Source organism: Cryomorphaceae bacterium 1068, from assembly GCA_027214385.1.
In the GTDB taxonomy this organism is placed as follows: Bacteria; Bacteroidota; Bacteroidia; order Flavobacteriales_D; family Cryomorphaceae; genus JAKVAV01.
Genome location: JAPVXR010000016.1, coordinates 1 through 57,671, shown reverse-complemented (window position 1 = coordinate 57,671; position 57,671 = coordinate 1). Strand labels below are relative to the sequence as shown.

Annotated in this window: 48 protein-coding genes (1 of these 48 running past the window's edge); 14 read left to right on the top strand and 34 right to left on the bottom strand. The window is 43.7% G+C overall.

Translation table 11 applies throughout. The annotated features are described in order from the left end of the window. The 3 genes from O3Q51_16050 to O3Q51_16040 all read left to right on the top strand — a co-directional run. Positions 1-176 carry the end of a hypothetical protein gene (locus O3Q51_16050; GenBank protein ID MCZ4410329.1) on the top strand. 223 nt of this gene lie to the left of the window's left edge, so only the last 176 of its 399 coding nucleotides appear in the window; the start codon falls outside the window, past its left edge; the stop codon is at positions 174-176. 63 nt (positions 177-239) lie between these two features. Beyond that, positions 240-4,556 (top strand): CusA/CzcA family heavy metal efflux RND transporter, encoded by a 4,317-nt coding sequence (locus O3Q51_16045; protein MCZ4410328.1) that lies wholly within the window; start codon positions 240-242, stop codon positions 4,554-4,556. Between the two features lies 1 nt (position 4,557). Beyond that, on the top strand, positions 4,558-5,832 hold the full coding sequence (locus tag O3Q51_16040; protein MCZ4410327.1) for an efflux RND transporter periplasmic adaptor subunit: 1,275 nt from the start codon (positions 4,558-4,560) through the stop codon (positions 5,830-5,832). On the opposite strand, the gene O3Q51_16035 is transcribed toward O3Q51_16040, so the two are convergent. The 3 genes from O3Q51_16035 to O3Q51_16025 all read right to left on the bottom strand — a co-directional run bounded on the left by O3Q51_16035 (position 5,829) and on the right by O3Q51_16025 (position 7,763). Next, a complete protein-coding gene (locus O3Q51_16035) occupies positions 5,829-6,323 on the bottom strand; it encodes a hypothetical protein (protein ID MCZ4410326.1) in 495 nt (164 codons plus the stop codon). The two genes, O3Q51_16040 and O3Q51_16035, sit on opposite strands and share 4 nt — an antisense overlap. 67 nt (positions 6,324-6,390) lie before the next feature. Further along, positions 6,391-6,804, bottom strand: coding sequence for a VOC family protein (locus O3Q51_16030; protein MCZ4410325.1), 414 nt, complete (start codon positions 6,802-6,804; stop codon positions 6,391-6,393). Continuing rightward, positions 6,804-7,763, bottom strand: coding sequence for an NAD(P)-dependent alcohol dehydrogenase (locus O3Q51_16025; protein MCZ4410324.1), 960 nt, complete (start codon positions 7,761-7,763; stop codon positions 6,804-6,806). The genes O3Q51_16030 and O3Q51_16025 overlap by 1 nt, the downstream gene beginning before the upstream one ends. Positions 7,764-8,044: 281 nt before the next feature. Between O3Q51_16025 and O3Q51_16020 the strand changes: the two genes are divergently transcribed. Next, positions 8,045-9,400: a T9SS type A sorting domain-containing protein gene (locus O3Q51_16020; protein MCZ4410323.1), complete on the top strand. Its 1,356-nt coding sequence runs from the start codon at positions 8,045-8,047 to the stop codon at positions 9,398-9,400. 125 nt (positions 9,401-9,525) lie between these two features. Here O3Q51_16020 and O3Q51_16015 read toward each other — a convergent pair whose 3' ends face one another. The 8 genes from O3Q51_16015 to O3Q51_15980 form a co-directional block, all read right to left on the bottom strand. Then, a complete protein-coding gene (locus tag O3Q51_16015) occupies positions 9,526-10,482 on the bottom strand; it encodes an endonuclease/exonuclease/phosphatase family protein (protein MCZ4410322.1) in 957 nt (318 codons plus the stop codon). A 34-nt stretch (positions 10,483-10,516) separates the two neighbouring features. Continuing rightward, positions 10,517-12,001 (bottom strand): hypothetical protein, encoded by a 1,485-nt coding sequence (locus tag O3Q51_16010; GenBank protein ID MCZ4410321.1) that lies wholly within the window; start codon positions 11,999-12,001, stop codon positions 10,517-10,519. After that, the gene (locus O3Q51_16005; GenBank protein MCZ4410320.1) at positions 11,994-12,605 is read right to left on the bottom strand and encodes a DUF4230 domain-containing protein; all 612 of its coding nucleotides are present in this window, start codon (positions 12,603-12,605) and stop codon (positions 11,994-11,996) included. Before O3Q51_16005 ends, O3Q51_16010 begins: the two co-directional genes overlap by 8 nt. Before the next feature lie 5 nt (positions 12,606-12,610). Continuing rightward, positions 12,611-13,348, bottom strand: coding sequence for a hypothetical protein (locus O3Q51_16000; GenBank protein MCZ4410319.1), 738 nt, complete (start codon positions 13,346-13,348; stop codon positions 12,611-12,613). Further along, positions 13,345-14,148, bottom strand: coding sequence for a DUF5675 family protein (locus O3Q51_15995; protein ID MCZ4410318.1), 804 nt, complete (start codon positions 14,146-14,148; stop codon positions 13,345-13,347). The genes O3Q51_16000 and O3Q51_15995 overlap by 4 nt, the downstream gene beginning before the upstream one ends. Beyond that, a complete protein-coding gene (locus tag O3Q51_15990; GenBank protein MCZ4410317.1) occupies positions 14,141-14,992 on the bottom strand; it encodes an N-acetylmuramoyl-L-alanine amidase in 852 nt (283 codons plus the stop codon). The genes O3Q51_15995 and O3Q51_15990 overlap by 8 nt, the downstream gene beginning before the upstream one ends. 343 nt (positions 14,993-15,335) lie before the next feature. Further along, positions 15,336-16,820 (bottom strand): zinc-dependent metalloprotease, encoded by a 1,485-nt coding sequence (locus O3Q51_15985; protein ID MCZ4410316.1) that lies wholly within the window; start codon positions 16,818-16,820, stop codon positions 15,336-15,338. A 56-nt stretch (positions 16,821-16,876) separates the two neighbouring features. After that, the gene (locus O3Q51_15980) at positions 16,877-18,487 is read right to left on the bottom strand and encodes a hypothetical protein (GenBank protein MCZ4410315.1); all 1,611 of its coding nucleotides are present in this window, start codon (positions 18,485-18,487) and stop codon (positions 16,877-16,879) included. 198 nt (positions 18,488-18,685) lie between these two features. On the opposite strand from O3Q51_15980, the gene O3Q51_15975 reads away from it, so the two are divergent. The 3 genes from O3Q51_15975 to O3Q51_15965 all read left to right on the top strand — a co-directional run bounded on the left by O3Q51_15975 (position 18,686) and on the right by O3Q51_15965 (position 26,106). Next, positions 18,686-21,757, top strand: coding sequence for a triple tyrosine motif-containing protein (locus O3Q51_15975; protein ID MCZ4410314.1), 3,072 nt, complete (start codon positions 18,686-18,688; stop codon positions 21,755-21,757). Positions 21,758-21,801: 44 nt separating this feature from the next. Then, complete coding sequence (locus O3Q51_15970; GenBank protein MCZ4410313.1) at positions 21,802-22,443, top strand: response regulator transcription factor; 642 nt, start codon at positions 21,802-21,804, stop codon at positions 22,441-22,443. Positions 22,444-22,653: 210 nt separating this feature from the next. Then, the gene (locus O3Q51_15965; protein ID MCZ4410312.1) at positions 22,654-26,106 is read left to right on the top strand and encodes a TraB/GumN family protein; all 3,453 of its coding nucleotides are present in this window, start codon (positions 22,654-22,656) and stop codon (positions 26,104-26,106) included. Positions 26,107-26,159: 53 nt separating this feature from the next. Here O3Q51_15965 and O3Q51_15960 read toward each other — a convergent pair whose 3' ends face one another. After that, positions 26,160-26,975 carry a hypothetical protein gene (locus O3Q51_15960; GenBank protein ID MCZ4410311.1) on the bottom strand — a complete coding sequence of 272 codons (816 nt, stop codon included), beginning with the start codon at positions 26,973-26,975 and terminating at the stop codon, positions 26,160-26,162. An 83-nt stretch (positions 26,976-27,058) separates the two neighbouring features. Between O3Q51_15960 and O3Q51_15955 the strand changes: the two genes are divergently transcribed. Beyond that, entirely contained in the window at positions 27,059-28,012 is a 954-nt protein-coding gene (locus tag O3Q51_15955) for a TlpA disulfide reductase family protein (protein MCZ4410310.1), read from the top strand. A gap of 105 nt (positions 28,013-28,117) precedes the next feature. On the opposite strand, the gene O3Q51_15950 is transcribed toward O3Q51_15955, so the two are convergent. The 14 genes from O3Q51_15950 to O3Q51_15885 all read right to left on the bottom strand — a co-directional run bounded on the left by O3Q51_15950 (position 28,118) and on the right by O3Q51_15885 (position 39,138). Beyond that, positions 28,118-28,486, bottom strand: coding sequence for a cupredoxin domain-containing protein (locus tag O3Q51_15950; GenBank protein ID MCZ4410309.1), 369 nt, complete (start codon positions 28,484-28,486; stop codon positions 28,118-28,120). A gap of 183 nt (positions 28,487-28,669) precedes the next feature. Continuing rightward, complete coding sequence (locus tag O3Q51_15945; GenBank protein ID MCZ4410308.1) at positions 28,670-29,512, bottom strand: NmrA family NAD(P)-binding protein; 843 nt, start codon at positions 29,510-29,512, stop codon at positions 28,670-28,672. Beyond that, entirely contained in the window at positions 29,509-29,841 is a 333-nt protein-coding gene (locus tag O3Q51_15940) for a DUF5367 family protein (protein ID MCZ4410307.1), read from the bottom strand. Before O3Q51_15940 ends, O3Q51_15945 begins: the two co-directional genes overlap by 4 nt. A 115-nt stretch (positions 29,842-29,956) precedes the next feature. Next, the gene (locus O3Q51_15935) at positions 29,957-30,559 is read right to left on the bottom strand and encodes a carboxymuconolactone decarboxylase family protein (GenBank protein ID MCZ4410306.1); all 603 of its coding nucleotides are present in this window, start codon (positions 30,557-30,559) and stop codon (positions 29,957-29,959) included. A gap of 26 nt (positions 30,560-30,585) precedes the next feature. Continuing rightward, the gene (locus O3Q51_15930) at positions 30,586-31,086 is read right to left on the bottom strand and encodes a DUF1772 domain-containing protein (protein ID MCZ4410305.1); all 501 of its coding nucleotides are present in this window, start codon (positions 31,084-31,086) and stop codon (positions 30,586-30,588) included. Positions 31,087-31,088: 2 nt separating this feature from the next. Beyond that, the gene (locus O3Q51_15925; GenBank protein MCZ4410304.1) at positions 31,089-31,430 is read right to left on the bottom strand and encodes a hypothetical protein; all 342 of its coding nucleotides are present in this window, start codon (positions 31,428-31,430) and stop codon (positions 31,089-31,091) included. 102 nt (positions 31,431-31,532) lie between these two features. Then, positions 31,533-32,522: an AraC family transcriptional regulator ligand-binding domain-containing protein gene (locus O3Q51_15920; protein ID MCZ4410303.1), complete on the bottom strand. Its 990-nt coding sequence runs from the start codon at positions 32,520-32,522 to the stop codon at positions 31,533-31,535. Between the two features lie 37 nt (positions 32,523-32,559). Beyond that, positions 32,560-32,943, bottom strand: a complete 384-nt coding sequence (locus tag O3Q51_15915) for a hypothetical protein (GenBank protein MCZ4410302.1) — start codon at positions 32,941-32,943, stop codon at positions 32,560-32,562. Between the two features lie 30 nt (positions 32,944-32,973). Continuing rightward, positions 32,974-33,627, bottom strand: coding sequence for a hypothetical protein (locus O3Q51_15910; GenBank protein MCZ4410301.1), 654 nt, complete (start codon positions 33,625-33,627; stop codon positions 32,974-32,976). Between the two features lie 111 nt (positions 33,628-33,738). Continuing rightward, positions 33,739-34,623 (bottom strand): SDR family oxidoreductase, encoded by an 885-nt coding sequence (locus O3Q51_15905; protein ID MCZ4410300.1) that lies wholly within the window; start codon positions 34,621-34,623, stop codon positions 33,739-33,741. Positions 34,624-34,687: 64 nt separating this feature from the next. Then, positions 34,688-34,951, bottom strand: coding sequence for a hypothetical protein (locus tag O3Q51_15900; GenBank protein MCZ4410299.1), 264 nt, complete (start codon positions 34,949-34,951; stop codon positions 34,688-34,690). A gap of 26 nt (positions 34,952-34,977) precedes the next feature. Next, on the bottom strand, positions 34,978-36,759 hold the full coding sequence (locus O3Q51_15895; protein MCZ4410298.1) for a helix-turn-helix domain-containing protein: 1,782 nt from the start codon (positions 36,757-36,759) through the stop codon (positions 34,978-34,980). A 188-nt stretch (positions 36,760-36,947) separates the two neighbouring features. Beyond that, positions 36,948-38,345: a hypothetical protein gene (locus O3Q51_15890; protein MCZ4410297.1), complete on the bottom strand. Its 1,398-nt coding sequence runs from the start codon at positions 38,343-38,345 to the stop codon at positions 36,948-36,950. A 244-nt stretch (positions 38,346-38,589) separates the two neighbouring features. Continuing rightward, complete coding sequence (locus O3Q51_15885) at positions 38,590-39,138, bottom strand: carboxymuconolactone decarboxylase family protein (GenBank protein ID MCZ4410296.1); 549 nt, start codon at positions 39,136-39,138, stop codon at positions 38,590-38,592. Positions 39,139-39,425: 287 nt separating this feature from the next. Here O3Q51_15885 and O3Q51_15880 point away from each other — a divergent pair, with 287 nt between their 5' ends. Next, positions 39,426-41,165 carry an OmpA family protein gene (locus O3Q51_15880; protein MCZ4410295.1) on the top strand — a complete coding sequence of 580 codons (1,740 nt, stop codon included), beginning with the start codon at positions 39,426-39,428 and terminating at the stop codon, positions 41,163-41,165. A gap of 25 nt (positions 41,166-41,190) precedes the next feature. Here the strand turns inward: O3Q51_15880 and O3Q51_15875 are convergent, their stop codons facing one another. The 4 genes from O3Q51_15875 to O3Q51_15860 all read right to left on the bottom strand — a co-directional run bounded on the left by O3Q51_15875 (position 41,191) and on the right by O3Q51_15860 (position 46,609). Beyond that, positions 41,191-42,012, bottom strand: a complete 822-nt coding sequence (locus O3Q51_15875; protein ID MCZ4410294.1) for a helix-turn-helix domain-containing protein — start codon at positions 42,010-42,012, stop codon at positions 41,191-41,193. 146 nt (positions 42,013-42,158) lie between these two features. Beyond that, complete coding sequence (locus O3Q51_15870) at positions 42,159-43,979, bottom strand: zinc-dependent metalloprotease (protein ID MCZ4410293.1); 1,821 nt, start codon at positions 43,977-43,979, stop codon at positions 42,159-42,161. After that, positions 43,979-45,547 carry a collagen-like protein gene (locus tag O3Q51_15865; GenBank protein MCZ4410292.1) on the bottom strand — a complete coding sequence of 523 codons (1,569 nt, stop codon included), beginning with the start codon at positions 45,545-45,547 and terminating at the stop codon, positions 43,979-43,981. Before O3Q51_15865 ends, O3Q51_15870 begins: the two co-directional genes overlap by 1 nt. Before the next feature lie 381 nt (positions 45,548-45,928). Continuing rightward, positions 45,929-46,609, bottom strand: a complete 681-nt coding sequence (locus tag O3Q51_15860; protein ID MCZ4410291.1) for an SDR family oxidoreductase — start codon at positions 46,607-46,609, stop codon at positions 45,929-45,931. Positions 46,610-46,732: 123 nt separating this feature from the next. Here O3Q51_15860 and O3Q51_15855 point away from each other — a divergent pair, with 123 nt between their 5' ends. Further along, positions 46,733-48,055: a PrsW family intramembrane metalloprotease gene (locus tag O3Q51_15855; GenBank protein MCZ4410290.1), complete on the top strand. Its 1,323-nt coding sequence runs from the start codon at positions 46,733-46,735 to the stop codon at positions 48,053-48,055. Here O3Q51_15855 and O3Q51_15850 read toward each other — a convergent pair. From O3Q51_15850 to O3Q51_15840, 3 genes are all read right to left on the bottom strand, one after another. Next, positions 48,052-49,755 (bottom strand): kelch repeat-containing protein, encoded by a 1,704-nt coding sequence (locus tag O3Q51_15850; protein ID MCZ4410289.1) that lies wholly within the window; start codon positions 49,753-49,755, stop codon positions 48,052-48,054. The genes O3Q51_15855 and O3Q51_15850 overlap by 4 nt on opposite strands. A gap of 310 nt (positions 49,756-50,065) precedes the next feature. After that, a complete protein-coding gene (locus O3Q51_15845; protein ID MCZ4410288.1) occupies positions 50,066-50,971 on the bottom strand; it encodes a DMT family transporter in 906 nt (301 codons plus the stop codon). A 91-nt stretch (positions 50,972-51,062) separates the two neighbouring features. Further along, positions 51,063-51,578, bottom strand: a complete 516-nt coding sequence (locus tag O3Q51_15840; GenBank protein ID MCZ4410287.1) for a hypothetical protein — start codon at positions 51,576-51,578, stop codon at positions 51,063-51,065. Between the two features lie 177 nt (positions 51,579-51,755). Here O3Q51_15840 and O3Q51_15835 point away from each other — a divergent pair, with 177 nt between their 5' ends. The 3 genes from O3Q51_15835 to O3Q51_15825 all read left to right on the top strand — a co-directional run bounded on the left by O3Q51_15835 (position 51,756) and on the right by O3Q51_15825 (position 53,659). Then, positions 51,756-52,190, top strand: a complete 435-nt coding sequence (locus O3Q51_15835) for a YccF domain-containing protein (protein ID MCZ4410286.1) — start codon at positions 51,756-51,758, stop codon at positions 52,188-52,190. An 80-nt stretch (positions 52,191-52,270) separates the two neighbouring features. Further along, the gene (locus O3Q51_15830; protein MCZ4410285.1) at positions 52,271-52,696 is read left to right on the top strand and encodes a MarR family transcriptional regulator; all 426 of its coding nucleotides are present in this window, start codon (positions 52,271-52,273) and stop codon (positions 52,694-52,696) included. Positions 52,697-52,774: 78 nt separating this feature from the next. Further along, complete coding sequence (locus O3Q51_15825; protein MCZ4410284.1) at positions 52,775-53,659, top strand: SDR family oxidoreductase; 885 nt, start codon at positions 52,775-52,777, stop codon at positions 53,657-53,659. A gap of 175 nt (positions 53,660-53,834) precedes the next feature. Here O3Q51_15825 and O3Q51_15820 read toward each other — a convergent pair whose 3' ends face one another. Next, positions 53,835-54,875: a hypothetical protein gene (locus tag O3Q51_15820; protein ID MCZ4410283.1), complete on the bottom strand. Its 1,041-nt coding sequence runs from the start codon at positions 54,873-54,875 to the stop codon at positions 53,835-53,837. Between the two features lie 477 nt (positions 54,876-55,352). Between O3Q51_15820 and O3Q51_15815 the strand changes: the two genes are divergently transcribed. Further along, positions 55,353-57,671: HYR domain-containing protein (locus O3Q51_15815; GenBank protein MCZ4410282.1), on the top strand; the 2,319-nt coding region annotated here is incomplete at its 3' end.

The following is a 57,671-nucleotide window of genomic DNA, read 5'->3' as shown; positions in this document are numbered from 1 at the left end:
AAAGCGAAGACTTGGACAATTTCTTTTCTCCAGATCTGAACCCGTCCATAGCGACAAACGGCTATGCTGTTATCCCACAGACTTACTTCGTTCAAAAGCCTCTCGCTTTTGAATCGGTGGTACCCTCCGCTCCCACACTCGGGACACATTTCCTGCGTGGACCGCCATTGGCATAAAATGAATTGTCAGCCACCGAGCTGATTCTCCTTTCGTTTTATCCACCCATTATCTATTCTTACATGATTCAAAGAATCATCACTTTTTCCGTCAGGAATAAGTTTATCGTAGGCCTATTTACGCTGGTCATAGTGATCGCGGGAATTTGGAGCATCACCCAAGTGCCCATCGATGCCGTACCCGACATCACCAACAATCAGGTGCAAGTGCTCACTCAAGCGCCCAATCTCGGTACACGAGAGATGGAGCAATACGTGACCTACCCCATCGAAATTGAGATGGCCAACCTACCCGGTGTGGTGGAGATCCGATCCATTTCGCGGTTTGGACTATCGGCCGTTACCATCGTTTTTGAAGAGGACATGGGCACTTACCTGCCGCGCCAATTGGTAGCTGAGAAGCTAGGCAGGGTGAAAGATGAGATTCCCGAAAACTTCGGCCAGCCCTTTATGGGGCCCATTTCTACGGGCTTGGGAGAAATCTACCAGTACACGCTGGATGTCGATCCCGCTTACGCCGACACCTACGACGCCACCGAACTGCGCACCATCCAAGACTGGATCATCCGTCGGCAAATGGCAATGGTGCCGGGCGTAGTCGAGGTCAACGCCTTTGGCGGGTACAAAAAGCAATACGAGGTAGCCGTGAGCACCGATCGACTCAAGTCGATGAATGTGACCATTGATGAGATTTTCGCGGCATTGGAAAACAACAATTCCAGTACGGGCGGTGCCTACATCGAGAAAGACCACATGGCCAACTTCATCCGTGGCGAGGGACTGGCCACGAGCCTCGACGATTTGCGCGAAACGGTTGTTACCAATCACAATGGCATTCCGATCACCATCGACGATGTAGCCGAAGTACGCTACGGGCATATGATGCGCTACGGTGGCTTGACCAAAAACGGTCAGGGAGAAGCGGTAGGCGGAATGATCATGATGCTCAAAGGCGCCAACAGCAATGACGTCATCGCCGATGTAAAGGAGCGCGTAGAGAAAATACAAAAGTCGCTCCCCGAGGGAATCACCATCAAACCCTTCCTAGACCGCAGCGACTTGATAGGCCGCACCACCGATACCGTTACCACCAACCTAATCGAGGGTGCCTTGATTGTCATCTTCGTCTTAGTTTTCCTTCTGGGAAATTGGCGCGGTGGACTTATCGTGGCCTCGACCATCCCTCTGTCGCTGCTCTTCGCATTCATCCTCATGTACATCTTCGATGTATGGGCCAATCTGATGAGCCTCGGTGCCATCGACTTTGGTATCATCGTAGACGGTGCCGTCATCATCGTCGAAGGAACCGTATTTGTCCTCCACGATAAATTGCTGAAAGGCAAAAGCCTCGACAAAGAAGAGCGCAACAAAACGGCCATCGAATCATCGGGAAAGATGATGAACTCTGCCTTTTTCGGGCAGTTGATCATCTTGATCGTATTCATTCCCATCTTGGCATTGGAAGGCATCGAAGGAAAGATGTTCCGGCCCATGGCCTTGACCTTTATGTTTGCCATGATCGGGGTCATGATCCTCTGCCTCACCTACGTCCCCATGATGTCGGCGTGGTTTCTGCGTGTCCGCAAAACGGATAAAATAACCTGGGGAGATCGCATCGTTCTCAAAATTGAACAAGTCTATGTACGCTTGTTGGAGCCTGCGCTCAAGCGGTCTTCGATTGTGATCATTTCAGCCATTGTCATGCTGGCTCTGGCAGTATTTGCCTTTAGCAGAATGGGTGGGGAATTCATCCCGCAACTCGATGAAGGCGATATAGCTTTTCACACCATTTTGAAGCCCGGCAGCAGTTTGACGGAAGTCATGAAAGCCACCACCACGGTAGAGAAAACCATCTTGGAGAATTTTCCCGAAGCGTTGGAAGTCATCTGTCGAATCGGAGTTTCGGACGTACCTACCGACCTGATGCCCATGGATGCAGCCGACTGTTTTATTATTCTCAAACCAAAGGAAGAATGGGAATCGGGCTTGTCCAAAGCGGAGCTGGTGGACAAAATCAAGCATAAACTGGAGCAACTCCCTTCCTTGAGCTTTGAGTTTACCCAACCCATCGAGATGCGCTTCAACGAATTGATGACGGGCGTTCGGGAAGATGTAGCCGTGAAGGTTTTTGGCGAGGACTTGGACGTCTTGGCTCAGAAAGCCGATGAGATTTCGGCCATCATAGCCAATGTGGAGGGCATTGGCGATATGCGGGTAGAAGCCACTACGGGTCTTCCGCAAATAACCATTTCATACAACCGCGAGAAGCTGGCCCAATTCGGACTTCAAATCAGCACCGCCAACCGAATGATCCAAAGTGCCTTTTCGGGAAGCACGGCAGGCGTCATCTTCGAAGGAGAGAAACGCTTTGATCTGGTGGTTCGGCTAGCCGAAAACCAGCGCAGCAGCATCGAAGATGTGAAGGACTTGTTCGTCAATTTGCCCGACGGAAACCAAATTCCGCTAAGTGAAGTGGCCACTATCGAATACGAAACCGGGCCAATGCAAATCAGCCGAGACAATACCAACCGCAGAACCTACGTAGGTGTCAACGTGAGGGGCCGCGACATCCAGACCTTCGTGGAGGAAATTCGCGAAAGGCTCGATGCCGAATTGGAATTGCCTCCCGGCTATTACCTCCGCTATGGCGGTACTTTCGAAAATTTTGAACGCGCCACCAAGCGACTGCGACTCCTAGTACCCGTGGCCTTGGCTCTGATCTTCGTACTCATCTATTTCGCATTGGGATCCATAAAAGAAACGGCCATGATTTACATCGCTATTCCCCTCGCCGCAATCGGTGGCGTATTTTCGCTCTGGCTCCGTGATATGCCCTTTAGCATCTCGGCGGGAGTTGGTTTTATCGTCCTCTTCGGAGTAGCTGTCTTGAACGGGCTCGTTCTGATCAGCGCCTGGAAAGAGCTGAAAGAAGAGGGAATCACCGATCTCAACGAACTGATTACCAAAGGAGCCCGCCGACGAATCAGACCGATTCTTCTCACCGCCCTCACCGATATTTTGGGCTTTCTGCCAATGGCTTTATCGACATCGGCAGGTGCCGAAGTGCAGCAACCGCTCGCCACGGTAGTGATCGGTGGAATGGTCTCGGCTACCCTACTCACGCTATTCGTTCTGCCCATCCTCTACCGCTGGCTAGAAAGAACGAAGCCCATCGGGATGACGGGCATGGCCACGGCTGTCTTATGTTTGGGAATCACCTTCTCGGCTTCCGCCCAAACGGTGGAGAACCCCATTCCATTGGGATTTGAAAACGCCGTAGAGAAATCCCTTTCGGGATATCCGGAACTCAAAGCAGCGCAGCTCCAAGTCGAGAATAGAGAGGCTCTGAAAAAGACCTCGCTCAATCTAGGACAGACGGGTGTTTTCACCGCGGGTGAAGAGATGCAAGACGGTGAGGGTGTCGTTACCATCATTGGATTTCAACAGCAAAACATCGACCTGTTTGGGATTCCATCCAAATCGAAACTGCGGCAACGCGAGATTGAGCTGGCAGAGGCCGAACTCAACCTCACCGAACAGCAATTGACCTATCAGGTGAAACTAGCCTACGCACAGCTCTATGCTGCGCAAAAGCGATCCGACCTTTACGAAAGCTTGGACAGCTTGTTCGTCAAATTTGAAAGAGCAGCTAAAGTACGTTACGAAACAGAAGCCACCTCGAAGCTGGCCTATTTGGCTGCAGCCAATCAAGCCAAGCAGATGACCATAAGCAAGCAGCAATCAAATCGCGATCTGCAAGTGGCGCTGGCACGATTCAACCGCTGGTTCATTGGTGATACCATCTACGCTGCTGCCGCGGAATGGGAAATCGGCGTGAATGACCCTGCACTCCAAGATTCACTTGGCACCCACCCGCTGATGCAATCGGCAGAGTCGCGTCTTTTGGTAGCCGATCAAACCATCGATATGGCCAATGCACAGCTCTTGCCAAAGATCAATTTGCTCTACGGTGTGCAAGAGATTCAAGGGCAATCGGGTTTTTCGCAATACCAGGCGGGCATTACCCTGCCGTTGTTCTTTTTCAATCAGCAAGGGAAAATTCAATCGGCCAAGATTGGCAGAGCCATTGCCAAGCAAAACCTTTTGCAAACTGAGATGGAGCTTGAAAGCCAATACCTATCGGCTTTAGAAAACTACTTTAAATGGAAAGAAAGCTGGGAGTTCTACCGTACCGAAGCTATGCCACTGGCCCAGGAGCAACTCCAAGGAGCGGCATTGGCCTACGCCGAAGGTGCCATTGATTACGTGGCCTTTTTGCAAAACGCGAAGGACGCCATCCGCTTAGAGATTGGCGCATGGGATGCCTTTGGCAACTATGCCGACGCATTGTTTCAACTAGAATACTACACATCGAAATAAGATGAATAAGAAAAACACACTAGCTATTATCCACCTTTTAGAAAGGTCGAAAAGCCACTATACCATACTACTTTTCACAGTAGCCATGGCATTCGCATCTTGCCAAGAGCAAGATCACGACCACGCCGCTCACGAGGAAGCTGCCCATAGTCAGGTCGATTCCCATGACCACACAGGACACGACCATTCGGAAGAAGGGCACGAAGAAATGGCCGAACTCAACGCTAGCCAAGTGGAATCGCTTGGTTTGAAATTTGGCAAACTGGAACCGCGGAATATGAGCGCCTTTGTGCGCACGAACGGTCGCCTGCAGGTGCCACCACAAAACAAAGCATCGGTTACGGCGATTATCGGAGCGAACATCCAATCGGTCGCCGTAATACCGGGAGAAGTGGTAAAGAAGGGGCAGACATTGGCCACGATAAGCCATCCCGATTTGATCCGTGTTCAAACGGAGTACACCCAACACAGCAACGAATTGGACTACTTGGCAGCGGAGTATGCCCGACAAGAGAAACTTTACCAAGAAGAAGTGGGCTCCGGAAAGGAATTCCAAAAGGTAAAATCGGAATACCTCACCATGAAAGGGCGCGTAAAGGGGCTGGAGTCGCAATTGAAGCAGCTCAACTTAGACCCAAAATCGATCAAGAATGGCGACATCTCCGAAACGGTTTCCATCACCTCTCCCATTGACGGATCGGTGAATGCCATTGGGGTGAATATCGGCCAGTACGTAGCTCCTGAGACGACCTTGTTTGAAGTCATCGACAATCACCATATCCACGTGGATCTTTTGGTTTACGAAAAGGACATTGCCAAAATCGAAAAGGGTCAGGAAGTCCTCTTTCACACGGAGTCAGCACCCGAAACGGAATTTCCTGCAGTGATCTTCGCCGTGGGTACCACCTTCGAGCAAGACTCAAAAGCAGTGAGCGTCCACGCCGAGATTTTAGGTGACAAGCCAAAAGTGCTCTTGCCGGGAATGTACGTTAAAGGACGAATCTTGCTAGCCGCTGAGAATTCGCTCGCAGTACCTGAATCGGCTGTGGTGCGAGACGGTGAGGCGTATATCATATTCGCCGTAGAAGAGGAAATGGAAGGTCGAGAGAAGATGTATCACTTTACTCCAATTGAAGTGATGGTAGGCGTATCGGATAGTGGTTGGACTGAAGTCAAACCGCTAAAGGCAATAGACGAATCTACTCAAATCGTTTTGAACCAGGCGTATTTCCTACTTGCGGAAATGGATAAAGGAGAAGGAGGGCATGAACACTAATTTGAAGTTGTCACGAGCGATCTGATCACTTTCTCAAAAATCGGGCGGTAGTAATCGAAATTGGCTGGCAAAGCCGTGCCTTGGAAAATGTAGTATTGTCCGTCTTTGATGAGCAAATAGGTCAATCTATGATAAGGAACGCCTTCGGTGGTTAAGGTTAAGATTGCCCAACGTGCCCGGACTCCATTTACCGTATCGCTTCCTTGGTCGATGATCTCCGTATCAAAAGTCTTAGGACCATTGAAAGCCAAAACGGTGAACTCAAAAGCTTTCTCCAGATCGGTTTCGGTGGTTTCGTAATAAGTGAAGTCAAGGTACTCTCTTCCACCTTGTGGAGGAACTAGGGCAACGGTGTATCCATCGTCTTCTACCCGCCAATTCTCAGGTACTTCAATGGAAAAAGTGATATCAGGATCTTCGACTGTATGAACAGATTGGCCAAAGAGATCTGCAGTGATGAAAAGAAGGATAAGTAAAAAGAGTTTCTTCACGGAATTGAATTCTGGTTTAGGCGTAGAAATCAAATTTGATACCAAACAAGGGTATTGCAAATTGAACTTAAGCAGATCGATATTCACTAATCTCAAAAAGATGACCATCGGGATCGCGGAAGAAGCAACGCGTTTCCGGTCCTCTTTTATACGGCGGAGTTATGAACGAAATGCCGCGGGATTTAAGAATCTTATAAGACTCCTCACAATCATTTACTCGAATAGTAAAGGAGTGACTAAATGTATTTGGATCAGCAGGTACGCGAAACTGAGTGCCGGGCTTGTCATCTGTTTCACCCGATCCTGTTACGATCAAAATCCATGAGTTCAGAAAGCTCATAACCATTGAATCACCCCCATATTCCCGATATATGGATGCTCCCAGCTTATCGAGGTAAAAGGCCTTCGACTTTTCCATATCACTGACAACGAGAATAGTGGTGAGTTCTGAACCCTCAAATGGATTATCCTTTATGTTCATTATTCCGAAATTTTAATCACCACCTTTCCTTGTGCATCTCCTGCTGCCACATATTTGAGGGCATCGGCTGTCTCTTCTAGTGGGTAAATCCGATCAATTCTAGGCGTGACATTTCCTTTTTCAATCATTTTACGAATGGTCGCGAGATCGTCCATGTCCGGTATGGCGTCGAAGGTGACTACTTTACGGTTATTTAATATACCTCCGAAAGGACTCTGAAGAATGGCGGATGGGCTGAACGCACAGGCCACGTACTTGCCATCTCGGGTCAACATGCGGCGGTAGGTATGTGCAGAATCGTTGGCAACCGTATCAAATATCAGCTCATAGTGATCGTCAGAATCGGAATGGTCCAAATCATCATATGTCATGACAAAGTCAGCACCTAGATTTCTCACAAAATCCATATTATTTTCTCGTGTTACCGCAGTAACCTGAAGGTTGTAATTCTTAGCGAATTGAACCGCAAAATGTCCCACACCACCGGCAGCACCGATGATCATTGCTGATCTATACGAAAGCATCTGTCCCCAGTCTAAAAGTCCTTGAAAAGCAGTTGTAGCAGCCATCGGAACAGCTGCAGCTTCTATGTAATCCAAGTTGCTTGGTTTCAAAGCTATGGCCGACTTGGGTACACACACATACTCAGCAAAAGCACCAAACCCGTATGCTGATAGATCAGCGTAAACTTCCTGACCCCATGTACAACCAATTGCTTCAGGGCCCATAGCATCCACCATTCCCGCAACGTCTATACCAGGCACAGTTTTTCCGGGAGAAAAAATTCCCGTACGGAATCGATTTTTCAAATTGCCGCTGATTAATTGCAGATCACCTGAATTGACAGATGCCGCGTAAACTTTTAATCGGACTTCGTCGGCTTTGGGTTCGGGCTTCTCTCTTTCTTCGATTCGGAGATTGTCAAAAGAACCATATTTATCAAAGACGATTGCTTTCATAGTTGTGTTTGTGCTAAAGTAGTTTATTTGGCTCCATGATGGAATCGATCAAGATAAATTGGGTTATCATCAGAATCTATAAAATGAATCATCTAGTTATTCTGCTTGTCCCAGCTGGATTTTATTCAGGAAATGCCATACACAATTGAATCTTTAATTTGATGTAGTATAACTTTCCGCTATTTATGGGGATTCAGCCAAATAATGATGTAATTAAGATGTAGCCCTTACTAGCGGAAGAGTCCCTATATTGTTCTCTAAACACAAATAAATTTTTGACAATGAAAAAAGTAATTCTACTCTCTTCACTACTTATTGGAGGTGCAGCTTTTGCACAGACCAACCCTATCGATTTTGAACCTGGAGGAAACGGTGCCGACTTTGGTTGGGCCACTTTTGAAGCTCCTGAAGGTTTTGATAACCCAACTTTGACGATTGAAGCAAATCCTGTCACAGATGGTGTAAATACTTCCGCTACTGCTGCAAAATTAGACATCGGATATGGCACAGATGCTCCTTGGGGACAAGCAGGAACTGAAACGGACATTGCAGGAATGGAAATGGGCATTTTCACTTTTGACGAAAACAATAGTGTAGCCAGAATGATGGTTTTTCAAGAAGATTTCGCGGCCCCCGTTGCGTTGAAGTTTGTGAACTCTACATTTGGTTCAGACGGAGACATCATTGTACAAAACGATGTATTCAATGAATGGGTAGAACTAGAATTTGACTTGAGTGGACTTATCTCTTCAGGTGTAGCTCCTTTTTCTCAACTCGTAATTTTACCAAGTTACGGACCAAGAGCTACAGGACACGCAGTCTGGTTTGACAACATCACTTTTGGTGCCGGTGATCCACCGCTTCCGGACCCAATGGTTTCAGCTCCGGATCCAACAATCGATGAAGACCTCGTTCTTTCTGTTTACAGTGATACTTACCTGGTTAATACGGTTGCTGAGTTCAATCTAAATGTTTTTGGAATTGTAGCGACTGAGGTTGACATTGAAAGTGATGGAAATCAAACGGCCAAGCTTGAAAACCTAAACTTTTACGGTGCTCAATGGATTGCTGAAGATATTAATGAGTACGACTTTGTTCACCTTGACTATTACGCAACATCTTCGACAGGTTTTAATTTCTACCTGATTGATCTAACTTCTATGATTCCCGGTGGCTCACCTGACGAACCACGTTACTCTTTCGGAGCAGGCGGAGACGAAGAGATTGTACAAGGCGAATGGGTAAGTGTTGATATTCCACTACAGCACTTCTTAGACCAACCAACAGGTTCTTTCACTTACGACTTGGATGATATTTTCCAGTACAAATTTGATGGTATCGGAACCCTCTTCTTTGACAATGTATACTTTGCAAAAGAGCCAACAGGCGTTAATGATCTAGTATCAAATGGCTTGAGAGCTTTCCCTAACCCTTCTGTAGAAGCTTGGATGATTTCTTCTGATGCGTCTTCTATCAATGAAGTGCGCGTTTACAACGCTCTTGGACAAGTTGTTCTATCTCAAAGCCCTAACGCGAGTATGACTCAAATTGATGCGTCAAACTTGGACAAAGGATTCTACATTGCTGAGATCAGAACTGATCTTGGTATGGGAACGATAAAATTGATTAAAGAGTAAGTTCTTTTTACGATAACCACTCAATCAATACAAAGCACCCGCCGATGGCGGGTGCTTTTTTTATGAATTTGATCGTTATGTGACCCAACCTACATTCTTCCGAGATCAAGCCTTGGTGTTTTCTCTCAAATCAAAAACTCGCCCCATAGCGGCAGATGATCCGACATTCTCCAAGAGAGACTGTTATTGGTGTAGTCCCTGCTCTTCAAGGCTACACGAGTGAAGTCATAAGCTCCACCACGGGCGTAAGTCAATGAGATCTTGTCCTCTCCTGACTCATCCTTAAACCATGAGAGCTGATCGTAATACTTCGCACTCTTCTCATAGATCATTCTCCTCACCGCAGCCAAGTCATCAGGTAGATGGAGGCCCGTAGACACGAATGCTTCGTAACGAGGATCCCCTGCCCTGTCTATATTGAAATCTCCCAGAAGGATGAGGCTTTGATCAAAGGCATTGATGTCTTCAGACCAGTCTTTGAGCCATTGGGCAATGGCAGTAAGTTCGGGCTCGCGGTCCTCAGCGGCTTTACCATAAAGAATATGAGCCGTAACGAGAATGAAGGTCTTTGATCCCGATTTAAAACTCACGGCATAAGGTGTACGAGAAAATTGGCGATTAAAAGCTCCCTCGCTGATTGCCTCTACATCCTCGTTTGGTGTAACCAATTCACAAGCCAGTCCTGACAACTGTACTTTTCTGGTATCGAAGAGGTAAGCCAGGCGCTCATCATTTCCCGATGATCCTTTGCTGACGTCAGTAAGGATAAAGCTCCAATGCGACCCGATAACTTTAAGCATATGCCTCAAGGCCTTTAGCTTTCCGGTGACTTCTTGAATGGCGACAATATCAAAACGCTTTATGATTTCAGCTATGAGCAGAAGCGAATGAAGATCTCTCTTAGGAGTGTGTTCATCCCCATTCCACTCTTCGGTGAGTCCGCCAAACTCGCGAATATTCCATGTTGCGATCAAGATATTTCGATCCAGTTCTTTGCGCGGTAAGTTCAGGTCGAGGTCATTTCTGAGCTCGTTTAATTCGAGTTGCACTTCGGCGGGTGGGGTGTCGTGGATGGTTGGCATGTATTCTAGCGGTATGTATGCGAGTTATTTGAATTCAGTCAGTCAAGCGCAGACTTTGGTCGATTATCAGACTAATCTGAACGGAATCAACTACCGTTTGAATGGTATCATTCTCCATGTACTGAGCCCCTTGAATCTTCATAGCCAAGTCTGTTTTCATCTCTTCTTCCAATTCAGATAGAGAAAGCATATTGTCATTCTGAGCCCTTAAAATATGGATATGACTGCCTTTCACCAGCACGGGCTCTAGCTTTAAAGCACCATACCACACACTATCGAAAGCCGTGACGGTTAAGTTGTGCAGCTCCTCAAGTTCCCAAAGGTCAAGTCGTCCATCGCTCGCTATCTCATCAACAAAACCTTGCTTGGAATAGCGAACCTCAGTGCTGTCATGTATCCAGTCCAAATATTTTTCAAAAGATCGATATTCTCTCAGGCTATTGCCCTTGAGGGTATCTCTAAATCCATTCTTCAAAAATTCCATTTCGATGATTCTGAATTCATCGAGGCTTAAAGAATCATTTTCCGCAAAAAAATTGCGATACGAATCGATCAAGCTTTCGTGAATTTGGACCGAGACAATTTCCACATCCATCATCAAAGAGATAAAAGCTCGGAGATTCTCCTGTGCATTCTCTCTTGCTTTTTGAAGAATCTCGCGGTCCTCTGCTTGCTTGATCAAGTTGGTCTTGCACTTCTTCTTGGTCTCTAAAACGGTTTTCCGATTATGCGCCGCCTCTTTTCCCATCATGATAAATTCAAAGCCCTCTACTCCTTTCTCGGGAATGAACCAAGGGTTCATCGTTACCTCCATAAAAGGAGACATACCGCTGATGTAGATTCTTTTTTGGCTCTCGGAATAGATGAAGTTATTCGGATCGAACTCACCGAAGTCGTAACCGGCTTTCACCCAACCACGCCCAACGATAACTAGAAGTTCCTTTTTCTTCACCTTTCCCGGAGTGGCTGACTCAGCGTAGTAGTTTTCGAGGTGTTTTTCAATTGACTTGGGTTCACCAACAGATTTATCGCGTCCTTTTTTTGTCTTAACGAGGTATTGGAGCAGCTTTTGACGATCAGGTTTATCGTGTCTGTTTAAATAATAGTGCAACAATACAAGGTCATTCGCCCCATCACCGAGAGTAGAGTAATTTGCCAAGTAGTGCTCTTCGAGCTTCCGTTTGTTCCGAGGCAGATCATCTTGGATCTTTCGCATTTCATCAATCTCCGCTGCAAAATTATCATTGGATTCCAGCACTTTGAGTAGCTCCTCCTCTTTCTCCAGATCGTCCATCTCAATAACGGTGAAATTGTCTGCCACTGTTTCGCCGTAATACTCTGCGGTAATCAGCTGACCGATTTGCTTCATGGATCGAACCAAGATCGGCGTATCTTTCAGCGTGTGCTTGGTTTTAGAAAAAATATCTCCCGGATTGAAGAAGACGAGCAGTCCCACCAGAACTACAGCCAAAATAATTTGCCCGATTAGCGATATGATGAATGTCCAGATCTTAGTCATCTTCTTCGGGTAAGAGTTCTTGAGGGATTACAATCTGCTGAATCAGTTCATCGCTTTTGAATGAGATATAAATTTCTTCAAAGCCCAGTTGGGTCAGAATACCCATAAGCATACTCCGTACATTCTCTTGGGTTTGTTTTACAATACCCGTGTACTCGAGGTGTTTGCGGATATCTGATTCAGCCATGCGTAAAAATGTTTCTTCATCTTCTACAGTTACGCTGTTGAAGAGCGCATTTCGCGATGCCACCTCGTTTACCCTCACCGATTCAAACGGATAATCGAAGTTCAATACTTCTATGGCCGGTAGCCTGAGTTCGATACGATCTCCTTCTATGGTAACATCTTCAGGCATAATGTCCTCGAGCCTCACCCCTGTTTTGATAGTGGCTTCCGTCTCGGCAAGGTATGTGGCCTCGCCCAAAGCAAAAAGCCTGAAGAAGGTACGTTTGTCTTTGTAGCCAATCACCACCTTATCAATTATGGTCTCAGTAGTGGCCAAGGCGCAAGTGCTCTTTATTTTGCTTACTGCCAAATAGCGCTTGTCTTCTTTGCAACCAAGCAGAAGAACTATGGAAATCGATATGAGGATCAGTCGTTTCATTGAATCTACCCAACTGAATCCTCCTGATCAAATTCCGATTTAGATTGGTGAATCTCCCCGTCAAACTCTGAGTCAAACTCCACTGTATCTGTATCGATGTTCTCCACGTTCACATCTATATTCTCAGGAGATGCAGCTGCCTCGGCTTGAAATTTGGTTTGTTTGGTGATTTCAATCTCCTTCTCTCTACTCGTTTTTGAAATGTATTCCAATGACTTGCTACCAAAGTAGAAGGCGATCATCATAAGAAAGGCTTGCTTAAAGAAATCAAAGTTATCCAGGAAAAACCGGTTGTTTTCAAGACTGTCCTCCTCACCCATATAGGCAATGGTAAGAGCGAGAGCTGCGACCATAAGCGTAAGTGTAAGTGTTCCCCTTACGGTTCCGGGTGGTAAACCCAAGGTATGCTCCTTATTGGGATTCTCTTCTCGTTCTTGATAGTTCGGGTTTATACTTTTCTGTATACGGGCTTCGGCCCAATCTTCATTGGTCAAGCCCAAATTGATATTGTAGAAGTAGATGGCCCATGCGTAATAGCCGATTATGATTGCGATCCAAAGGGTCATGATACAAATCGCCGAGAAGTGAAAGATTGTTCCACCATCTTTCGCCATAATATGAATTCCCGTAAAGACGAGGCTGGCAATCAGAATAACCACTGCAACCCCGATACAGAAAATAAAAAGTCGATTCATGGACTTTTTTTCGCTTCTTACTTCTTGTTGTAATTTAATGTCGTTCATGATAGCGTTGGTTTTGGCATTTGACGGGTCGGTTCGTTTTCAATAACGATGCGGACGCGGACACCTGCATCTAAGTGCTGCTTGAGCTTGATGTATAAATTCTTAAAAGTATTTCGTGAATTGGTAAGGGTCACCGGGGCATTCTCAGTCTTTTCGATATAATCGGTTGAAACTAGAATGCAACCATCCGTGTGAGCGTGATGCCCTCCATTGTGGATATACACACCCTCGAAGCCAGGCACATTTTTCAAGTGTAAGTGATAGGTAAACCACTCGCTGAAAAACTCACTCTCGCGGTAGCGCTTGGTCATATTGGTCAGTTGCTCGTTAAAATCTAACATGTATTCCCCTGCAGGGATGCGCGTTTCGCCTTTGAGCTTGACTTCTCGGTAAGTGTCTTCCAAGGTGTAGCAATAGAACTCACCATCAAAAGAGAGCACTCCAAGCGTGGAGGCACCATCATCTTGGAGGCGTTTGAGCTCCATTGTAATGCCTTGAAACTTGGGTTTTGGGAAATCCTCGATGGTTCTGTTGTCACTCGATCTACGAGCGGATTCAGCCGGCCTCTTCGGAGTCTGCGGGCGAACCGTCCCTGCACCAACAGTTGCGGGGATAAGTTCGTTTTTGGGTTTTATCTTTTCTTCAATAAAATTCCAAGCGCGTTCAAATAGTTTTACAATAAGTCCGATCAAGCCAACGATCCAAAGCCATACATCTTCTAGCAGGTCGGGACGCATGGCGAAGAGCACCACTGCGAATACCACAATCAGAATAACAAAGAAGCGAATCAGACTAGTCATTGTCTTCTCTTTGAATGAAAGCCTTGCTCACCCAACCTTCTATTTCCGTTGTTACCTTATACCAGCCATCCTTCTCTTCCTGAATTTTTACTTTCTGGCCATTCTTAAGTGGCTGGGCGATTTTTATTGCATCACCACTCCCTTGAGCGCGAATATTGAGCGATGAAGCCACTACCTTGCCGGGTATTCCCAAATGAGGTACTTCCGTATCTTGCCTGGTTTCCATGACTTGCGCGTTGGCCAGTTCGAGGAGATTGTTGCGAAAGCGGTTCATAGGGAAAGCAGGCCCGGGATCTTGTTTCCTACCCGGAGCAATTTCATCGTGACCGACTATTTCCTTGATTCCGTATTGAGCGATGAGTAATTCGCAAATATCCCGACACTTATCCAATTGTGCTTCGGTATAAGTGTGCCAATAGCGTTCCTTGTTTTCATCTTGGTGTTTGGCTTTCAGCACCTCATCGGCAGTGTAGGCTCGACCGAAAGAAGCGCGGTAAACGTTTCCCGTTTTGGTGAGGAAACCCGCATTGTCCAGTTCGATTCCAATAGAGAACTTGTTGTAACCTGACCTTCCGCCATAGGCGCTGACTCCTGCGTGCCAAGACTGAATATTGAAGGGTACTATTTGAAAGACAGAGCCATCCCTACCGATCACCAGATGCGCAGAGGCTTTGACTTCAGGACGTTTTAGCCAGGAGGCCGAACCTGACGCTGAACTGCCCGCCGTGTAGTGAATCACGATGGAGTCGGGAAGCCCGGCATCAAATGCTCTGGTGTTCTTGTTTGTGAGGTCGACTTTGACCTCATCTCCGACTAGCTCATGCTTGGATGAATCAATTTTCATTTGAAAGATTTTGGTTATGCGGTTGTTGGCTTAGCTATTTCTCATCTTGCCTTGCAAATAGGCAGGACCCTAATTCAGGCGGAATTCTGAGTAAGAACGATAAGAAAAGTTAGGGTACGGCGCGACGGGCCAAGGTCTGTAGTTAGATTTAAGGGGGTCATAACGAGTATTTGGTTGTGTTAAATATAGCGCTTTTGGGCTGACAACCAAGGAATGGCATATTTTGTATCAGGGCATCAAGCATTTCTCGCTATTGGTGTTTTTTAAAAATGAACGTAAAAAAAGCCGGCATTTCTGCCGGCTTTAAGGGGTTGGTTAGCCCGTCTTCTGTTGAGAAGAATGTTTAGTCGATTTTCTGGAGTTTGAGGGTTTGGTTCAAGCCGTGCACATCTGAAATGTTGATTAGGTACAGGCCTTGATTCAAGGTTTCAGTGTTGAGCTGAACTGTATTCTCACCTTTTGACAAACCTCTCACTTCAGCCATCACTTGTCGTCCAAGGGCATCTATAACACGAATGGTAATCACAGTTTCTTTGAAAACACTGACTTCCATAAATGCCAAACCTGATGTTGGATTAGGATAGACCTTATTGAATTCTGTATTAAACGCATGATGATTTGCTAGAAATGAATTATCATCGGTATCAGTTCCTTGATCTGTCAAAGCTGCTCCTCCACCACCGCATTCATCAACTACGGCATAAAAATTCATTGATGGGTTATTCACGGAACTAAAAGAGAAACCAGGCGTAAGGACTACCCTCTCTGTGGATACCAAAACCAAATTATCTCCTGTCGAATTAGATTCAGTTATATTCACATTGCTGAATATTTCCCCATCCAATAAATAAGATGAAACGATGAATCCGACAATTGGAAAGTTAAGTGGCAAAAGAGCATCTAAATCAATTGTAGAGCAACTTGCACAGGTTAAGCTGTTGCGATCAGGGTCACCATTAGGAGAAACAGAATAGTTCATTTTCGCGATTTGTGAAGGAGTAAAATCGGTTCGGCACTCTTTCCTGCTGTAGGACATTATGTTTGAAGTAGAAGGAACATAGCTATCTCCATTGGCATCTGCACCACCTCCTGTGTAAACACAGCTTGATGATACATCGCCACTTATATTAGGATCTGCAGGTGTGTCACAAAATCGATCACCTGTTGAAGTGCAGTTGGCCGTAGGCCCGGTTCTAGTGACCAACTCTTGGCCCCATGCTGTTTCATGGGTATGTGCCAGGTCAAAAATATGTCCAAACTCATGTTCTAGAGTTGTGTCTCCGTCTTCGTCCATGCAATCAATATCCATCACCACAAAATTATTTCCGTTATTGCTATTAGGAGGATCGGTACCTGGAAAGTTTGCATATCCACAACCCCCGTCTTCGATTTCATTAACGACATAAACATTAAGAACTCCCGCGATGTTATGCGTATTAATCATTGCACCCTCTTCGGATTCGGATTCAAATGAGTACCAATTAGCACCGATAACGCTGGTACCACATTCATAAAATCGAATATTCGTTTCCGAAAATGCATTATTGGCCCTTGCTAATGCAGCTCTTGCCTCGCTATATGGAGGTGACCAAGCTATCCCATCAGCAAAATGCCAATGAACCGGGATGAATTTCGTTTCTGAAATGGAACTTTTAGCTTCGTCCCTATTCTGCAGGAAGTTTTTATGCCGTTCTGCATAGGCAGCTGTTTCTGCTTGATTTCGAAATTGAGTTCTACACCCCTCTTGGGCTTCCGCCAAGTGAGGGAATAAGGAAACCAATAGTGCCATCACCAGTATTGGCCAACTATGTACTATTCTATTTTTCATGATTGAAATGTTTTAGTGAATAAAATGATAGGAAAGGTTTTCCTTATCAATCATGATTAGTCTTGGTTTAGAATAGCTTTTTCGAGCATCTCCAATCGCGACTGCAATGCTTCGTACTGCTTCTCCTTCTCAATCAAGTGAAGGGTTAGCTCTTCTACTTTCTCTACTAGCTTCACATTCATCTCTCCCAGGTTCAGGCCGTTTTCCACTACTTCTGCTTCGGTAGGCATATTGGGTAGGTGACCGTTTTCTTGGATAAAGGCATCCACTTCAGAAAGACTCATCAAGTCGTAATCTGCCTTGAAAACGTAATCAGGAAAGGAAGCCAGGGTTACCTCTACTTCTCGTCCCCAGACCTTACCATCTATGTACGCATCACCAATTACGTGAAACTTGGCATTTGGTGTCTCAGTGCCTATTCCCACATTACCATTATTCCTTATAGTCATACGCGCTTGATTGTTGGTGCCAAAATTCAAGCGCGCATTTTTCCGATTCCAAAAAATGGCTTGTCCAACTTGTTCGCCGTTTCCACCTCCGACTAGACCAACAGTCAGCTGGCCATTTGTCCCGGAGTAAAAATCCTGATAACTGGTGCCCCCTGTAGGGTTTCTGACTTCCAGCATATTCCCATTTTCACTTTCAATATCTAAGGGTGCAGAAGGAGAAGTGGTACCTATCCCGAGATTACCGGCATTGATATAGTTTGCTCCTCCATTAGCCAAAAAACGGTGTGTAGTTATGCCTTCATTGTTTCCTAGATAGATTGTCCCAGTTTCTCCTCCTCCAGAGCCATCCCCTATAAAAGCAACTCGTTTCGTACCTCTATACACACCAAAAGCCGCATTTTCACCTTCTCCGCTCTCTAGTGTTAACTTCTCCAAAGGTGTAGATGTCCCAATTCCAACATTACCCGCTGTATAGAAAGCATCAGCTCCATTTTGACTCCAAAGACTTGAGCCGCTACCGATTTGGGATAAATTTTTCCAAATCGAGCCGTCATAGCCCTCAAATTCACCGCTTACATAGCGAATGGCACCTTCTTCTTCCAAGCCACCGTCTCCCAGTTTTAGGCTTCCCGCAATAACCGTGTTCCCTGAAGACGTATTAATCCTCATCATCGGGGCGCCCGTCAAACCGCGTATCTCAAAATCAGGACCACCAAAGTAAAAACCCGCATCAGGAACTACTGCAGATCGTAAAGCGTAGGTATTAGGATCCACTAACACGCCCTTGCCTGAATTAAATCGTATATCGGAAGCATACCGACCTGTATTGGCATTAATTGCAAAAATAGGCTCCGCGGAGTTATTTAAGAATTGATATTCGGTACTGGTAGAACTAAACAAAAGACCAAAATTCGGATTGCTCGCCGCGCGGAAAGCATATCGATTATTGCCAATCAGCAAATCCGAACTTGGACTAAACTGAAGGTTAGTCGTCATTTGGCCAGAGCCAGCGCTAAAGCCGAAAATCGGTGTTGCTGAGCCATTCAAAAATTCATATCGGCTATCGTCGGCATTAAAGTATAGCCCGAAATCAGGATCGCCTGTGAATTGGAACGCGTATTGGTTTGGGCCAATATTACTTGTTTGAGCCTTAGCGCTAAACGCAAAAACCACTACTGCAACTATGGTAAAAATTCGATTGGTTACTATTGCCTTCATTTTGTTGGATTTAATTTTTTGGTAAAAGTGAGGCTGAGTAACTATTTAATCAATCATTGATTCCAATGATTTTATGATTCATTGCATTGTCATTACTTTACGGAGTTGATGTTATTTCCACACATGTCCAGAGCATTTAGTCTCCTTTTCTTCCTAATCTGTTTATCTAAGGTCACTACCGCCCAAACCGAGTCTGGCTTGTTTGATACTCTCAATCTCTCCTTTGAGATTTATGGTATTGAAGACGGGCTATCACAAAGTTTGGTTACTTCTGTGATTCAGGATGAGAAGGGTTATATATGGGTCGGCACCAAAGGAGGTTTAAACAGGTTTGACGGGAATTCTTTTAAACAATTCAAGAATGATGACCAAACCCCGTTTACATTACCAGGTGACTATATAGTTGATCTATTCATAGACAAGGAAAAACGACTTTGGGTATCCACACAAAACGATGGGCTATGTTATTTCAATCCATCAATTGAAGGCTTCATTGAAATCTTTGATCAAGACGGAAAGAGAATTCAAGAGCCTGGCAGACTATGGTCTACGGATAGTTTATTGGTAGGAACTTCTCGATTTCATCTCGACAAATCGTATGTGGTAGTTGTTAATAACCTGAGCACTGAGCAAGAACTACCATTCGTTGGAATTCCATTTGAAAATAGCTTCGAGAATGGATCTGAAATAATTAATCACTTTCTCAAGTGCTTAAAAAGATCCAATGGAAAGAATAGCTATTCGTGGTACTTTTCTTCAAATGGTATGTTTTTCTCCGTTGATTCGGCCCAAAGATTGACAGTCTTCGAACCACATAATGGATTAGAACCTACAGTTCATCAGACAGTTGATTTATCTGATATCTTCCCTGCCGATCAATCCATTAAATTTTTTGAAAACGCTGAACCGGGAGAGGTTTATATTGACGTCTCGGGTACTGGTATTTTTAAATGGAATAACAGAAGCCCTAATCTTCAACTGATATTTCCACAAGCTGCTACCAATTGGAATAAAGCTTCCAAATTCATTGATAATAAAAACAATCTATGGCTGAATTTTGGTGAAGGCCATTTGGAAAAATGGGATTCGCTTCAGTCATCTCAGATCTATCGATTGAGTTCTGATAGCAGAAACATGAGTTTTAGATTTGAAGATAAAACGGGTAATATATGGCTAACCTCAGGTGGTCATGGCTTGGGCAAATTATCTGTCAACCATATACGCTTTGCCAGACATACCATAAAAACTACACACCCTTGCTGGGGTTTGAGAATAGAAATGCCTGAAAAGAGAGCCCATTATTCCAGTAATGTCTATAGGGCTTGGCAAAATCCCGAGAATAAAAGACTGGCGAAGGCAAAAGAACGAAGTAAGTTGTCGAGGTCTTTCTTCCCGTTTACGGATGATGAAAATTACATCTGGTTCTATTCCGACACCGTTGACGTCGGCCAATCTCTTTACAGATATAAACTATACCCCGATGAGGACGACAATTACGACTCCCTCAAAACAAACCTCACGAATTACAATTACGTATTGAATGCCATTCATTGGCAGAATGACAGCATTTATTTAGTTGCTAAAGATGGGGATAAGTATTCACTGGTGAAGACGGGATCAGAAACGAGCGTCTTAAGCGTAACTCCCTTTCCAGAGGTCAAACAAATTGATCAAGAACGCTTTATCCAGGACTACTTGGCAGAATATCCGAATAGGATCTGGTTCGCTACCCGACAAGGATTAATGGTATACAACGTTGCGAGCGAAGAGTGGAAGATTTACAACACAGAAAGTGGTTTACGTAGCGCCAATGTCTTGTCGATTTGTAAAGACCCTGAACTGCCTGAAAAGCGTCTATGGATTGCCACAAGCTCAGGTTTGCATTCTCTTGACTACTCAACTGATTCTATCAAATCTTACGGGATAAAGAACGGGCTTGTAAACAACTTTGTTAATGGCATCCTCCCTGACAACTATGGCAATTTATGGCTCAGTACAAACTACGGCTTGGCTCAATTCAATCCTCGCGAAAATCAGTTTAAAACATTCACCAAATTTGATGGACTTAACGGAAATGAGTTCAACCGTTTTCAATATTCTAAAGATGACCAAGGGAGACTATTCTTCGGAGGCATTGAAGGCACCACTTCTCTCGGTCCAAAAGACTTCATATCAGATACGACACACTCGGGTGTCGTTTTAGGTGAGCTGCGGATTTTCAACGAACCTATTGGGTATTTAGCAGAAAACGTAGGTGAAAAATTCACTTTGCAAAAACCATTCGAATTAACGGAAGAAATTGTTCTGAACTATGATCAGAGTATGATAACCGTCGGTTTTGGTTTAATTGATTTTGGGGATTGGTCCAAACAATCCTATAAGTATCGATTAAATGGTTTGAATGATGAGTGGATTGAGACCAAGAATATTAGGGAAGCTACTTACACCAATCTCGACCCCGGAAATTACACATTCGAAGTACTGGGTAGAAATAGTCTGGGCAACTGGAGCCAAATAGCTCGCACCTTGAAAATTAAGGTCCTCCCACCTTGGTGGGCCACTTGGTGGTTCCGAGCCCTAATCTTAGTATTTGTAGTCGGTATATTCTACAGCCTTTACCGCTACCGTCTTAACCAACTCCTTCGAGTAGAACGAATGCGCAACCAAATAGCCCAAGACCTTCACGACGAGATCGGCTCAACACTGAGCAGTATCTCTCTCTACAGCGCGGTGATGAAATCGAATGAGAAGGATCTTTCTCCTAAGAGCCAACCTGTCTTGGATAGAATTATTACCAATGTGTCAAGTATCATGGAGAAGATGAATGATATGGTATGGACCATCAAATCGGACAATGACAGCATGGAACAAGTCGTAAATAGAATGCGCGCGTTCGCTGCTGAAATGACTGAAGCCAAAGGTATAAAGCTTGACTTTAACTCTCAGTCTGCTGTAGAAAGGGTAAAGCTTGGAATGGACAAGAGAAAAGAGATCTACCTAATTTTTAAAGAGGCGGTAAACAATGCTGCCAAGTATTCCGAAGCTACTGAAATGCAGATTCGACTTGTAGTGAAAACGGGTAAACTGATCCTTACCATAAGTGATGACGGAAAAGGATTTGACCTTGCAAATCCTCCCAGACGTTCATCAGGCGGAAACGGACTTGCAGGAATGAAAAGAAGAGCAGAGCGAATCAAAGGTCAATTGGAAGTTTCCTCCGACCTTCAGACTGGAACAGTGGTAAACTTAAAAGTTCCCACAAATCATTAGTTTCAACGATAGGAATGATCGCAAAACAATGCGAATTTTAAACTGTGAAAACACGTGTAGCCATATTTGATGACAATCTTGAGCGGCGTGAAGGACTTTTTCTTCTGCTCGAGACCATCGATGATTTAAATTGCGTAGGCCTTTACAACGATTGCAGAAATGTACTTGCCGATATTGAATCATCTAATCCGGATGTGGTGCTGATGGATATTGATATGCCACATGTAAACGGAATAGAAGGAGTACTTGAAATTCGAAAGGTTCATCCAGATCTGAAAATACTCATGCAAACCGTTTTTGAAGATGATGATAAAATCTTTGCAGCCATTTGTGCAGGTGCAGATGGGTATATCTTAAAACAGGCAAATCCCATGAAGCTAGTCGACGGAATTCGCGAGGTACTCGTTGGTGGCGCTCCGATGACCCCTGTTATTGCCGCTAAGGTTCTCAAGCTGTTCCAAAAACAAGGCTCTTCAAAAAAGGGAAACAACTTTGATCTCACCAAGCGAGAGTCTGAGATTCTCAATCTTCTCGTAAAAGGGTTTAGCTACAAGATGATCGCCGAGGAATGCCACATCTCCTACCCTACGGTAAATAGCCACATCACGAAGATTTATGGAAAGCTGAAGGTGCAATCTAGCGCTGGCGCGGTGGCCGTAGCCTTAAGAGAGGGATTGGTGAAGTAAAGTGTGCCTTTCTTGAAATCCTCAATTAAAACGGGCGATTGGTGCTGAAATAAAAACCGGCTTAAATGGAGATAACTGAAAAATTATTGGTCTTTGGTAAGGATGTGTGTATTTAAATTTGATGTCCGTCCGTTTCATAATTCTGCATTACATTCTCTTTATGATCCAATAATAAATTGGTCCTATATTTCGGTTTTCTAAAAAAGTACTATGAAATATATTGTAGCCGCCGTATTCACCCTTACAAGTCTATTATCCTGCGCTCAGAGTGATTACGAATTGCTTTGGAGAATAGATGGAAAAGAACTTGATAAGACTTCTTTTCTTTTCGGGACCATGCACGTCTCGGATGAGCGCGTCTACAACTTCAGTGACTCTGTGCTCCTTGCATTTGATTCTGCAGAAATACTTGCTAAAGAATTGTCCAGAAGCGATGTCTTCGAAGCTGCCATGCAAAAACGATTCTCAAAAACACAAAACTCAGCGTTTAAGGATCAATTTGACGAAGAAGAATATACTCAGATCAGAGAAGCCTTCAGAAAGCGTACAAAACTCGATTTGGACAAAGTCGATAATGCGAACCCTCTCCTAATAAACCAGCTTTTAAGGGAGTCCCAAAAAAAAGATGACAAGTCATCTCTATTGATACTGGATGAATACCTCGAAGAATGTGCTCTCAGAATGAATAAGCAAGTGGTTGGATTAGAGAAGCCATTTGACGGGATAAGATCCGGACAAGAATTTTCGAATTCCTTTGAGAAGGAATTCTTTAAAATGAGGCTTTTAACCAATATGGACTCCATTTTTGAAACGTATGACAAGATGCAAGACAATAGCTTCATTTCCAAAGCTAATCTGCGAATAGAGAATTACCGTGACGGAAAACTACCCGAGTTCAATATGGAAGAGAATTCAAGAGCCATGAGCACTTTTGCCATGAAAGACAGAAACACTAAAATGGCGCAAGGACTTGACTCTCTTATGAAAAAAGGCAGCGTATTCTGCGCTGTTGGCGCAAGTCACCTCCCCGGAGAGTATGGATTGATCGAAATGTTGCGTGAAAAGGGCTACACGGTAGAAGTAGTCAGAGCAGATTTTACGGGAGAAGGCAAAAGGCTCATGAAGAAGTACGAGAAACTCCCTGCCGGAAAAATTGAGCGATTACTTCAAGGATTTACAGCAAAAATGAAAGGATCTACTGAGGAAATTGAAATCCCCAACAGCAATATGAAGATGGATTTATGGCAGGATAGACAAACAGGGATGGGACAGTTTGCCATGGTCATGGAACAAGGAGATATTTTCTCTTCTCCCGAAAAACAGCTTGACTTAATCGTTGATAACTACAGAGCACAGAATAAGTTTGAAATAAAGGAAATTCAGGATATCGAACACCAAAACGTGAAAGGAAGACAAATAGACTTGTCTTCACCGGCAGGTTTTGACGCTATTATGTGGCTGTTCACCACGAATGGTTTTGCTTACATTTTTATGGAAATGGTCAATTCCAGTGAAGACTTCAAAGCAAAGAAGTCAGATTTCTTACAGAGCATAAGATTTTTTCCCATCGATCAACTTTCCACACTTTCTTGGAACAAAGAAATGAGTGAGATTGAACAACTGAAACTGAAGATTCAACTTCCCAATCCAAGAGTTGAGATGTTGAACTATCCGATTCCTTTAGAGCAAGGTTCATTTGAATATATGCGCAACTCTGTAATTACAGCAGTTGACCGTGTGGATAATTACTCAATATCCGTAAATCAATATTATTATCCGGTTGGATATCAACCGCAAACTATGGACTTCACTCACAGCAACATGCTAGACATTCTTCTAGAAGCAACAGGTGGAGTATCAATTTCGAAAGATACACTGCAAAACAACGATCAAATGTACCTTTATGAAGTACTCAATATTGCAGATACAGGTAGCATACATGTGGTAAGTTTTGTTAGAGGGAGCTTGATGAACAATATCGTACTTCAAACAACAGGCGAACTCGACGAGAACCAGAAGAGTTTTTTAAAGAACTGGGAAGTAACTCCTTGGAAAAAACCTGAAATGGTATTACTGACTAATGAATACTACGAAATCTTAGGTTCCGGCGACATAAGTGAGTTCAATGAGTTCTACGCATACTACAGTTGTGTCGATTCATCTATATATCAAAGCATACTGGACGTAGAGTCGGGAGTATCTGCAGATATTATTGTTTATACGTTCAATGACCTTGCATACTTTGAAAACGAAGACTCCTTAATTCAAGAGTTTTTCATAGACACGGCATATTCAAATCTGATATCTCCGCTGGAAAAATACAGAGATGGATACACCTACGCTTACGAAGAAAAAAACGGTAATCTCACCTCACACGTGTACCTGACTTGGAAGAATAATATGCTCTTCGAGATCAGCTACAATACAGCAAAGGACATAGACATTCACTACACTGATTCTGTTTTTACTTCATTCAAAATTATAAAAGAAAATCCAGAGAGCTCGTTTGATATTTTCAGCACTAAAGAAGACCTGATCAAATCGAGGCTCTACTCTGCAGATACTGCTACTTATGAATCTGCGCTTTCATCGTCTACTGATTATCACTTTTCAGAAGAAAGAGCAAAGGATATTCTTAAAAGTTTGCGTGACTCAACTCCGACACTCTTTGATAATGAGTGGAGTTATCTAGGCCTCTTGACCAATTTATACGATCATACATCAGACACTAGTCTAGCTCCTCTGAAAGAAATTTTCGAGAAGAACGTTAAACTCGAGTCTTACGTACTTGGAGCATTTTCAGAAATTGAATCGGAAGAATCTTTGAACCTGTTTAGCGAGCTATTCAAAAAGAAAAAAGGTAAATACACGTACAATGACTTCGCAGGTTTTTACACTAAAAAGGAACTGGTAAAAACTGATTATGCGGCTCTCATTGAACTGATCGAAACGAGCAAAGACGACTCATATTCTGTCAGTATTTTGGAATCCTATTTTGAAAAGAATCACGAAGATCAAAGCTTACTGGCACCATACGGAGGTGTTTTCACAAGTGCTTTAAGGCAGATGCTTGATACGATCAACCCAAAAGCGGACTATTATATCCCCGTCTATACTTACGTTAGTTTGGTAGAGTTGGCCTCATATGCCGGTGTTTCATTTAAGGACATGAGCGGCATTGTTAAATCTTTGAACAAAACGAAGAATGAACAAGCGGAGGTATTGGCTTACCTAATCGAAATAGGAATGGGAGCTGACCCTAAAGCAAGCGAATTATCCAATTTGAAGTCAGATGAAGATAAATTATCCATACTTCTCGAAGTACTGGATTTGTTAGGACCCAAAAGGTTTTACTCTCTTATTCCGAAGGAAGAATTCTGTAGACTACATATTAAAAATGATTTCTACTACGAAGAATACGGCAGCTGTGAAGTCGAATCAATTCAAAACTTCAACTACACATACAAAGATCAGGAATTAGAAATCTATCATCTGGCTTATACTTCTCAATACAGTGAATCAAAGGAACTTGCTTCTTGTGTATTGGGAAAGAATGACAGGCTGATTTATAGCACACTCTACATTGGTGAGGCAGATGATAGTGACCCTGAAAAATCCAAGAATCTCATTATTGAAGATTTTGAGGAGTACTATAATGAGTGAGCCTGGATGAGTTTAATAATCGAAGAGCTTCAAGACCTATCGACTGGTTAATTTCACCTTAACTCAATGTGAAAATGATCATCGTGCCTTACGGAATGGCATCCTTGAAAACGGATTTTATCGCTGACTACCCCTAGTCGTTCTTTCAAATGAGGCTCCACAAAAACCTTCCCGATTCTGTCCTCAGCTATGATCGCCTCCAAGAGTTTTCGATTGGCAACTTCTGAAAAAATCAAATTCGAATGGATTTCCCCAAAGCTGAAGTACTCGGTTATCCCATATTGCCACGAGCCCTTTCTAGTGCAGAGATCAGCTTGATTCAGCTCGCCTTCTTCAGGGGATACGAAAACTCCATATCCCGATCGGGATACTTTCTGATTGGTCAATTGGCCATTAGGCTCTTCATAAACGAATGCCAAATCGACTTTCTTTCCATCGTCATGACTCAAGTGAGGCAATAGCGGAAAGCCATCCAGGAAGGGGAAGTTAGCGTCGAGCACTACGAGTTTCAATTCAGGGTATTGCGATTTGAGGTTTTGCTCAATTGACTCGAGGGTCTTGTTCATTTCGGCAGTGACGTAATTTCGATTGGCCAAAATATATCCTGCATTTACCACCTCGACCTTGACCTTTTCGCGCCCGAAATGTGGCGCAAGAATGGGTACAATGACAAAAGTGGCGAGGGCATAAAGTCCAATAAAAACCAAAAGACGTTTCCCCCATTTTGTCTTTCGAAATACCAAGACAATCATCAGATACAGCAATCCTCCGATTTGAGTGATCACCGTCAACAGAAGAGCCATTAGAATGTGAACAAATATCATCAAAGAGAAGGTAATGATCTTAAAACGGAAGAGAATCAGATTCATTTCAAGTTGTATGACATTCAGGATGACCATGCGTAAATATTCTGAGCTATCTTAGCTTTTGTGAACTTGTAAAAACAGAAATAATGTCTCTGAAGTCCTTGACTCTTTTATCCCTCCTCTGTGTTACCACTAATCTCCTGAGTGTAGAAGTATCCATCGACGCAACTAGCCTCAGCGGAGCATTGCCGATTTTCTTGAGCGAAGGAGGTCTTTCGCACCAAGTGCCTGAAAATGGTACATTGCTTTTGGAAGTTGAAAACCTTCCGACAATCATTGAAATAAACTCCATCAACAAGGGCAAGATCACGACACTGAAGACCATTTGGCTTACAGGGGAATCTCTCACCATTGAAGGTTCGGTTGAAGAAAATAGATTCACCGTTTCGCCTGCCACATCAGGCCGTATACTCTCGACAAGCCCTGAAGAAGAATGGAAAGGCTTTTTCAAGGGGGAAAATCTAGCTAATCCTTCGCCTCAATTGCTGGTGTATTTAAGGAATTCCATCAAATTCCAAAAAACGGAAGATCTTCAAGAAGTGCTCAATCGCTTGGCTTCAGAGGACCAAAGCTTTTGGGCAGCAGAAGAAATTCAACTCTATCTCACGGAATTGGAGAAAGTCGGTTTCGACCCGGAAAACGGCACCTTTCAATCCCTCACGGCTTCTGATAAAAAGGGTGAAAAGATGGAATACAAAAGACCCGAAAACAAGTATCTGCTAATCGATTTTTCGTCGAGCGGCTGCCGTCCTTGCTTGGTAGACATCGATCAACTGGTTCGACTTCAAAGCGATTTTGAAAGTGAATTGGAGATTCTTTCGATTTGGGATGACCCGAAATTGGAGGCATGGCTGACTATCGGGAAAACACAAAAAGACAAGATCACCTGGACAAGCCTTCGCGATGATAGCCGAGCAGTATTCAAGAAATTTGAGGTAGACGTCTACCCCACCTATCTGCTCATCGACCCGCAGGGAAATGTGGTAAAAAGATGGAAAGGGTCGGGTATTGAAAAAGTGCGTAAGTACCTGAAAAAATAATTGAACGAATGCATCCTGCCTCAGAATAGACGGATAAAAAAAAGCCCTCCTGAGTTTACAGAAGAGCCTTCAGTATTAAATTTACTTGACCAATCATTTCTATTCTCACTTTACTACTAAGGTGTAGTGCGGCGTTGGGTTCATTGGGCAAAAGTATTCGTACTCTCCTGCTGCGAGGGTTACTTCTTTTGAAGTAGAAGTCTGTCCATCGGCAATCATCTTTTGAACATACGCCTCCTTAATGTGATCGCTCATTTCTGTTTTTCCTTTCGGTACGATAACGAAACCTACTTCGTGATCTACCCCATCATTGGCGACTTCAAAAACGTAAGTGCCTGCTTCCAGCATAAGTTCCGTTTCTTCAAAGGCACCTTCTACTTGGGTTAGCTTTACCGTTTCTGCCTTTTGGGCAAATGCTTGAGAGGTGAAAATCAGTGCGACAAATGCGAGTGTAAATGTGATGTACTTTTTCATGTTGTCTTTTTTTTAAATGTGTTTTTTGTTTGTTGACAGGTCAAAGGTGCGGCAAGAATAGTGGCGAAGACTCGGCATGAATTCCCGAAGGGTTGGCAATTATTCCCTCCTTCTATTCTCCCTGAGAAAATAAAAAGGCCAATCTCACTGATTGGCCTTTTGATCAACTACATGGTGAAGAAGTCACATCGATTGAGCTACTTCTTGATTCCAAATTCCTGACTGAGCCATCTCTTCGGCAAAATCTCTGAAGTCACGGGCTTCTCTGCCAAGCACACTCTCGATGTCAGCAGAAATCGTTTGGTTCTCTGCATTTCCAAGTACTTCTTGAAATAGGTACCCGAAAAGCCAAACAAAGCCATCAGGCAAACCTGCGTTCTTCATTCCTTCCTTGTATGCTTCTTTTGAGATCGGTTCGTAATTAATTACTCTCCCCGTTGCCTTGGCTATTTCTTCCACTACCTCTCTGAAGCGTAGCTTTCGAGGGCCTGTAACCTCAAACCTCTTTCCGTTGTAAGAATCATCCAGAAGTACTTTAGTCACTACATCCGCAATGTCTTGAGCATCTACAAAGGGAATTTCCGCTTCTGGCATGGGCAAGGCAACATGTCCTGCCAACAAGGGATCGAGCAAAAAGCTCTCCGTGAAATTTTGGTTAAACCAAGAAGCGCGAACCAACGTGTAATTCAATCCTGATTGAGCGACAATTTCTTCGCAACGCTCTGCTTCGATCTCCCCTTTTCCCGATAGGAGAACTACCTTTTCCAAACCAGCTTCAAGAGCGGCGTCTGTAAATGCTTTGATGTCTTCTTTCGCTCCGGGAACGGCCAAATCGGGATAATACACGATGTAAGCTCGGTCCATTCCTGCCAGAGCAGTTGCATAAGTAGAACGATCTTCCCAATCAAACTTGATACTTCCCTTTCTGGATGGAACGAATACATTTTGATTCAGGTTTTCGAGATTTTGCACCACACGGCGTCCTGTTTTTCCGTTTCCTCCGATTACTGCGATGTTATTTTTCATGATGTTTGTGTTTTATAATTTGTGTTAGTATTATTCTTTGATATTACTTGAACTCTCTTGCAAAGCATAGTGACAATCAGAAACTCAAGTCCGATAAGCCAGAATCCGATATCAGCAAAAAACTGATAATAAGACCCTCCGCTTGGAATGATGAGGACAGGGACTGTGATCAAGGCATCTAAAGTCATCGATGTCAAGAAAAAACCGAGACCTACAAGATATCCTTGAGTGTTTAATCCAGTTTTGAAGTAATGCTTGCCCCCGAACCATACCAATAAAGGCACAGAGATAAATAGCACAGCGTTTGCTTGCTGTTCAGGATCTTCCAAGACAGGAATGTAGAAGGAAAGGGTGAATAGACTAACTCCGATTATCCAGATGACAGTACCGATTCCTATGACCTTTTTTATATTGATTTTTCTTCGTTTTAATGACTCGATGTGATTATGATTCCATTTCTAGCTCTTCGAGCTTTTTCATCTTGCTTCTTTTCACAAAACCTTTGATGGAGCCAATAAACCAAGGCACGGAATAGCCATTCTTATGTAGGTGCTTACCCGCAAATTGGTAGATGTTCTTGTTACCCTTTACTCCATGCCCATCTAGAAGGCGGTTGTAAAAATTGAATAGACAACCAATTAAGATGGCTTGATGCAAGGCCTCTTCGCTCCAGCCTGCATCCTTTACCAGATCTACATCGCCTTCCCAAATTTTAGCAGGTTCGAGGGTTAGTTTTCTCAGATAATGAAAGATGGGTTTGAGCTTTCGTGGAATAGGTGCTGTCTCAATGTCTTCAATCAGCGCTTCAATTACTCCGTCTTCCACACCAAACTGCGCCGCGACAGCTGTGTGAGAGCCGAGGCAAAACGAGCAAGCGTTAAGTCCTGAAACATATGCGGCCATTACTTCCCTCTCAGGTTCTGTAAATTCTGAAGACCCTCGCATGATTTCTTCGGAAGCTTTGTCTAGAGGACCTAGTCTTTTTCGGTCGTTAAATGTGATGTCTGTGATGTCTGAATTTTCATCCAGGTAGCTGAAAAATGCCATAATTATTTGTTTATAGATTATTGATTTTACTTTTTGAATTCTATAAAAAGAGCAAGGACTGCGAGAACGAAAGACAGAACCGAGAATACCGTTCGCTGCAGGTGAAGGCGGTTCCATTTCGTTTCGTAGTAGGATCTGAATTCCGCCATCTTGTTTGATGTGATTTCAGAAAGATTGAGTGCATCCAACTCGTCGTTCAAAGGCACATTGCCAGCCGCGGTTATTCCGAAAGTACCGATCAAGTAGAGTATTGAAGCAGACAAGATCAATCCAAACACCCACTTATTGGTGTTGAACTGATAAATGCTTCCGATGCTCAAGAAGATGAGGCTACCGAAAAAGACCGCGAAGAACCAAGGATTGAGGATGGCTCTGTTGATTGATTGCATGGTTTCGAGATAAACCGAGTCTTTTACCAAAAGGGTTCCTTGGATGACGGATACCTGCCAGGCATAAAAGAAGCCTGCCGATAGTCCCGTGAGCACAACAGCTCCGAATAGGACGAATGATTTGATTGAGATTTCCATGATTATTTAAGATTTAAGGATTGAATCCAATTTTTGAGGGTTTCCCTTTCTTCGGCAGTGAGTTTGATCTCATCACCTTTAGGCATGCGCTGAAGCTCAAAGACATTTTTGTTAATCTTCTTGGCGCGTTTGTCCATGTTTTTCAGGTTGAAGACCATAAAAGGATTCTGCTTGCGATGGCAAACGTTGCACTTGCTGTCCAAGATGTTGTATGCACGGTTCTTAAGTGGGTCAGAATACGGCACTGATGTTTTCGAAACTGCTGCCGAACTACTAATGGACACCATCCAAGTGATGGTCATCAAGGAAACAATCAAGAGTAGAACGGTAAGGGACTTGTACATTTCACTTCGTTTTTTGATTACGAAGCAAAAGTCACGTTTGAGAAGTGGCCAAACTTGACCGAAGATGCCAACTCTTTGACACTTTGGGCCAAAACGGTCTATTTAGCTACTTTTTCGGAATTCTAGCGGTGATTTTCCAGTCCAGCGTTTGAACGCACGGTTGAAAGCACTTTGCTCAGAGAATCCAGTTTCGAAAGCGATATAACCGATATTGAATTCTGGCTTGGCAAGTAATTCTTTGGCGATTGATTCTTGGGTATTCCGAATTAAGTCGCGAAAGGTAACGCCGTTATCACTGAGGCGACGGGTAAGCGTTCGCCTGCTCATGCTCAAGTGTTCACAGAGGAAATCCATGCTCGGAATACCACTCGGTAGCGCTTGACGAATAAGCTCTTCAATCTTTGGGATGATTTTACTTGAACTGATGGTAATGCTATTCGTCTCCTCATCAATTCGCTGAAGGAGATAATGATTGATTTGTTCATCTGCTCTTGCCGTTCGCAGCTTCAGGTCTTCCGTTTTGTATGCAATGTAATACTGATCCTTTTCAAAGAGTAGTTTGCACTGAAATGCCTCATTGTGACTATCCAAATTGGCAGGCGCCTTGTGCCTGAAGGAGACCTCAACGGGTCGTATGTCTTTCTCTGAGGTCTGTTGCATTACCACGACCGTTGCTGAAAGGCTCGCCTCTGTGGACAGGCCTTCTCCAGGCCTGTAGAGTTCTCTATCCAAATGTACTCGAGATATTCCGCCTATTTCCTCTATCCTCCAGAAAAATGTGTTTGAGAGCAAATTGAAATACCGCTTACTTCGCTCAAAAATCTCACCTACCCATGAGCAGGTGCGCCAGGATAGTCCCAATACTCCGTAATCGTCAATTTTCATCTGCTGACCCACTCTCACCGAAAAACCAGGCCCAAGCTTTTGATCCATGAGTTCATGGAAGGCAAAAAACTCATCGGCAGGAATCGCTTGAATTTGATCAATGGCATCAATAGGTGTCGGCAAGTCCTTAAAATCCTCTCTGGGAATTCCTTCTGCAATGGCACAGTCGAGCATTTTGCGGTATAGGTGGACGGAGACGTAATTCATCAAGGAAGCTCAAATATAGCACCTCAACTCAAACCACTCACTTCTTCCTTGCCACCACCACACACAAAACGGCCAAAACCAAGGTCACTAAGGTGCCGAAGATGAGTTCGAGGATGTTTTTTGAGAATAGGTTTCCAAAAGTATTGAGAGCGTAAAAGGCCGCAAATATCCAGATCAATCCATTGATCCATCGATTCTCGATACCTTTTTTCACCTGTCGATACTTTACAGCAAAGGTGGTAAACATGAAAACCAAAACGAAAAGAGAAAAGGTCTCAAAAGACCTCATCTCTGCTACTGATTTTAAGCGTCCTGCCCACACTTTATCGAATGGAATAACTTGGGTAATGATCAAGATGTGGTAAATGGCTAAAAGTCCAAAAATCCCAAAGATCAATTGCATGGCAAATTCCTTTTTCATCTTGAATCTAAATCAAGGTATCACCCAAATTTAAAACTTCACTCCAATATAAATATTGGGCTCAAAAAGAAAGTAGTCGTCCCATTTGTCATCGAGCTCCTTGAAGCCCTCGGGTGCTTCGCTTTCAAACATCCATTGATTCACGTGAAGCTGTGGCTCAAGGAAAAATTGCTTTTGGCCACCAAAGGCAAAATGATAACCCAAGTGATATGAGTTGTAGAGCTTGAATCCATCACCTACCTTGTTGCCATCGAGGTCTTCGTATCGTTGAAATTGCGGCAGTACTTCTACCGTGGCAAAGAGCCCTTTCCAAATCATTCGTTGGTATGATATTCCAATTCCCGACTCTCTCACATGACCTGGATAAAACTCTTCTTCAGTATCTAGTTTGTCTAGAAGTCCATCGGAGAATTGAATCCCCATTGGTTGAAATAAGCGCCAGGTAGCCAGCTTTACCCCCACAATGTTCTTATTGTCCAGGTTCCGCTTTATATGAAGCTCAATGTGCTGGGTATGCTGTCTATCGTCCCAAGGATCCATGACCAATTGTGGTAAAATAATCCCCGGTATGCTTATCCTGTATTTGTGCTTTACTTCATTTTCGGGTTTAGGACCGTATTCGCTTTGAGCTATTACCTTAAAGCTGCAAAGGGCTATGACGATAATGATAATTACGCTTTTCATTTTAGTTTGTATTAAAAGTTGTTATTCAGTCGTTTTATTTATCGAGGCAAAAGTGCGGCGATGTCAGAAGCTGCACGACCCGATTTTCATTTCCAGACTCGAAAGTGAAAATCAGGACTTCATAATTCGATCGGCTTCTTCGATGAAATGGGCACGCAGCCGCCTTACTCCGTAACGAGGTGCCACTTGATCATCAGACATCATGGTGAGAAAGAACTCATATGGTCCATAAAATTTCTCGGAGGATAGCTTTCGGAGTAGCCAGATTACAGCATTCCTCAGCCAATTGGGAAAGTGAGTAACTCGCTTTCGTTTTGCGAAAAGGGTCAAGGCCAATTCAGCGATTTCGTTGTGAGTCAAAATATCGGGGCCACCTACCTCTATCTCGGTATTTGATTGGTAGAGTTCATCGATAATGACATTGGCCAAATCTGATCCGTGAATTGGATTGACTTTCCTATTGCCATCTCCGAAGAGGTAAACTCTCCCGCCTTTGGCCATTTCCAAAAAGTCGCCCATATCTGAAAAGAATCCATTCGGGCGAATAATTATGTACTCTATTCCTGAAGCTTTGAGCGCGTCTACAAACTTCTCCTTGGCCCTTAGAATTTTGAGATCCCGATGAAATTGACCGTTTAGAACAGAGACATAAACGAATTTCTTCACACCCGCTTTTACAGCTTCTCTGAGTAGATTTACATTGGCAGCATAATCGACATCCATGTAGGTGAGGCCGTCTTTCTGTCGGGTGATTCCAACAGTGGAGATGACTGTATGAGCGCCTTCCAATTGCCCCATTAGACTTAATGGCTCGGTGACTTGGGCTGTGATGATTTCATGGGGGCTTAAACCTAGATCGTAGAGCTTACCCGGATTGCGCGCAATAGCAGAGAATGGCAGCGAACGCTCTTTTAGCTTTTCAACAAGATGCTGCCCTAAATAACCGGTGGCACCTGCGAGAACAATTTTTTTTGTGTTTTGATTTTTATATGTCATCGTTTGTGAACTTGATGGCACAAAAATCTTTCACAGAACGGGTGCTAGCGACCTGAAATGAAAATCAGGACGTGTTCTCAACACCATCCTCCTCCGTCGGATCAACCGAACTGACAAAGCTTATTGATTCAATGGTTTCATCTGAGACACGAAGATGAAATGAACCTAGCGCCGATACTCTGAGGGAGGCAATCTCACCGAACGATGGAAGGTAATCGAGAAGTCTTTCGAAGACAGTTTTACCCGTAGGCTGTTCTCGATACGATTCACTCCTAAGTCGTAAATCACTCGAAGTGACAATTCGGTAAAAGGATTTTGGTCGAATCATTCGACTCGAAAATGTGCTTTCAAGGTCTAGTTCTTATTCGCCTTCACCCATTGGCTTGGGGTTTGACCCATAGATTTTTTGAAGTAGTCATTAAAAACCGACTTAGAATTAAAACCGCATTCATAGGCCAAGCCGAGTATCGATAAATGACTCCAATCGTTTGTGACGGCCCGTTCTTTGAATTCAGAAACACGCTTTTCATTGATAAATTCACTGAAATTCTTTCCAAGTCGGTCGTTCAAAAACCACGAGAGCCTATTGGCATTAAGCTCTATCGCCTCGGCCAATTCTCTAAGCGACAAAGTCGGATTAAGATAGATTTTGTCTTCAGACATCAACACCTTGAGCTGCTCGTCGACCGCTTCAATTTCCGATTGTTCGAGTAAGGCCTTTTTTGATTGACTCTTGTCCACTGTTATTCCCGCCTTAACAGGCAATTTCGACTGAGCAAAAGTGGCTGCTGCCAATTGCTGAAAACGCTGCATGGATCGAATCGGTTCCAAGAGTGGTAAATGAGTAAAGTTGATGTACTGTCCCTCTTTCCTTCCGATAACCGCTTCAAGTAAATTTAATGCCTCTTCCTTCTCTCCATTTTGCGCCAACAAGTAAAGCCTCCAACCAACCAAACCTACATCTTCGGTGATTGCTGCGAGGCGATTTGTCTCTTCTTTGAGTTCACCATTTCCACCTTCTTGAAGTTTACCCAAAAGAATGCATTGCTGCCTGTCTTCTTGTTCAGGATAGGCATCCACATGGAGCTTTAGCTTATCAAATGATTTCAAGCCAATAAGGCACAAAGATTTATAGGAAATAGAGTGGGCGAAATTCGGATCTATCCTCAAGCTCGAATTGAAATACGAAAGTCCTTTCTCGATTTCGCCTTGCTCGTAGTGAATATTCCCCATGGTGAAGAGGTGATTGGCCGAAAGTGGATTGGTCTTTAAAGCCTGTGCGGTAAGCTCTTCAGCCAGATCAAAATAGCCAATCGCAATGTAGAGCTCTGCCAATCCTTCCATAGCCTCAGAGTTGGTATGGTTAAGGGCAATGGCCTTTCGGTAAGACTTCTCACCTTCAATAAAGTTCCACCTTCCCCAAAACTCCAAAGTAGCTTTGGCGAAATGGCCAAGATCTGATTCTTTGTCTATCGCAAAACCTGTGGTAATGTAATCTTGAGCCAGATCGAATAATTCAGGACGTTTGCCCCAAGAACCTATCATTGAATAACAAAACGCCAAGCCGAAAAGCGGTAGGGCAAATCCAGGGTCTTTAGCAATGCTCTCTTCGTAATACTTGATGCCATTTTGTAGCCCTTCCCAATCCCATTTCAAATGGTTGAACCTTCCTTTAAGATACAGCTCGTAGGCCTCTATGTTTTCCGTCGGGGCACCTGCCAGATGCTTGGCTATTTCTAAGTGACCGTAGTTTTCTCTAATCTTCTCAGCTATTAGGATGCTGATCTCGTCTTGAAGCAAGAAGATGTCGTCGATCTCACGGTCAAAATTCTCCGACCAAATGTGAAATCCATTATCCGTTCGGATAAGCTGAGCGCTAATTCTCACTCTATTCCCTACCCTTCGAAGGCTTCCGTCTAAAACAGTGTTGACAGCGAGCTCGTTGCCAATAATACGGACATCCGGCTTTTTGTCTCGATAACGAAAAGATGAAGCACGAGCGGTGACCTTTAATCCATCAACTTTACTCAAGGCATTGATGATCTCTTCGGTGATACCATCGGCGAGGTATTCGTTTTCCTTATTAGAACTCAAGTTCTCGAAAGGAAGGACTGCTATGGACTTTTGATTGATCACTCTAGTAAGCGCAAATGTTGGCCAAATATACAAGGCTACTTAAAACTCCGGCTTGATTCGAAATTTATTTCCGAATCTGCCACGATTCACCGGTCTGGGTAAGTGGACTTCAATAGAGGGAGCTTAACCAAAGGATAACCCCGATTCAGAAAGTATTCTCTTAAACTTAAAAGCATGAACAGGAAATACTAATGCATGATATATGGTTCCGGCGGAAGAATAAAATAATCAGGATTGAGCTCTGCACTATTTTCGATTTCATAATGATACCAAGGAGCACCCAGAAAAACAGCGGGATTTTCTTCTGATTTCAAAAGGTGTTCATCGCCCTCCATCCATCTATTGATAAAGAGCGTCTTTGCATCTCGGGGATCGCTATAGCTAGTGTAAATCATTGTTTCAAATGGAATAGCCCAGGTTAAATGCACTTTCTCCATTTCCAATTTGACTTCGGGAAGGATTTGTTTTCGGTTTTCAGGGTACACATCAAAAATGGAGTCGAAATAAGCCAGCCGATCTTGAAAAAAAGTACGCTCCTCTCTTATTTCCCAAATACTTTGGATGCATAAGCATAAATAGAACCCAAGTACAAAGCCCTTCTTTGGTATAAATGATGCTGCATAAATAATTCCAAGAGACCATGGAATACTTAAGTATGCGTAATAACTGTGCAACATATTGGGTGTTTCACCCTCCCAATAAACGAAGGTGATGATATGCTTTATGGCCACAAAAGTCAGGATTAAAAATGCAGCAGGAATAATTCGTTTCCGGTAAACCAATAAGAGGATAGCCCCAATAAAAGTGATAAGAGGCCAAAAACACTCAGCTATTATCCAATCGTCGAGATCAAGGTAAACCCAGTGATTTCTTGCCGAGAATAGTTTTGAAAGATTGGATGTGGCATCCCCTAGTTTTTCTGATTCATAACCACTCGACTGCACGGAAATCATTTTGGCGACAAAAAATGCTGTGGCGATTCCCATTGCATAAAGCCGCGTTTTATTCAGATAATCTCCATGCCAAAAGGCATGAAAAAAAATCATAATGAAGAGGCCCATAAATGCCAGCGGGTGACCTATGTATATGGTGATTGCGATTAGAAATAAAAAAACCCATTTCTTCTTGGAAAACGCTTGCGTAGCATTGTCCATCACCACATAAAACAAGCTAATGCTCGCCAAGGACATAATCGATTCGCTAATCGGGCTGTAGAACTTAAACCTAAGTGCGAGAAGAGGAAGAAATACTACGAGCCAATAAAGGTTTTCTTTCGTTTTGAACCTGACAGCAAAGTAATAGTTGAGAATGAAGAAAAGAGAATATCCGAGAGACGCTATCGGCAAAAGCAGTTTCATGGGAATGCCCAAATTAGCTGCTATGACTGCTGGCCATTGGGCAAAATAGGATATATGGCGGCCGTGGGCGACGAAGAAATCTTTGCCTTCTGCAATTTGAAAAAGGTAGTAAGCAGCATCGAAAGCCGTAAATCTAATTAGAGCGTAGTGGGCTCCAAAGATGGCCAGTATAATGAGGATTGTATAACCGCCTATTACGGACAGTCGATTAGAATACTCCAATTTCATGGCTCAAAGAAAATGAAATTAATGAAGAGGTTTGAAGCTAAGAAATCTAAGAAGTAGATCATACTCGGCTCATAAAACCGGACTGAGAAGGTTTCTCAACGCACCATTTGGTTCTTCCAATTTGTATTCGAAAGACTTTATTTAGCAAAACGCAAAAACCCCTTCTCGTTTGAAGGGGTCTTTACCTAACCAATATTAACCAATCATCCTGTTTGAGAACGGTGAAGATGAAACCGCTTTATTTTTATACCACTGCCTCTTCTAGCTGAGGAGCGAGTGGGAAGTCTATTTCAAACCCCGCCAAGTTGTGGATGTAATTGCTGATCGTTTTGTCTGCAACGACAATCACTACATCGATCAAATTCGTTTCAGTATATCCTGCAGCAAAAAATGCTTCTTTGGCTGAATCGGAAACGTTGCCGCGATTCTCTACTACTGCCTTGGTGAACTTTGCCAAAGCATCAAACTTCTCATTAAAAGGAGCGCTAGCCCCTCTGAAATCAAGGATTTCTTCATCGGTAAACCCTAAGTTCTTGCTGATAGCAGTGTGTGCAGACTGGCAGTAGCGGCATCCGTTAATTTCGCTTGTCACCAAATTGATAATCTCTTTCTCTTTGGCGCGGAGACTGGTTTTTCTATTCTGCAACCGGAGGTAGTCACCCAGTGCTGTTTCACTTTTTGCGTAGTAAGCATACAGATTTGGAACGAAGCCTAATCCTTTTTGAAGATTATCGAAAATAGCTTGATTTGATTCTGAAACTTCTTCTCGAGATGGAACTGTAAATGGGTTCATGATGATGTGTTATTTATAGTTTTTGTTTGTTGATAGGTCAAAGGTGCGGCAAGATCTTCGCAGAACGCTCGGCAGAAATTCCCTAAGGGTTGGCAATTATTCCCTTCTTCAAAAAAGCGGCTCTTGCTTAGACCAGCTCACAAAGAGAAATCCTTCCACTTCTATTCCGACAATGAACTGACAGTGCAAGGGCCGCTTCACTCGAGGTGTGTTGTTATTTAACTGATGCTTCGCACAATAATCTCATCAAAAAATGGGTTCTATTTGAAACCAATAATTTTCCTGCAATGAAAATTCCATTCTTAATGGGAACGGCCATTTTATGCGCTGTCCTGACCTTCGCCGCACCTGAAATTCAGACCACTCGAATTCATTTTGACTCAGACTCGCACCTGCTTGATGATATAGCGAAAGCGCAACTTTCTGACTTCTTGACACTCGTAGAACTCAATGGTGATTGCGAATTTCAAATTCATGGACATACCGATCACGAAGGTGATGAGGAATACAATTATAAGCTTTCGCAAAAACGTGCTGAAAGCGTCAGAGCTTACCTGCAAAATCAAGGAATTCAAAAAGGTCTTTTGTTCACGGAGGCCTTTGGTAAGAGGCAACTTCTTCAAAAAAGCAGAGACGAGAAGTCAATGCGAGAAAACCGAAGGGTCGACATCGTCTTTAAACGTTTTCACTTTGAGAATACCGATGAATTGCACGCGGAATTAGCCGAAAGCGCAAAGAATAGCTTCATGATTGATCCATCCGTTTCCAATACACTCAAATGCAAAAGAGGCACCAAAGTGTTCATCTCTGCAAATGGATTCGTAGATAGTCTTGGAAATCCATATGAAGGCGATGTTCATGTGAAGGTGATTGAGGCATTGGACTACCATGATTTTCTCGCCAACGAACTTTATACGGTTTCGGATGGTCGCTTGCTCGAAACAGGTGGAATGCTGCGCATTACAGCAGAGACTCCAAGTGGTTCTACTCTCGAACTAGCGGATGGAACTGACCTAAGTATTGCCATACCATCGAGAACTCCTCTGCAAACAGATATGTCTCTATTCGTTTCGAACACTGGTGCGAATTGGGCAGAGACAGGTCAAAACTTCCTCACCAGATCGAGTTTGAATATCCCTGAACGCCCTGCGTTTGAATATGCTGATGTGAACTGGCCTGAATTTTATTTTGATGACAACACCAAACCTCGCTACCCGAGTAAACCCTTATACCCCACTGAACCTTCAAAACCAAGACCTCAGAGCTATGCTAGGAAAATAAGCTGGTATCAATTCTTTTCACGAAATCGAATTCTAAAAGACTGCCAGCGGAGGTACGAAATTGCCCTGCTTGACTATAAGTTGAAACTCGAGGAGTATGCAGAGGATGTGGACAAATACTATCAAAGACTTGCACAACACCCCACTTGGGTGAAGGAATACGAAGCAAAGTTGATCAGATGGCAGGCGGACAAGGAGAACTCGATGGAGAACTTCAAACAGAACGAATGGAAAGAAGCCCTGCGCCAATTCCAATACCTCGACGCGGCTCAAAAGAAGAAGTACCAAGCCAAGTTTGCCGTTTGGGACAGCATTAGAAAGGTCGAGTTAGAGCGGTATGCATTGGTACTCGAAAATCTTGGTTTTCCCGCTGATGCAAATCCCCATTTTTACATAATAGCAGGAACGGATTTGGGGTGGATCAATGTGGATAGATTTCGAAAGCTTCCTGAAAACGAACGCTTTGAGATCATTGCCACCCTTCCCGAAGTCGATCAAGAAGAACAAATTATGGCTATCCTACCTCGATCAAAATCTATGGTTCAAATGATGCACTATAAAGAACTATCGTATAAGTCATTAACGCTTCCGCGAAAAGAGGAAATTCTCATCGTGGCTTATAAAATCGAGGAAGGATCCATTAAAGTAGCGCGCTCTTTAACGAGAAACGTCGAATCCGTAGACTTAAAATACCAACCCATGAAGCTCAGTGAATTTCGAAAATTCTTGAAAGGCTTAGATGCCTGAATAGTTCGTTTTGGGAAAGACTTTTTTAAGCCTGCTTGAATGTATTGGGTGAAACGCCTTCCATTCGTTTGAAAAAGCGGCTAAACGTTTGTAAGTCATCAAAGCCTAAGTCGAAGGCTATTTCTTTTACGCTCTCGTCACCGTGACGCAATTTGCGCCGAGCCTCCATAGCAATGCGCTCGTGAATGTATGCCAAGGGTGTTTTGGAGCCGACTTTTGCAAAAAGATTGCTCAAAGTCTTGGGAGACTTAAATAGTAAGTTGGCATAATCGGCTACTTTGTGTTTTTCGCGGAAATGCTTTTCTACTAAGAAGTTAAAGGAGCGAATCAGATCCACTTGATCGTTATCCAAACTACCAAAGTCCACTTGTTCCTTATAGGCTCGCGTGGCTAGGATCAAGAAACGTTTGGTGAGCATCTGCAGCATTTCCATCTGAAGATCATCGGTAGCAGACATTTCGTTTTCGATCACTTCCCAAAGTGCACTAAAAGCCTTGCGGTAAGTGTCATCGAGTGAAATAACGGGAAGTTGCGAAGCGCCAAAGAAGAGCAAACCTTTGCAACTCACTTCATCATCATGAGTTAATATGCAATAGAAGTCTCGATTGAAGCGCAGCAGCTTACCTCCGCCGAATGCCTTCACCACGAGGGCATGGAATTCCGTTAGGCATATCATGGTTCCCGCTTCGGGCTTTAGCTCACTCCCATCAACGAGCAATTCTGTGCCCGATTCAGTGAACCAAAGCAAGGTCATACTAGATGGAATGCGCTGTGTAATCTGCTCGGCATCAGCTGCGGATAGATCTGAGGCATTAAAAAATTCTCCTGATGGACCTGTGAATTTCATAGGGCAAAATTAACCGAGTTTCTCATGATAGCTTGTCATACAATTGACAATGGAGCCCTAAAAAAAGAAAGGCCACGGTGACGTGGCCTTTCTCTTAAACAAATATTCGACTAATCATTTTTGCAAGAGCCAATCAGGCTTTTCAGTTAGTCGATTTTTTGGAGTTTGAGTGTTTTACTTTCTCCTTCAGCTATCCTAAGATTTACGAAGTAGAGTCCCTGAGTCAAGTTTTCTGACTGAAGCTCTATCACGTTGACTCCTTCGGCAAGAAATTCATTCGATTGAACCACCACGCGTCCCAAACCATCAAAAATGGTTATAAAAATCTGCTCTTCCTTTTCTGATTCCAACTTGATAAAAGAATTAGAGCTGGTTGGGTTCGGATAGAGAATAACATCGGTATCACTGCTACCTCGGTTCAAACTTGTCAATTGCTCGCTGTCTGATCCACTGCCTGATCCATCTTGTGCATTTGGTACAATTGCGCCATTAGCGCACGATGCAATATCAAATTGGAAATTGATATCGACACCGGCCTCCATCAAAGCACCCGGATTCATTCGAATTTCTTCTGAAGCGTTGTACTGTGCAGTGGTTCCGAAAAAGAATGAAAGTGGTATCAACGTTCCGTCTAGAATAAGAACATTTGCGGAATTGGTACTTGGCAAAAAGGCGAGTGACACGCCTCCTTCCTCAGCACTCAAATAGCGTTCGCGCAGAGCAGAACGACCGTCGTTGGCTACGGCAGATTCAAAGTTCATATTGCCGTTCATTTGTGTCTGAGCCGCTGCATTAAAAACGGTCGTTGTATTGATAGTCGGACACATAATGTTAGCACAGCCACCATTAGAGTCATGAGTCCCTCCGAAATTGTGACCCATCTCGTGAGCAACTAAGGTTCTCCTGCTCGCATCTGAGGTTGATCCGCCTTGCCAATCCCATTGGTTGACACTATAGGGACCTACTGTGGTCCCTTCACCATTTAAAACACCATCATTTTCAGATCCATTCCCAAATACTCCAATCCAAGCACAACCTATGGTATTGCTATTGAAGTCTTTTTGGCTGTATAATACAGTCATGTCTCTGCGGATATTGGTGAAATTCGTACGCCATTCTGCCCCGACTTGCTGGAGTGTTCCAAAGCCTCCACAACCTGATTCCGTGGTGGTATAAGGATCAGCAGATGTTGTCCATTCATGCTGGTAAACCACAAAGATTTCCACGTCATAAGTGGCCGTATATATTCCTTCTACAAGGTTGAGATTGGCTATAATATCGCTGAAAGTGATACCCGCATTGAACGCCTCAAAGTCCGATTCAGTGGCAATCTCCAACTTGCGGCAATCATCACCTGTTTTGGGAGCTCCTTGCGACGGCTGAGACTTTTTCACTTTTTCAGATTGAGTATCGGCACCACAGGAAACTTCTCCTGAAACGATTACATCATCGGCATTGTAAAGAATGTATTCACCTTCTTTTGCATCATCAATGAATCGATTAAGTGGTTCGATAAAATACTCCCCGTTTTCCGTTGTGACATATCCCCAAACGCGATTTGGCTCTAGGTTTAAACGCACCGCCTTGCTCGTTTGAGCGAGGTAACCTGCAAATGTGACACATTCTCCCTGAATCACTTCCTTGTATCCGTCATCGCCTGTTTGACCTGCGGAATATCCGGGAGAGCGCAATTCATTTTCATACAGCTCTATGGGCCAATCGAACCCTGCTATTTGCAGCGTAAAAATGGCCTGTTCTCGGTTGGCATCAACCAATTCATAAAGTGCTTCATGGTCTAACTCAAAAAGGGAATAAGATTGAAAACCCTCATTCAGTAAAACTCGATCCTCAGCACTACTATTAATTTCAATTCCCCGGAAGACTTCTTGTGCCTGCAAGAATTGCGTAAGCAATCCCAGCACCAGCAGCAAAGCCATTGCGGTGAATGATTTTTTTAACTCTCTCATTATTCTGAAATCATTTCGTTCATAATGGCTTCCAGCTTATCCAAACGCTCTTTCATCTCCTCGTTTTGATTTGAGAGAGTCTCCATATCCTTTTCCTTTTGGATTAAGTGAAGCGTAAGCTCTTCCACTTTCTCTACCAATATCACATTGATCTCTCCTAAGCCAAGGCCGTTTTCCAATACTTCAGCCTCAGAAGGCATGTTGGGAAGATGACCGTATTCTTGGATAAATGACTCCACATCAGAAAGTGGCATCAAGTCATAACTCGATTCAAAAACGTAATCAGGAAATCCATCGAGGGTTACTCTAACCGACTTTGTCTTGATCTCTCCATTCACGGCTACATTGCCTTGGAAGTATCCTGCATAGAAATCATTGTTTGCATCTCGATATGCCAATCCCGCGAAAACAGAATTACTATAATACCCGATCACACCTGCAGAATTTGCATAATCCAACACTGAACTTCCGTATATACCTGCAGAATAAGCGTTACCCCAGTCAACTGCACCTCTGATTGCGACATCCGCTTGCGCCCAGCTCGTCAGTGTTCCGGCCTCGCCTACCAATCCTGTTCTGTCAGCTCTTATGACACTTCTAAAAGCAGTCGAAGTTGCTTCCAAATCTTCAACAGCCAATCGATCGTTTGTACTAGGGTTTTTACCAATTCCAACGGAAGTACCATTATTGCTAAGGTTGGTAGCACTTACTTGCCAGTTCGTACCATCAAAATAAGGAACAGCACTGATCGACCCCGAGGATAGAAGACCTGCGGGGCCTTGTGGGCCAACAGGACCTTGAATTCCGGCTACACCAGGTGCACCTTGCACTCCCTGAGGACCTTGCGGACCAACGGGGCCTTCAGTACCTTCTGTCAATGAAGTCCATGAAGCACCATCGTATCCTTCAAAATCTCCGCCATTGTAGCGGATGCTACCTGTCTCTTCAACAGCTGTGCTTCCAAGTGTAAGTCCCCCGGTCAATTTTGCATTTCCCGTTGCAACATTTACACTGAAAACAGGAACACCTGTAAGAGAACGGAACTCATAATCGGTTAATCCAAAAACTATCCCTGCATCAGGTGCTGCCGCAGATCTTAAGGCATAACTGCCGGGCGCAACCAAAAGGTTCTTTCCCGGGTTGAATTGAATGTTTGAGTCAAATCGACCGTTATTCGCATTAATGGCAAATATAGCAGTCGATGATCCATTCAGAAACTGGTATTGAAGCACTGACGAATTAAAATAGAGGCCATAGTTCGGGTTTGATGCAGATCGAAATGCATAATTATTATCTGAGATGCGTAGATCGTTACCTGCCTCAAAACTGAGACTAGTCGTCATCGCTCCAGTCGAACCTTTTATACCAAAAACAGCATCTCCCGATCCATTTTTAAATTCATAAACTCCATCAGTGGCATTAAAAAATAAACCGAAATTAGGGTTGCCGGTAAACTGAAAAGCATACTCATTTGGCCCAATATCAATAGTCTGTGCCCCTGCAAAGTTTACTGCTGTAAGTGCAAATACTATCAATAGCATTCTGCACGATAAATTCTTTCTTTTCATCATAATGGTTTTAATTGGTTTATTGGTTATAAAACCCAACGTTTTATCTGCCAGGCTTATTTATTACTATTGACAATATATGTTTTAATATTTTAGATAACCCCTAAAAAATAATTCACCTTGCTTATTATAAATGCTTTATAACTCCGACCCCCCCTGCAACTCCCACTACAACTGCAATTTTTAGAAATATTATATTTTCTTTTTTTTATTAACTCTATGTGTCGAAAGAAACACTTTTCACTCATAGAGCCATCTTGTAAAAAGTGTCCCTGTTTTACTTCGCCGTTCGTATTTTCAGCGAGGCCTCATACCCCACAATGTGAAAGCCCCTCCACAATGGAGGGGCTTTCACATGCTTCCGTTTTAGTTCTTTTGGGGTTAAGCCAATTCCAATTCACTTTTGGTCAATCCGGAAATAGCTTCCTCAATCGAATGGTAGCCTTCACTCATTTCGATGGTTTTGCCGTAAGTGTCTTCTCGGTTCAGTACCTCTTCAATTGCGTTAGCCACATCTGCACGGGAGATTTCATTGTTCAATCCCTTCATAGTTTCGGAGGCCGTAATAAGACCTGTTCCGTCATTGTTCGTGAGCATTACGGGACGCAATATGGTGTAATTCAGATCTGAGTTTCGCAGCATTTCATCTGCATAGTGCTTCGCTACATAGTAAGGCTTCATTTCGGCTTTATCCCAGAATGAACGATCGTCAGCCCCTGCTGCACTGACCATTACAAATCTTTTTATTCCTGCTGCTTTGGCTGCTTCCATGGTTCGAACAGCTCCATCAAGATCGATTGATAAGGTTTTATCAGGTCCTGTACTTCCACCTGAACCTGCGGTAAATACTACCGCATCATATCCTTCAAATTTATGAGTAAGGTCTTTCACCGATTCTTCGAGGTTTCCAACTTTGAAGTTCAAACTTCCAATTTTGAAATCTGATTGTTGGGACTCTTTTCTGATAAAAGCAGTAGGCTGAAAATTCGTTGATTCTGAAAGTTGGTTTGAAAGGATTTGTCCAATCTTACCGTGTGCTCCTATGATGAGTATGTTTTTCATAATGTTTCTTTTAATTGATTCATTTTAAAAGGTGCAAGAGTCGATCCATAAAAAACGAGAGCACCTACCGATTAATGACGGCAGTCCCATCACTTCTTGTATTTTCGCCCTGACTGAGAAGTGATGCTTTTTACCTACATCCTCATAGCACTTTTGATTTCGTGGACATGGGTCGACTACTACCGCATGATCGACATTTATGAACCTGAGGACTTAAAGCATGTCATTGGCGTATTTCTTTTGGGTGGTCTCTCTGTTTTTCTCGTCTTTGGAATTGGCGACTTTTTTCTTGATCCGCTACATCTCGGTACAAACGGCTCCTTTTTCAACGACTTCTTTTACTGTGTATTCGGAATCGGGGCCGTAGAAGAACTAGCCAAGCTCCTACCCTTTTTGTTGTATTACAAGTTCTTCAAGAGAGAAGTGAATGAACCAATCGACTTCCTCCTATACGGCAGTGCATCGGCACTTGGCTTTGCGGCCTTTGAAAATGTGATGTATTTCAATACTCACGGGGCTAGCATTATTGACATTCGAGCTATTCTCTCTCCGATGACTCATATGTTTAATACAGCCATTATCACTTACGGAATAGCGCGATATAGATTTTTGTACAAGCGCAGAAATTACCTCGCTATAGCGGGCTATTTTTTGCTCGCAGCCCTCTCTCATGGGTTCTATGATTTCTGGATCCTTTTTGAGCCCGTTCAGCCCACGGGGATGATTGTGACCTTCGCTTACTTCCTTATAACCATTTCCATTTTCGCGGGAATTCTCAACAATGCCCTTAGCAATTCCCCCTTCTTCGAATTTGAGAAGGTCATCCTTTCAGGGAATATCACCCAACGGCTCTTTGCCTATTACATGTTGATTTTTTTCACTCAAATTATTCTACTCATCATAGACAATGATTTGGTGTTTGCCCTCAAAAACTTCTATGGTCAGCTCTTTCTTGCAGGAAGTATAACCTTTATCACCATTATGCGCATGGGGCGTTTCACCCTTGTACCCGAAGAGTGGCAACCTATACCCATTGAGTTTCCGTTTACCTGGTCCGGAAGCCCATTTATAAAAGTCAAAGGAAATCCCTACGACGATATCCTTTCTGAGAATTACTTTAAAAAGCCTCTGATCATATCGCCGCTCAGCGCTAAAAGATCAAGACTATTGAAACATTCACGAAAGGCCATCGCTCCCCGCAAACTATGGTTTGAAGACGGCGAGCCTGCCTACTTGCTTCGCTTTCAAGAAGACAGAGGTGAGTCAACCACGTATTACCTGATTAAGGCAAAGGCGAAAGGAGCTACGACAAAAGGTGGTGACCCTATTGTGCATTTGATGAAAATCAACCATCCTCCCGACTCCACTTCTCATCGCATCGAGAAAAAGGATTTTCCCTTTATTGAGTGGGCGGTTTTGGAGATAGATCCTGAAGTCAGTCATTAAGGATCAAAAGTCAACTTCACAATATCCGGTCTCAATTCGCTGCCTACGCTTTGACCTTTTCCATAGCTTACATAAAGCTCACCATTGAAAGTATATGCGTCGTGATCCCTTCTCCATGAGAGCGAACTCGGGTTTGTAAGTTCAACCTGAATCCAATTGACACCATCACCTGTCCACCAAATTTCGTTTTCAGTATCCCCGCTTACTGCTACCAAACCATTCTTATAAACAGTCGTGGCAAAACTTCTATGTGCAGAAAATGGTACCGTACTCATATATTCCCAATTGGTGCCATCGGTAGAACGCCATAAGTCCGGAGGTGTCCCCTCGGGACCATCACCACCGTCAAAAAGCCAAATGTAACCGTCGTGCACTTCGGCTCTGGGTTCTGCTGCTCCAGCCCAAGAACTTTCGTCATCGGCTTTTACTTTTATCCAATTAATTCCATTGTCGTCACTGCGCCACACATCTTTCTTTCGCTGACCACCTGAAAGTCCACCAATCAAATAAAGGCTTCCATTGTAGGAGACGGCTTGGTGATTATTTCTGGGTAAGTAGTGGGTGTCATCCTGCACGGAACCTTCCCATAAAACGGAAGACCAAGTAGCACCATCCGCAGAAACTTTGATGGTATTCCTATTCCCTTCAAACATAAACATGAGTCCGTTGTGAACAGCGACTGCATGCTCTTCCGAGGGTTCAAATCCAAAGGGGTCTTGAAACAAATGATCTCTCACCAACTGCCAATTAACTCCATCCGTTGATGAGAAAACGTCATTTCTTTCTCCACCGCCTACACTGAGTAAAGAGAGCCCTGCCGTATCGTAGATTACCCCGTTCAGAACGACTACTTGGTGGCCCACCGTGCCGAGGTATGTAGGTAGTCCACCCGTTACCGGTCGACCGCCTGTCAATACTACCGTACCCGTTCCGGGGATGGTAATCGGAGGATCCTGTGTTGCAAAAGTGTATTCGAAGTTGCATACGGTCAGACCACCTTTATCATCTTTGGCGACGACATACCAGTAATAGTTCGTGCTTTCCGCCAAATTCATCGCAAAGTATCCCGTGGGAAATTGTGAAGAAGATGCTATTGAAAATGGGTTTGGACTCAAACCGAGATATACATCGTAGGTAATGGGATCGCCTTCGGGATCAGTAGCTGTTTGCCAAATTAATTGAACATCTGTTGATTGACTGGTGGCAAAATCTACAGGAGAGATTAAACTGAAAGCATTGGGTGGTTGATTGTCTTCTTCACCTGTGGTAAAAGAGAATACCGAGCTGCTCTTTCGTTCATTCCCATTTTCATCACGTGCTATCACACACCATTTGTATTCATTATTCATCAATAATGGAGTGGTGATGGTAAAAAAAGTTGTCGTTATGGTAGAATCCACTACGGTAGAAGGATTCTCATCCGGGTCCAAATCTACCACCCTATCAATGAGCAGTGAATAGGTAATCGCCGCCCCATCAGATGCTGTGCTCGCTTCCCAAACCAAAGAAGGCGTGTAAGAAACGTTTAAGGTATTGTCATTCACATAGAGCAAGTCAAATACAGAAATGGTCACGTCGTTGCCACCACTTGGAGGAGGATCTTCATCTTTAGAGTCGTCATCGCAAGAAGCTAGAATCAGGACAGACAAGACCATTAAAATAGATAAACGAAACTTTGAATAAACGAGTGAGAACATCATGGTTGGAATGATTGGTAGTTCAACACAATATCCGTCAAGTATTTAACTTCTCAAAATCAAGTCATTCCAGCAAGGGCTCTTTTTCAATATTCGACAGTTAAAAGTTTCCTGAACAGTAAACGGAAATCTGAAAAATCACCTCAAGCTTATTTGGGCTCGTTCAGTAAACTTGGCTCTTCGAACCAAAGTGGGAGAATTTGAGAAAAAAAAGGAAATGAATAGGAGTTGGTTAGGGATTGCATAGGGATAGGTTAGGGATAAGTATACTAGAGGTAGGTAGCAGTCTGCGAGCAGCGGGTAGTCAAAAAAATCACTTTGCAACCTCTGCTGTTTTTGGCTTCCGCCCTACCAAGTACACCCCAATAAAAATAAAGGCTGCCGAAATGGTGGTCTCAAATGTCAAAGCATCTTTGGCCAGATAAAGCGCAAGTAAGGTCGCAAAAAGCGGTTGAAGATAAATGTAAGTACTTACCGTTGAGCTCTTCAGGGTTCTCAAGGCAAAAACATTCAACAGATAGGCAAGGAAGGTTGTGCAAATAACTACGTAGGTTACTGCGCCAAAAATGGAAGGAGTCCAGCTTGTCAAGTCTATCTTGCCAAACTGACTTAATCCTACGGGAAGTACAAAACACAGACCCGCTGCAAAAACCCATTTGATGACGAGTAAGGCGTCATACTTGATGAGTAAGGGCTTTACAATAACGAGATAAACACCATAGCTGGCGGCATTCATAAATACAAACAAGTTTCCCAGGCTCACGCCAGGCAAGGCATAGCCTTCACCCGCAGCACTCAGGATGAGATAAACCGCTCCTACGGCACCAATGACAATCCCGAGGAGTTTTATCGGTTTAAGTTTCTCTTTGAGCAATACGGCACTCATAAACAACACCATAATCGGGTTTGCCGTCATGATCACGGAAGCATTGATGGGCGTGGTGAGGTTGAGGCCTTCGAAAAAGAAAAGCTGATTTGCCGCTACACCAAAAAAACCACAAAGTATTAAGCGCAGCCAGTCTTTTCTCTCAATTTTTTGGTCGCTCTTAATAAAGAGGCTGAGGATGAAAAAGAGCGTTGTGGCACCCGCTACTCTCAAAAGTATAAATCCACGCGGCTCAATGTACAAAGGCATCACATCTTTGGCGATTACATAGTTGGCCCCGTAGATCAGAGCTACGCCCAATGCAGCCAGATGCGCGAGTGTTCGTGGATTCATCAATTTAAAAGGCGCAAATATCCGTTGAATTTTCGGTTATGAGAAAGAGAATACACAATAAAAAAAGCCCCCGCCAGGGCGAGGGCTTCATTCAAAAAGCAAAACCAAGAGACTTGATTTGTCTCTTTTTTCTTACTCTGACCATGGCGCTTTTCACAGCCTCCATGGCTTCATCAGTTTCTGCCATGAGGTACGCTTCTTTGTATGCACCTCTTGCCAAGGACAATATGCCCATGTACTCGTAAGCTCGGCCTATTTCAGACAAAAGTTGAGCTTTGCTGCTGCCTCCTACGTTCATTCCTCTTCGTGCCATTTTGATGGCGTCGGCATATTGGCCTGTAGCTATCAACACGATGGTGAAGTTGATGTAGCTTCCGGCAAAACCAGGACTAAAATTCAAGGCCAAGTTATAGTGACGCTCGGCAAGTTCGTAATCTTGCATTCGGGCGTAGGCATACCAACCCATGTATGAGTGAGCTTTTCCGTATCCGGGCTCATCCATTAATACAGATTCAAGGATTTCAAATCCTTCTTCGAAACGGCCACTTGCCCAAAGCTCGTCTATATGAGACATTCGGGCTTCGATGGCCGCGTAGTTACGTGTCATCGATTTAAGTTTAATTGATTAATAAATAGAAGTGATTCCGCTTAGTGCGGATTAAGGGCGTGATCTTAGCCGAGGGAATAGTGCAGGCAATCGCACTCAAACCGAATCGGCTTCGGTTCTACCCAAAAAGAGGTGAGGTATATGTACGTGCGTTGCATGACTTGAAATTATGCGTCTATGACGGAGAGTTTTCAAGGGCGTTGCCAATCCGCTCAGACTTTTATTAATTTCGCCTCAATGCGCATTCTCGGCAATATCATTTGGCTCATATTTGGCGGACTCATCACCGCTTTTGAATACTTGGTTTCGAGTATCTTGATGATGATCACCATCGTCGGGATTCCTTTTGGGATTCAAACCCTAAAGTTAGCCGGCTTAGCGCTTTGGCCTTTCGGCAAACAGGTGGTTACTCACGACAGATCAAACGGATGTCTCTACATCATTTTCAACGTGATTTGGATTTTGGTTGGCGGCATTTGGATCAGTTTGACGCATCTTCTTTTTGGAGCGCTTCTCTTTATCACCATCATCGGAATTCCCTTTGCCAAACAACATTTTAAGATGGCTTCATTGGCTTTGACTCCTTTTGGGAAGGATATTGTGAGTCGATAGCCGCTTCACCCAATCGGTTTAGCACACATGAAAATAAATTACTTGTATATACAATTATCTTTTCTACCTTTGACCCGAACATGGAAAAAACGCCATCGACATATTGCAATTGTTTGACCTATTCGGTCAATGCTCTCTCCAGAGTGATGACCAAAATGGCTCACGAGGAATTCGCTTCTACAGGACTGAGTTCATCGCACGCATTTTTGGTGATGACGGTCAACAAAAAGCCCGGTGTTAACCCAAAAGATATTGCCGAAGAACTACAGCTCACGCCTTCTACTGTGACGCGTTTGATAGAGAAGATGGAGGGCAAAGGAATTTTAGAGCGGCATCAAAACGGCAGATGCACGGAAGTATTCCCTACCCCTTCAGGAATGAAGCTAAACGTTGAAATAAAGGCCGCATGGCTTCGACTACATAAGCGATATAATTCGATTATTGGCAGCGATAAGGCGAAAGGCCTAACCGAGGCGATCAACTCTGCTATTGGAACAATGACGTAAAAAAAAATTTAGCATCAATTTATTGTATGTACATGCATTAATTAATAAATCAATTATCAAACCCTAAATCAAATCAACATGAAAAAGAAAGTATTAATTACAGGAGGAAGCAGCGGCTTCGGAGCTTTAACGGTAAAGACCCTTATCGAGAACGGACATTCCGTTACGGCCAGTATGCGGAACGTTGAAGGTAAGAACAAGGTAAACGCTGAAAAGATGCGAAGCCTCGGCGCGCACGTTGTGGATATTGATGTGACAAACGACCACAGTGTGAATACAGGAGTAGCGAAAGCCATCGAACTGATGGGTGGACTCGACGTGGTGGTCAATAATGCAGGAATCGGTGTATTGGGTATTCAAGAGCAATTTAGCATTGAAGAGTTCCAACGACTGTTTGATGTCAACGTTTTCGGAGTACAGCGGGTCAACAAGGCAGCTCTCCCCCACTTGCGCGCTCAAGGTGCGGGACTTTTGGTTCAAATTTCAAGTCTATTGGGTCGAATTAACCTACCGTTCTATAGTCCATACAATGCTTCAAAATGGGCAGTGGAATCCATCGCTGAAGGCTATCGGCTCGAGCTTTCCGCATTTGGTGTAGATTCAGTGATTGTGGAGCCCGGAGGATTTCCAACGGCCTTCTTCGATGGGCTTATTCAGCCAAAGGATAAATCAACCGATGCGAGCTACGGCCCAATGGCCGATGCACCAAAGCAGTTGTTCGACAGTTTTGAAGGAGCCTTGGCTTCGAATCCCAATCAGAATCCACAGATGGTGGCTGATGCCGTGCTAAAACTGATAGAAACTCCTGATGGCGAAAGACCGGTTAGAACCCCCGTAGACTTAATGGGAATGGGTGAACACGTCGGTCCTTACAATGAGCACTTGGATAAAATTCACGAAGGCATTCTTGGTTCTTTCGGTATGGGTGATATGCTCAAGCTCAAAGTAAATCAGGAAGCTTAATTCTCCGATTGAGGGATATATGATTACACGTGATAACTATAAAAAGCCCAATCAGTTGATTGGGCTTTTTTATTTCAAGGTGGCATCTCGGTATCTCTTTCATTCACATGACCTCTCGCTAAGGTTCAAGGAATTCGCAGTACCTTAAAGATTGAGGCAAGCATAAAAGCTTGGTTCAGTCAAAAACTAGATACCCGTCATTCACTTCAGCGAGTCGTTCGACACAAGTGCCATTCACCATACCTTCTATGATTCGGGGAGGCATTAAATCGCCATTACCCCATCTGGTGCGCGTATATCTGGAGTCGTTTGGCGCGAGTACATACTTACGGTTCATTTGATCTTCACTATCGAAATTATCAAACCTCACCGTATCTGACGAGAGATTGGTAACGAATGTAAACTCTTCACCCTGGCTCCGATTTCCATTAAAACCGCCCGCACAGTCCAATGTTACAGGTTCATTCAATCCGAGTGCGGCATAGAACGAGCGCAGCTCATCCGCGTTTAAACCATCCCTATAAACTTTGAGGTCAATCAACAGCATTATTGCACTCTTCCTGTAATAGTGAATTGATTTGAGGTAACGCTCCATATGCACCCAGTGTGCATATAGTCGATTCTTAAATTCGGGATTGGTGAGGTAAAAAGTATAGGCTTCATGTCGATCGAGCGAATCAGCTTTCCGGGCCCAAGAATAATTGATATTAAAATAATTCATGTTTTCTTCGGCCGATTTCCAAAAGGTTTCCCGGTAAAAATCATCCCTATTCATCCAAAACAATTCACTCTTCATCCCTACAATGATAGGTTCGTACTTTTCAGGCAAGCTCTCTTCTTGTTCAAGAATCTTATCCAAATTATCTCTGGCTGGATCCAAGCTAAAGGTTTTGGTAATCATGGTCTCCAAAATGGGAGTCTCCCAATAATCGTCTATGGTCACTTGATCGGCCAATGTGGCTTGAATGAGCGAATCGTAAATCAGACCATTTTTTAAATCCCATTCCGCATTGTTGATCGTTAGGTACAGCTCAGCCTCGTACTTGTCTATAAGAGACTCTACACGGTGGCTTTGCTTCTTTCCCTCGTTCCAGTTATTGAGTTGAACTGCACAATATATCCCGATGATGATGAGAAAGATCTCACCTATTGCGTAGAGCAAGTATCGGGTAAAGCGGCTTTCTTTTCGCCTGAGTTTTCGAAGAATTCCGAGCATGGTGGAAAGGTATGAAAATGGACGATGAGTAAGAACAGGATCACCTAGTGCCTTATCCAAAGAGTTCGAAAATGTTAATTAACAAGGTGATTTGGCAATCCCATGAATTTGTGGGCATGCTCGGAACAAGAGCAAATCGAGAGTCTTTATTTGCATTTTGGCTTTTAATAAAAAATAAATGGACTCAATGGATTCAGCTCTTCTTTATTAGAATACCCGATTTCTTTGAATTATTTCATAAACACGATGAAGTGTTGAGCTATATCGATAAGGATTCAATCAACAACAATGATGATATGAACAGTCGTTAATAAAATTCGATTGTGCTACACTTTATTTTTTAATACTTTGCGACACTTTTTAATAGGTGTATAATTTACACCTAATGAAAGGTGTTGATTATCCTGAAAGTCCATTATTATCCCCCGGGAAAGTCAACCAATGCCAATTACTTTGTATTTAACCAATTAGAAACCAATGAAATTTAACCGACTCAAGCTCGCAGCATCCTTGCTGTACATAGCTTTTTTTGCACTCACTCTTCAAGCTCAACAAACAGGTATTTTCCAAACCTATGCCGTCTTAGACATCGATAATTCCGGCAACCAGTTTTTTCATGGTGGCGCCAATGCAGATGGCTCAACAAATAATTTCGATGGAAACAATCTTGGAAATATCAATAGCCTAATTTTAAATGGTGGAGAAATAAAGACGTTCAAAGAATTTGGAGGCGACGTAACGGGTGCCGAAATTTCATACAATGTTCACTTGGCTAGCGGTGGAACAGGATCTTTTAGTTCAATCAATTTACCTTTTGAGTCAAACTTAGATAATATCGTAAAAGACCAACGATGGCAAGAAGTCAATGCCAATGTTGATATCACAGCCGGACTTCCATGCGGAACCTATCATCTCGAAGTGTTTTGGAAAGCGTTCACGAATATCGGAGACCGTTTTGACGGTAACGGAGGTGCAAACTTTACCGCGACCTTCACAATTACGGACCCTGGTTTTTACGATGACAATGGAGTCTGCACGGAATGTCCTGCAGGTTCATTTTGTCCGGGTGATGGAACAGTTTCGCTATGCCCTGCAGGAAGGTTTTCAGCCACAACGGGAGCATCAGAGTGCACCGAATGTTCACCTGGTTTCTATCAAGGCGCTCAAGGAGCTACTGAGTGTATTGCCTGTGCTCTGGGAGAAGCCCAAAGCCAATCAGGTGCAACAGCCTGTGTTGCATGCCCTGCCGGAACTTACGCCGATCAAACGGGATTAGAAAATTGCATAGCCTGTGATGCAGGTACCGCATCTCCTCCGGGAGCATCAGAATGCTTGCCATGTGCAGCAGGAGAATATGCAGAAAATGGCGTTTGTATCGAATGTCCTCCGGGCTCATACTGCCCGGGAGATGGAAATGCATATCCTTGTCCGGCAGGTAGATTCTCAGCCATAAGCGGAGCGGTAGAGTGTATCCCTTGTGAAGAAGGTACTTTTCAAGGTCTTGTAGGCCAAACAGAATGTATCTCGTGCCCCGCAGGTAAATTTTCTAATGTTACAGGAGCATCCGTATGTACGGATTGTCCTGCGGGAACTTTCCAAGCCAATGAAGGAGCTGTTGAGTGCCTGGCATGTGACCCGGGATTTTGTCAAGACGAAACTGGTCAAACAAGTTGTGAAAGCTGCGATCAAGCTGATCTTATACTTACCCCTTCTTCATCTTCCGTGAGCGAATGTGATGTGTTTACTGTCTTGGTTTCTGTTGAAACAGATGGAACTTTCAATCTTGTTGAGGCGCGTCTCAATTTTGATCCGAATGATTTACAAGTAGTAGAAGTGACTTCCCCGGAAGGATCAAATGTATTTACATCGAACCCACCATTCAATACTCCGGGTGGACCGGTCACTGAAGACAATACGAATGGTTTGGTAGCTTATACGGCAGGATCTACCACTGACATTACTGGAAACACGGATTTTATTAGAATCACTTTCGAAGTAATAGGAAACTCGGGAACGACTTCAATTACCCCAATCTTAACGGGATTCCCTCGTTCGAGAATAGTTTTCAGCGATTTTATTAATGGTGTCTCAATAGCAACAGATATTATTAATGAAGCTCTTCCAATCGATATTTCACTAAGTCCTGATATGGAAGACCCTACAATTACTTGTGTGAGCGACCCCAGTAGAAGTACGGATTCCGGCACCTGCTCATACACAGTTCAAGGCACTGAATTCGATCCGACTGCAGTAGACGATAATTGTGGCGTGGCATCTGTTGTTAATAGCATCAACGGGACTTCATCATTAGACGGCGAAACGGTAACTGATGGTACCATGGTGACATGGACCGTAACCGATGTCAACAGCAACACCAATGACTGTACATTCACAATAACGCTGGATGACAATCAGCCTCCCCAAGCAAACTGTCAGGACATTACACTAGTTTTGGATGAAAATGGAATGGCAACGGCAGATCCCGCCGACGCTGACAATGGTTCAACTGATAATTGTGGAGTCACGAGTTTCTCGCTCGACAAAACTCAATTCACTTGTTCCGATTTAGGAACAAACAATGTAGAGTTTATCGCCTTTGACGCAGCCGGGAATGGCGGAATCTGCAACCTTATCGTTACGGTAATTGATAGCGATGCTCCAACAGCAGTTTGTCAAAACATTAACGTTCAGCTCGATGCCAATGGCGAAGCGACACTTTTACCGGCTGATATCGACGGCGGGTCTGCTGACAACTGTAGCGTGGAAAGTCTAAGTATTTTAGGCTCCCCTGCTGAT

Bases quoted from the DNA above. Each gene is read 5' to 3' on its own strand.
- O3Q51_16045 (MCZ4410328.1), top strand. From the start codon at position 240: ATGATTCAAAGAATCATCACTTTTTCCGTCAGGAATAAGTTTATCGTA.
- O3Q51_16040 (MCZ4410327.1), top strand. From the start codon at position 4,558: ATGAATAAGAAAAACACACTAGCTATTATCCACCTTTTAGAAAGGTCG.
- O3Q51_16030 (MCZ4410325.1), bottom strand. From the start codon at position 6,804: ATGAACATAAAGGATAATCCATTTGAGGGTTCAGAACTCACCACTATT.
- O3Q51_16025 (MCZ4410324.1), bottom strand. From the start codon at position 7,763: ATGAAAGCAATCGTCTTTGATAAATATGGTTCTTTTGACAATCTCCGA.
- O3Q51_16020 (MCZ4410323.1), top strand. From the start codon at position 8,045: ATGAAAAAAGTAATTCTACTCTCTTCACTACTTATTGGAGGTGCAGCT.
- O3Q51_16015 (MCZ4410322.1), bottom strand. From the start codon at position 10,482: ATGCCAACCATCCACGACACCCCACCCGCCGAAGTGCAACTCGAATTA.
- O3Q51_16010 (MCZ4410321.1), bottom strand. From the start codon at position 12,001: ATGACTAAGATCTGGACATTCATCATATCGCTAATCGGGCAAATTATT.
- O3Q51_16005 (MCZ4410320.1), bottom strand. From the start codon at position 12,605: ATGAAACGACTGATCCTCATATCGATTTCCATAGTTCTTCTGCTTGGT.
- O3Q51_16000 (MCZ4410319.1), bottom strand. From the start codon at position 13,348: ATGAACGACATTAAATTACAACAAGAAGTAAGAAGCGAAAAAAAGTCC.
- O3Q51_15995 (MCZ4410318.1), bottom strand. From the start codon at position 14,148: ATGACTAGTCTGATTCGCTTCTTTGTTATTCTGATTGTGGTATTCGCA.
- O3Q51_15990 (MCZ4410317.1), bottom strand. From the start codon at position 14,992: ATGAAAATTGATTCATCCAAGCATGAGCTAGTCGGAGATGAGGTCAAA.
- O3Q51_15985 (MCZ4410316.1), bottom strand. From the start codon at position 16,820: ATGAAAAATAGAATAGTACATAGTTGGCCAATACTGGTGATGGCACTA.
- O3Q51_15980 (MCZ4410315.1), bottom strand. From the start codon at position 18,487: ATGAAGGCAATAGTAACCAATCGAATTTTTACCATAGTTGCAGTAGTG.
- O3Q51_15965 (MCZ4410312.1), top strand. From the start codon at position 22,654: ATGAAATATATTGTAGCCGCCGTATTCACCCTTACAAGTCTATTATCC.
- O3Q51_15960 (MCZ4410311.1), bottom strand. From the start codon at position 26,975: ATGAATCTGATTCTCTTCCGTTTTAAGATCATTACCTTCTCTTTGATG.
- O3Q51_15955 (MCZ4410310.1), top strand. From the start codon at position 27,059: ATGTCTCTGAAGTCCTTGACTCTTTTATCCCTCCTCTGTGTTACCACT.
- O3Q51_15950 (MCZ4410309.1), bottom strand. From the start codon at position 28,486: ATGAAAAAGTACATCACATTTACACTCGCATTTGTCGCACTGATTTTC.
- O3Q51_15945 (MCZ4410308.1), bottom strand. From the start codon at position 29,512: ATGAAAAATAACATCGCAGTAATCGGAGGAAACGGAAAAACAGGACGC.
- O3Q51_15935 (MCZ4410306.1), bottom strand. From the start codon at position 30,559: ATGGCATTTTTCAGCTACCTGGATGAAAATTCAGACATCACAGACATC.
- O3Q51_15930 (MCZ4410305.1), bottom strand. From the start codon at position 31,086: ATGGAAATCTCAATCAAATCATTCGTCCTATTCGGAGCTGTTGTGCTC.
- O3Q51_15925 (MCZ4410304.1), bottom strand. From the start codon at position 31,430: ATGTACAAGTCCCTTACCGTTCTACTCTTGATTGTTTCCTTGATGACC.
- O3Q51_15920 (MCZ4410303.1), bottom strand. From the start codon at position 32,522: ATGAATTACGTCTCCGTCCACCTATACCGCAAAATGCTCGACTGTGCC.
- O3Q51_15915 (MCZ4410302.1), bottom strand. From the start codon at position 32,943: ATGAAAAAGGAATTTGCCATGCAATTGATCTTTGGGATTTTTGGACTT.
- O3Q51_15910 (MCZ4410301.1), bottom strand. From the start codon at position 33,627: ATGAAAAGCGTAATTATCATTATCGTCATAGCCCTTTGCAGCTTTAAG.
- O3Q51_15905 (MCZ4410300.1), bottom strand. From the start codon at position 34,623: ATGACATATAAAAATCAAAACACAAAAAAAATTGTTCTCGCAGGTGCC.
- O3Q51_15900 (MCZ4410299.1), bottom strand. From the start codon at position 34,951: ATGATTCGACCAAAATCCTTTTACCGAATTGTCACTTCGAGTGATTTA.
- O3Q51_15890 (MCZ4410297.1), bottom strand. From the start codon at position 38,345: ATGAAATTGGAGTATTCTAATCGACTGTCCGTAATAGGCGGTTATACA.
- O3Q51_15885 (MCZ4410296.1), bottom strand. From the start codon at position 39,138: ATGAACCCATTTACAGTTCCATCTCGAGAAGAAGTTTCAGAATCAAAT.
- O3Q51_15880 (MCZ4410295.1), top strand. From the start codon at position 39,426: ATGAAAATTCCATTCTTAATGGGAACGGCCATTTTATGCGCTGTCCTG.
- O3Q51_15875 (MCZ4410294.1), bottom strand. From the start codon at position 42,012: ATGAAATTCACAGGTCCATCAGGAGAATTTTTTAATGCCTCAGATCTA.
- O3Q51_15870 (MCZ4410293.1), bottom strand. From the start codon at position 43,979: ATGAGAGAGTTAAAAAAATCATTCACCGCAATGGCTTTGCTGCTGGTG.
- O3Q51_15865 (MCZ4410292.1), bottom strand. From the start codon at position 45,547: ATGAAAAGAAAGAATTTATCGTGCAGAATGCTATTGATAGTATTTGCA.
- O3Q51_15860 (MCZ4410291.1), bottom strand. From the start codon at position 46,609: ATGAAAAACATACTCATCATAGGAGCACACGGTAAGATTGGACAAATC.
- O3Q51_15855 (MCZ4410290.1), top strand. From the start codon at position 46,733: ATGCTTTTTACCTACATCCTCATAGCACTTTTGATTTCGTGGACATGG.
- O3Q51_15850 (MCZ4410289.1), bottom strand. From the start codon at position 49,755: ATGATGTTCTCACTCGTTTATTCAAAGTTTCGTTTATCTATTTTAATG.
- O3Q51_15845 (MCZ4410288.1), bottom strand. From the start codon at position 50,971: ATGAATCCACGAACACTCGCGCATCTGGCTGCATTGGGCGTAGCTCTG.
- O3Q51_15840 (MCZ4410287.1), bottom strand. From the start codon at position 51,578: ATGACACGTAACTACGCGGCCATCGAAGCCCGAATGTCTCATATAGAC.
- O3Q51_15835 (MCZ4410286.1), top strand. From the start codon at position 51,756: ATGACGGAGAGTTTTCAAGGGCGTTGCCAATCCGCTCAGACTTTTATT.
- O3Q51_15830 (MCZ4410285.1), top strand. From the start codon at position 52,271: ATGGAAAAAACGCCATCGACATATTGCAATTGTTTGACCTATTCGGTC.
- O3Q51_15825 (MCZ4410284.1), top strand. From the start codon at position 52,775: ATGAAAAAGAAAGTATTAATTACAGGAGGAAGCAGCGGCTTCGGAGCT.
- O3Q51_15820 (MCZ4410283.1), bottom strand. From the start codon at position 54,875: ATGCTCGGAATTCTTCGAAAACTCAGGCGAAAAGAAAGCCGCTTTACC.